Source organism: Bombella mellum, from assembly GCF_014048465.1.
Classification (GTDB): Bacteria; Pseudomonadota; Alphaproteobacteria; order Acetobacterales; family Acetobacteraceae; genus Bombella; species Bombella mellum.
In genome coordinates this window covers 286,394-344,064 of sequence record NZ_PDLY01000002.1, presented here as the reverse complement: position 1 = coordinate 344,064, position 57,671 = coordinate 286,394, and the positions used below count along the sequence as shown (strand labels likewise).

Sequence of the window (57,671 nt, the reverse complement as noted above, 5' to 3'; positions counted from 1 at the left end):
ACGGCCAGGAGCGCCCTTAGCTCAGCTGGATAGAGCAACAGCCTTCTAAGCTGTGGGTCGCTGGTTCGAATCCAGCAGGGCGCACCAGCATGTTTTCATCGGTATCACAGAGCAGAAGATGAATACTGTTCCTGTCGTCGTTTCTTTCAATAAAAAATATACGATTCCCGCCCTCATCACGATCCTTTCCGTCATCAGGAGTTCGGCCTCTCCCGGTCGGCTGGAGTTTTTCGCCCTTCATAACGGGCTGGACAGATACATCGTCCTGCTGTGTGAAAAGCTCGTCGCATCATGGGGCGGGATCATCACTTTCGTGGACTGCCGGGATGACATCGAAGGTGTCTACAATCCCAATGCGGGCCATCATTCCAGCGAGACATTCAACACGCTGCTGATACCGTCAATTTTTTCACGATACCTCCGGACGCTCTATCTGGACGTGGACCTTCTTGTCCGGGATGATGTTCTGACCATGGTGGATGAGCTGGCCGATGACAGAAAGGTCGGGGCCGTGCGCTGTATGTACAGGAACTATACCAAATACGGCGACGACTATCACGGGTTCAGGGCCTATGCACATGATGTCCTGAAAGTCAGAAACCCGTATGATTATTTCAATTCTGGTGTCGTCGTGTTCAACAACCGGAACATCACGACCGAAGACAGGCACAGATGCGTTGATCTGATACAGAAAAGATGGGAGCATCACGACGAGGGCATCCTCAATCACGTTTTCCAGGATCACCTGCATCTCTTCCCGGCGAAATGGAACATGGACGTGTTCTTCATGGACGAGAATGCGCTGCATTTCACGCCTCCCGTCAGCAGTGATCTCCTGAAGGCAGACGGCGAGTTCTCGATCGTGCATTTTCTGGGCAGGTACAAGCCGTGGCTGAGTTCTGGTCCCAGTGTCGAAAACCGCTACATGAAAGAGTATGGTGCCCTGTGGCGGGACGTGAAGGCAGCGGTGGAGAAAATGGCCGCTGAGACGCTCTGCGGGTCCATGTGGCGGCAGATGAACAGGGTCGACTGGCAGGAGGCGTGAGAGAGGGCTTGCCTTTTCTTTTACGGCTCTGGTATCCAAAGCATGAATCTGAAACCGTAAATGGTTTGGAAGTGTTCTGGTAATGTTTTGATTTCGCTATGGCGAACATGTTTTAACTTTTGAGGGGAAAGCCCATGAGCGGGGATCGGTTACAGCGTCTGTGGATCATGGACTGGTTTGGTCACATCATCAGCCAGCCGACGCAGGGTGGCATGCTGCAGCGTCATTATATGCATCCGGGGGACTATCCTGACACGTTCGTGCTGGGTTCCTGGCCTGTCAAGACGCCGTCACGCGTCACCTTCCGGCACACGTCCTCCATTGCGGAAGGGCTGCCCGACGCCGAGTTCGTGGAAGCCGGTGAGAACCTCGTCGCTCTGGAAGATCAGGACACGGGCACATATTTCTCCATCGATCCCCGCAACAATGACACCCACTGGAACTCGGTGGCCATGTATGACTGGGAGCGTTTCATTCCGCTGACGAAAGGGATGATGGATGGTCTTTCCGTGCTTCTGGACCATGCCTATGGTGACGTGAAGATGAGCGGCCACCCGGCCCCGACCCTGATGTGGCCTTCCGTTGCCGAGAATGTCGGCAACTTCGCCTGGCTGGGCGGTTTTGCCTTCTCCATTTCCCGGAACCTGCAGAACCTCGAGAAGATCGGCCAGACACCGGCCGGTGCGTCCGTTGAGGTCACGCTGGTCAGCAACTTTGGGGACGTGGCTCGTCTCACGATCGTCCGTACCGAGAAGTCATTCGACTGAAAAGACTGACTTTAGACGAGTGAGGCTGTTGAAATACCGTCCTTCTTTTCTGAAGAAGGGCGGTATTTTTTATGAAATGACAGGGGGATGATGGCTCCTGTCGTCTGGTTGGTGCAGGGCCTCGGGTTTGCGCGGAGCGGGAAGGGTATTTGAAGCGTGGTAAAGAAACATCCTTATTCATTTGAACAGATGTGGTTTCTTGACTGTTTCGGTCATGTAATAAGTTACAACAATTACTGGCATGAGCTTGTCCGCATCCCCCTTCAGGGGTTTCTGGTGAGCGGGTACAGCGTCATGCCGCATCCGGCTCCCGAGCATTTTCAGATGAAGTTCTGGGACATTTTTGGCGGCATCGTGAAGCTGCCCCAGATGAGCCTGATATCATGGCCGGATGGTCTGGTGTCGTTCTATTGCGAAGAGAACAAGGCCTACACGGCGATTGACCCCGGGACCAACAAGACGACATGGTCTGCTCATGCAGCCGAATGGGAGAAATTCCTTCCTTTCACACGGGACGCCTTCGAGGGGCTTCTGGTGCTGACGGACCCTCTGATGGGGAAGATCAGGACAGAAGAGGGGGAGACACTGGACAGCCTGCACTTCGTCCAGGCGCATGAGCAGAAGCTGTTCACGGCCGGCTTTGGCCGGAAGCGGATTGCCGTGCGTGAGAACATGGAGGCGTTTTCCCGTATCGGGCAGCTGAAAACAGGGGAGAGCGTTTCCGTCACGTTTGCCGGATTCAGGCCAGGCCGAAAATATGATCTGGTTGTTACACGATGCGGGCAGGTTGATTTTTAAGGTCTGGAAGGGTTAGGCATGTTTATTTCTGCTCATGGCAGTTATCTGGTTGTTGGTCAGGATGGTCTGGAACAGCGTTTTCTGTGCGCCTTTTACGATGATGACACTCCTCCGCCCGCAACGGCAAGGGACCTCGTGAAGGCAGGTTACGGCATCGAACGGCGTGACCATGACATCGTGACCTTCTTCCGGAATGATGCGGGTTTCCTCTCCTCTTCTCCCAGCCTGGCCCTGTACCACATGCCGGGCGTGGATCGTTGCGAGACCTTCCGGGACATTGACCAGGCCATCCTTCCTCCGCCCCTTCCGTACATCAAGGAAGCGGAACATATCTCGAAGAAAATCCATCAGGTGGGAATTTTCAGGGACAAGCCGGGAAGCTATCCGGAGGCCTATGTGGAGAACAGGAACACCGTCGTCTCCATGAACCAGAGTTATGAATATTACTTCTGGTCAGAGGGTGGTTTCTACGAGATCAAGGAGTTCATCAAGGAACATTACGGTGAGGAAATCCTTGACTATTATGAGGCCATCAGCCCGGATTACCCGGCGGCCCGTGCTGATTTTTTCAGGTATCTGTGCCTCTATGCTGTTGGTGGTGTCTATTTTGACCTGAAGACGTCCTTCACCCATTCTCTGGACACGACCATCCGTCCGGGCGACCGTTTCCTCCTGTCCCGCTGGTATCATGGGGCACAGGTGCATCTGGAAATAGAGCACATGCCCTATGGTGAGTACGAGCAGTATTACATCATCTGTGCAGCCGGCCATCCGCTGATGAGGAGAATCATCCAGCAGGCCCTGTGCAACATCAGGGTGTACAGGCCATTCCTCAATGGGACAGGGTCTTACGGCGTGCTGCGGTTCATTGGCCCCCTGATGTATTCAATGATTGTCCATGAATACAGGAAGGGCTGCGAGGACATCGTCAGGAACATCCACAGCTGGTCAAACGGTATCCAGTACAGCATTTTCAGAAATCATGACGACCACCACAAGCATCAGCTGGGAGAGAAGCACTATTACAGGCGGGATACGCCCATAGTGACAGACGGGTATTTCCCCTGGGCGGACTGACCCGACCCGTTCATGGGGCTTTAATCTCTCCTTGACGATGAAGGGGCGTATGGTAGCCTTCCTATAGCCCGCTGTGGTGAGGGCAGGTGCTTCCTGTCCTCAGGATGACGGCTCCGTCATGTCCGGACAGTGGGATGTTTGCTCTCAGGAAGAAGGCGACAGTCATCATGAAAAACAGGGTGAAATTTACGTCATGCTTTTCGCTGGTTCTGGCGTCTCTCTTCGTGACGGCCGTTCCGGCCCTGTCCCAGGAAAAGGGACCTGTCCCGGGAAAGGCGGACGTTTCTTTTTCCCTGAATGACCAGAAGCATCTGGCGTTTCTGGATGATCTGGAACAGCGTACCTTCAGCTGGTTCTGGGACACGGCCAACCCCAAAAATGGTCTGGTCCCGGACAGGGCTCCCCTGATGAATGGAGCCGCCAGCATTGCCAGTGTGGGGTTCGGTCTGACAGCCTATGGCATTGGCGTGGAGCGGGGCTACATAACCCGGCAGCAGGCCGTGGAGCGTACGCTGGTGACGCTGCGTTTTCTGGAAGGACTGCCCCAGGGGGAGGCTGTCAGGGGCACGGCCGGGTCGCACGGTTTTTTCTATCATTTTCTGGACCCCAACACCGGCCTGAGGGTTGCTGACTGGTCCGAACTTTCCAGCATAGACACGGCCCTGCTGATGGGCGGCGTGCTGTTCGCCCAGTCTTACTATGACCGTCAGGATGCCCGTGAGCAGGAGATAAGGAGGCTGGCGGATCGGCTCTACCGTCGGGTGGACTGGCGTTGGATGCGGGGTGATGACAGCGAGTGGCTGAGCATGGGCTGGATGCCACCGGGTCATTTCCTGTCTTCCCAGTGGAAGGGCTATAATGAAGGAATGCTGCTTTACATCATGGCTCTTGGAGCACCGGAACACGGTCTGCCGGAAGGGTTGTGGGACCGCTGGACGGAGACGCAGCGGGGGCAGCAGGGCAGCTTCTACGGCCATAATTTCCTGAATTTCGCCCCCCTGTTCGGGCACCAGTACAGCGAGTGCTGGGTGGATTTCCGGCACATTCAGGACAAGGCCAGTCTTCAGCGGGGGTATGACTATTTCCAGAACAGCCGGGAGGCCGTCTATGCACAGAGGGAGTACGCAGTGCGTAATCCCGGTCACTGGAAAGGCTATGACGGATCGGTCTGGGGACTGACGGCATCGGATGGTCCTGGAGACAGCGTGCAGGAAGTGGATGGGGAAAAACGTCATTTCCTGGCCTACAGTGCCCGGGGTGCTGGGAAGGATTATGTGCTGGATGATGGCACCATCGCCCCGACGGCTGTTGGCGGCTCCGTGGCCTTTGCCCCGGAAATTGCCCTGCCGTCCCTGGAAGAGATGAAACGCCGTTATGGCAATGTCATTTACAATCGGTACGGGTTTGTTGATGCGTTCAACCCCAGTTACCGTGTCAATGACGGTTTCTGGGTGGATGGCCAGCAGCTGGGGATTGATCAGGGGCCGATCCTGCTGATGAGCGAAAATCTGCGAAGTGAATTCGTCTGGAACGTGATGAAGAAGAACCCCTATATCCGCTCCGGCCTTCTGAAGGCAGGTTTTACGGGGGGATGGCTCTGTCAGGGGACGTGCGGCAGATAGGCAGATCAGTGGCCGTGACATTTCTGGGAGAGATGAAAGATAATTTTTGAATGATTTGTTAATGACTGGTAAAAACTCCTCTATCGTCAGGTGCAGCACGCCATGGTTATCAGCACGACCTGACGTTGATCAGGAGTTTTTCTGTGCATTATATAATGGATCGGTTCGGGAAGGTTCTAATATTTGATGGCGAGCGGCTGTCATTCAGGTTGCTGAGATCCATTTTAGGTGATGAGGCCGTTTATTTCTCACCCAGAACAGGGAATCTCTTTCACAAGGGGCGTGAATGTTATCTTGATGAGGCAGGAGGCCGGTTCATAATCGGAGACCTGCCCAATGATGACATCGTTTTCGAGACGGCCAGTTCGTTCCTTCACATATATTCCTATGGCATCCTTTTTGCCGCTGATGCTGAAGGCACCATCCGGCTGACGCATCAGAAAATCCTTGAGGCAAGATTTTTTCTCGTCCCGGAAAATACCTTCACGCTTCTGGCGCATTTTTTCCAGAATGGCCTCACCTATGCGGGTGAGACGGAAAAGAGAGAGGTCAAGGTTCATGACTTCGTCATTGATGATGGTGAGAACCGTTTCAGTCTGGAAGCCAATATCAAGGTATCCCTGCATGACGAGCGGATCGTGCTTCTCACGGAAGAAGTTTTCCTGATCGAGATCGAGAAATATCGTCCCCTTGTCTATTTCTGTGCCTTTGGAGGTGAGGGGTATCTTGAGACCCTGTTCACCTCCATACGGTCTTACATGATGTTCTCCAAGGCGAACCTGAATTTTCTCATTTTCACGAACATTTACGATGTCGACCTGCCGCCTGATCTCAAATATGCGCCCGTCAGGATCATCAGGATGCCTTCCGTGGCCATGAACAGCCGGTATTATAAAAGATACAGCCCGGAGATTGCCGAATATTTCCGTGAATACAGCCCCATCGTGTATTCGGATGCCGACATCATCTGCAACAATGACATTACGGACATGCTGCGCACGGTCCATGCCAGCAACAGGTTCTTCATCGCCTGTGAGTGTGGAAGACGGACAAAGGACTTTGTCCTGCGGTCCGGCTGGTTCATCGGTTCGTTCCTCCTACGGGACAAGAGCCTCTCGGAGGATGATGTAAGGCCCGTCAACTCAGGCTTTTTCGCCTTCCGGTCATTTCAGGAATTCAGCTTCATCAGCCAGGCCATGCAGATGATCGCACATAACATCATCAAGCTGGAAGGGTTCAATAACAATGTCCTAGACCAGTCCTCACTGAACTATCTTCTCATAAAGTTCTGTGAGTATGACTGTTTTTATCTGAATGACATTGTCATCACATGGCCAGACAGTGATTTCAGCAAGATCGCCCGTGCAGGTATCGTGCATTTCTGCGGCCATGGAAATCTGATCGGCAACTTCGAGACCAAGGAAGAAGGGGTCAAGGCCTATTTCGACTATGTCCAGTCTGTCGTGAAGGCAGAGCAGCAGCAGGCCATCCCCGCAGAAGCCGAGAAAGAAGAGGAGGTGCAGTAACGGTTCAGGGTGCCTCCCTGAACTCAGGAAAGGCAATATGCTCGGCCTGACCGGTGAGGGAGGCTGAAGGGGACTTGATGCCAGCCGTGGCATTCCTGATGATGAAGGTTTCAAAGCCATCCCGTACGGCATGGCGGGCCGTGGCAAGGACACAGACTTCCAGCGCAACGCCGCACAGAAAAACCCGCCTGATCCCCAGTCCTTGCAGCAGGGAGGTCAGGCCGGTGGCCGTTCCGGCATCATCATAAAAAGCTGAGTTGGAATCAGCCGTAGGGGCCAGGCCCTTGCGGATGACATGCGTGACATGGGCCTGGTCCAGCCCATCCAGCAGGGCGGCACCGTGGCTTCCTGCCAGACAGTGTATCGGCCATAGGCCTCCCTGTTCCCTGAAGGAACAGTGTCCGGCCGGGTGCCAGTCCTGTGAGGCGATGACGGCCCGGAAACCGGCCCGGGACAGCTGGTTGATGACAGGAAGCAGGGCCGGGCCATCGGGAACGGGCAGGGCTCCACCCGGCATGAAGTCATTCTGCATGTCGATGATGAGCAGGGCATCCTGCGGGGTGATGTCTCCAGTCCGGAACTGCGTGCCGTTCATGGTCATGATGTCATGCCGTCTTCTGGGAAGGTTTCATGCGGGTGACAAGAAGCTGGTTGATGCGGAACCGTTCGACGTCCACCACCTCGAAACGGAACCCCGCCACTTCTACACGGTCCGTCTTACGGGCCATGCGGCGCAGGCGATGGGTGATGAAACCGGCGATCGTGTCAAACTCGGCATTGTCGTGGAAGAGGGGGATGTCCAGTTCCCTGATGACATCCAGTATGGGAGCCGCCCCGTCAATGAGCCATGAGTCATCATCACGGCGGACGATGGCCTGTTCCTCGAAAGGATTGGCCAGACCGTCCATCAGGGCCCCCATGATGTCCTTGTAGGTGATCAGGCCGACAATCAGGCCATATTCATTGAAGATGAGCGCAAAACCGGCCCCGTGCGTGTCAAACTGGGCCAGGGTTTCCCAGAGGTTCAGCGTGTCAGGGAGGGACAGCACGTCCCGTCGCATGTTGAAGATCTGCTTTGGGGGAGCTTTCTGCGGGTTGGTCAGCGTGGCGGGTTCATCCACGACGGCCACCAGCACGTCTTCCGCCCGGATGGACCCGACGACCTTGTCCAGCGACCCGTCGCAGAATGGATAGCGGGAATAGGGACGGACCCTCACCTTGTCGCGCTGGCTTTCCAGACTTTCATTGACATCCAGATAGACGATCTCGTCCCGTGGCGTCATGGCGGAGGTGACGGACCGGTTCTGAAGAGCCATGACGTTCTGGATCATCTGGTGTTCCTGCTCCAGCAGGACACCGGAGGCCGTTCCCGCTGCCAGAATGGCCCGGAGGTCTTCCGGTGTCACGGCCTCCACCGTGGCCGTGGCGGGGATGCGGAGCAGTTTCAGTATGAGGTCGGCAATGTGGGAGAAAATCCATACGGCCGGATAGAGCAGGCGCAGGGTGAGGGCAGGGAACCAGCCCACGGCCAGGGCGATCCTGTCCGGGGCGTTCATGGCCGTACGTTTGGGCAGCAGGTCGGCAAAAAGGACGAACAGCCCCGTCACGAGAATGAAGGAACTCAGGGACCCGATCTTGTCAGCCAGAGGCGTGGAAAGGCCCATGCAATGCAGGCCTGCGGCGAAGGGTTCGCTCAGCAGGGCATCACCCACCACACCGCCAAGAATGCCGACGGCATTGAGGCATATCTGGATGGCCGTCATGACCTGCCCGCTGTTCCGGCGGAGACGCAGGAAGGCCCGTGCCCGTTTGTCACCTTCCTTGGCCAGTGCCCGCATGCGGGTTTCCCGTGCTGCGGCAAAAGAGATTTCGGACAGGGAAATGAGAATGGAGATGCCGATGAGTACGGCCGTGACCAGAAGGCCGACGATCAGCATGATGAGGGGATGGTGACTGGGTGATGTGGTGGGCATGCGCTCTCTCTGTCGCTGCCTGTCAGGGCAGCAATTATTGACGGCATGATAGTGGAGTTGGAAGAGGTTTCAATCGCTTTGTGAAGCCGACAGCAATTAATTTTGCCATGAGCATATGGAGACTGTTTAACAGTGAATGTCATACGGGAGGCTTGACCAGTGCTGGAGAAGCTTCTTGGAAAAGATTGTAAAAACCTTTATGAAGCGGACAGTCTGGTCAGAAGAGGGCATGATGGATACCTTTCCGATAGTTGTTTCCTTCAATAAAAAATATTTGCTGCCAGCACTGGTTACGATCAAGTCAATAATAGACAATTGTTCGGACGTCAGCAGGATTGAGTTCTTCGTACTGTACAGGGAGCTTGATCAGACCGTAATCCAGATCGCGGAGCGTACGGTCGCTGCCTTTGGAAGCCTCATTTCGTTTGTTGACTGTTCTTCCTTTCTGGAAAACATGAATTTTGCGAATGATGAGAACAGGCCGCTGGAAACCTACTTTCCTCTGTTCATTCCTACGATCTTCAGGGAATATGACCGGGTTCTGAGCATTGATGTCGACATGCTCGTGAGAGATGATGTCCTGAAGATCATCAACCAGATACCTCATGACAAGAAATTGGGTGGCGTCCGTTGCCTGATACGGAACCACAGGAAATATGAGGATTTTGGAGATTTCAACAAATACAGCAGAAACATGCTGGGGATAAACAATCCCTATCTTTACGTGAACAGTGGCCTGATCCTCTTCAACATGGAGGCCATCACGGAGGATGATGCGTCCTACTGTGTGGAGTGCATAAAGAAAAAATGGAGATTTTATGACGAGGCCATATTGAATCATGTTTTCAAGGACTCTCTCCACCATTTTGCACAGGGCTGGAATTTTTATGCCGAGCACCTGAAGACCAGCTGCCTCGAATTTGACTACAGCATGCAGGAGGAGGTGAAAGAGGCCCAGGAGAATGCGTCAATATATCATTTCGTGGCAGATACGAAACCGTGGGATCATCCCCAGCCCAGGACAAGGAACAAATACAGGCTGGAATATCGTGCGCTGGTGGCGGAAGTGAAAGAGGAAGTGAGGAATCAGCTGCCAAAAATAGTCTGTGGCTTCATGTGGAATAAAATTGACAGGGCATGACAGAAAATGACGGTGGATCATCATGAAGTGATCCACCGTCATGAGAAGTTCAGAAATTACAGTCCAGCTCTTTCATGTAGTCCTGCATCCGTTCCACCTTCTCATCGGATGAGAAGCCCCAGAAATGGATCAGCCCGAGGCGTCGGTCATGCGTGGGCCCCTGATAGGCCGTGAATGAGGTGAGGGCGTTGGAATTGACCAGATTGGTCTTGATGGCCAGATAGTTGTAGGCCTCCTGATCGGCCCAGCCGTTGAAGGAGCGGCCAAACTTGAAGACGAGGTTCGTGACCTCGTGCCGTATTTCATCAATGAAGCGGCGGATCGTGTCATCTTCCGTGTTCGGAAACAGGATGGTGCCACCATTGATGCCGGGTGTGAAACGCCCCGGAATGTCGTCCATCGAGAACAGGGACGAACCGGCCGGAATGTGAGACTGTATGGGGTGAAACTCTTCCGCCGGGGAGCATATCTTGCCGCTTGAAAGACCACGTATCAGGAGAGGCTCCAGCGGCCTGTCTATGATGATATCCGGGTCCAGATACAGGAGAGGCTGATAGCCTGCGAAGTCGGCCTTGTCCGTTATTTCATATTTGGAGCAGACAAAGGAAAGAAAGTCTTTTGGATACAGGTTATGTATGATGAGGTTTTCGGTGTATTCTTTCTTTCCTTCAAAAAGTTCATCAATGTAATTCTGGTCCTTGTCGGTCATGAGGATGATCGGACCGGTAAAACCACCCATTTTCCGCAGTGACGTGACGCACATCCTGCACTGCTGCATGATGGAGTCTTTGCTGTAGGCCGTGATGTATATGGCAGGATTGTAGAGGTAGAGGGTCTCACGTTTCCAGCCATTGAAATACAGTGTTACGTTATATTTGTTCCAGTACTTGAAGAGCTGATAGCGCATGTCGACGTCGAAGTCGTCTATCGCCATCTTGAAGACGTCAACGAACTGGAAGTCCCTGCCGTCAACGATTTTCTGTGTTTTGGGGAGGACCCATCTGTTGTTGAGCAGATGGGTCAGCATTTCGATTTCGTTGCGTGTCAGCAGGATGAACCCTTCCCAGAAGGAGGCATGCTCTCTGGAAAAGGACAGGATCTTGGAATCAAAACACAGAAACAGCCCGTTCCCGTCCTGAAGATTCCAGACCCGCATGTCGGAGTTAAAGGTTATCTTGATGTCGTCAACGTGGTAGGGCGCAATCTCCTCGCCCTGGGGGATGAATGTACATTGTGCGGCAATGTCGTTTTCTGGCAGCGTGAGGCCGAAGGCATCATCGGGAAACTCGCTGCCCAGCTTGGAGCAATAAAGTGTTCTGGTTGTGGAGTTCTGTCGAAGAATCTGAAAATTCCATGTCAGGAAATATCTTTTCTCATCCACCTCGTGAACCTCCGGGAAATTGTTATCAAAATTTAACATAAGAGAGAGGTTTGAGAAAGTCTATTTATTTTTCAGGTAGATATGAGAGGCTATTCATTTGATGTTGATGCAAGGATGAACCATATAAATATTATTTAATATGTCAATAAATATGAAAAAGAAAAAGATTCGTAAATTTATACTTGTTTTTCTCCCAAATTGAGTCCCGGAAAAGATTCATAAATTTTGGTTAAAATGCCATATTCTTCCATGTCGTCTACCTCCTGGCGGGCATGATATATTTTCATCATGCCCGCCAGGGGATGTTGCATGGCGTTCTGTGCCTGATTCTGTTTAGCTTTCGCCGGTCAGTCCTGCCAGTTGCCGCCATTCCGTTTCATCAAGCGTACGGATGTCCAGCTCGTGGGCTTTCCTGGCCTTGGAGCCAGCCTTTTCTCCCAGTACGACCAGTGTCGTACGGCGGGAGACGCTGTCTGTCACCTGTGCGCCCAGACGCTCGGCGATGGCCTTGGCCTCGGCCCGGGACATGGTGGTGAGAGACCCCGTGAACACCATGACCTGACCGGCCAGAGGAGCTGCGCCTTCATCATCAGCATCGGGACCGGTCTCCTCGCTGATGGTCAGGGATGGGGTGAGATCATCCAGCGCAGCCCGGTTGTGCTCCTCATCAAAGAAGGCGGCGACCTCTTCAGCAATGGCAGGGCCGATGCCCATGATGGCACTCAGGGCGGCCCGTTCTTCGCTTTCAGGCCTGATGGCTGCCAGCATCGCCGTGTGCCAGACGGGGAAGCTCTGGTAGTGACGGGCCAGAAGCTGGGCATTGCGCTCGCCAATGCGTCGGATGCCGAGTGCGTAGATGAAGCGGGGGAGGCTGATGGTCCGGCGGTCCTCAATGGCCTGAAGCAGGTTGTCGACCGACTGTGCCCCCCAGCCTTCCAGTTTCTGGAGGCGGTCCCGATGCTCATGCAGGCGGAAAATGTCTCCCGGCCGCTGGACAAGCCCGAGGTCATGAAAACTGCGGATGCTGCGCTCTCCCAGCCCGTCAATGTCAAACGCCTTGCGGGAGACGAAATGGATGAGCCTCTCGACCGTCTGGGCCGGGCAGGTCAGTCCCCCGGAACAGCGGCGGACCGCCTCATCCCCGATACGTTCGGCATGGGCGTGGCAGACGGGGCAGTGATCGGGAAAATGGAAGGGGACGGCCCGGTCCTGCCGGTCTGCATCCACGACGCCCAGTACCTGTGGGATGACATCCCCGGCTCGCTGGATGCGCACGAGGTCGCCGGGGCGGACATCCAGACGGCGGATTTCTTCCTCATTATGGAGGGTGGCCCGGGACACGACGACCCCGCCGACATTGATGGGTTCCAGATGCGCCACGGGGGTGAGGGCACCGGTCCGCCCCACCTGAATCTCGATGTCATTCAACCGGGTGATGGCCTGTTCCGCCGGGAACTTCCAGGCGATGGCCCATCGGGGGGCACGCCCCACGAAGCCGAGGCGTGTCTGGAGGTCTATGGCGTCAATCTTGAAGACGATGCCATCAATGTCATAATCGAGGTCAGGCCGTTCCTTAGCCAGTGTCTCCACATAGGCAGGCACGTCACTGGCATGGCTGATGGCCCGGGACAGGGGATTGACGGTGAATCCCCATGTTTTCAGCTGGTCCAGCCAGTCCGAATGGGTCCTGACGGTCACGCCGGTATTGTAGCCCAGCCCGTAGGCGAACAGTCCCAGCGGGCGGCGGGCCGTGACGGAGGCATCCAGCTGGCGGAGCGACCCGGCTGCGGCATTACGTGGATTGGCGAAGGGCTTTTCGCCCCGCTCTTCATGCTGTCTGTTGAGAGCCAGGAAGTCGGCCCGGCTCATGAAGATTTCGCCCCGGATTTCCAGCAGGTCAGGGAAAGGAGCGGGCAGGGTCTGGGGAATGGAGCTTATGGTCCGCACGTTGGCGGTGACGTCCTCGCCTGTCGTGCCGTCACCCCGGGTCGTGGCAACCGTCAGCTGGCCTTTCTCATAGGTCAGGCTGATGGAAAGGCCGTCAATCTTGGGTTCGGCCACAAATTTCAGCCCGTCCGTCCGGGACTCGTCAAGCCCGAGAAACCGGCCGATCCGGCTGACGAACTGGGTGAACTCTTCTTCGCTGAAGACGTTGTCCAGCGAGAGCATGGGGGCACGATGCTGCACCTTGCCAAAGGCCGGATTGGGAGCGGCCCCGACCTGTGAGGAGACACCACCCCTGCGCTTCAGTTCCGGGTGGCGGGCTTCCAGCATGACCAGCTCCAGCCGGGCATTGTCATACTCGGCATCGGAGACTTCGGGGTTGTCCTGTCCGTGATAGGCCTCGTTCCAGCGGGCGATCTTTTCTTCCAGTTCGGCATGACGCTGGGCAGGGGTGGGGGTTCCGGTCATTTTTCTGCGGGTCCAAGAAGGCTGTCTGCCGCAGCACGGGCGGCATCGGTTACGGTGTCGCCAGCGAGCATGCGGGCCAGCTCCTCGCGGCGTTCCTCATCTGTCAGCGGGGTGGCACTGGTCTGTGTCTGGTTGTTGACGACCTGCTTGGCAATGCGGAGCTGATGGTCCCCATAGGCCGCCACCTGCGGGCTGTGGGTGATGGCCAGTACCTGGACATCCCGTGCCACACGGTTCAGACGTTCGCCAATGGCCGAGGCCGTGGCTCCGCCGACACCGGAATCCACTTCGTCGAAGACCAGCGTCGTGAGGGAGGAGCGACCCGCCAGCACGACCTTGAGGGCCAGCATGAGGCGGGAGAGTTCCCCGCCGGACGCCACCTTGCCGAGTGGCCCCGGTGGCTGGCCGGGATTGGCGGCGATGAGGAAGGCCACCTGTTCCATGCCATGACGGTTCCACTGCTCGGCAGGCAGAGGGGCCAGCTCGACGATGAAACGTGCCCGCTCCAGCTTGAGGGGGACCAGCTCGGCCATGACCCGTTTCTCTATCTGACGGGCGGCCTTGCTGCGGGCCGCACCCAGCTCCTGGGCGGCAGCTTCATAGGCGGCCCGGCTCTCACGGACCTGATCTTCCAGCCGGGCCAGAGCCTCTGCGCTGGAATCAATGCTGGCCAACCGCTGGTTCAGCGTCTCGAGGAAGGAGGGCAGTTCACTGACGCTGATCTTGTGCTTACGGGCCTCGGCCCGCAGGGTGAAAAGCCGTTCTTCCGTCTCTTCCAGCAGGCGGAAATCCACGGTTGTGTCAACGGCCAGACGGGAGAGGAGGGTTTCGGCCTCGGCCAGATATTCCTCGGCCTTTTCTAGGGCCGTGAGGGCTTCCTGTGCCTGTTCCTGCTGGGCGGAGGGTGTTTCCTGTTCCTCGCTCTGTGCCCTGTCCAGTGGGGAGGGAAGCAGCCGGGAAAGGGCACGGTTGGCCGAGCGGAGGGCATTGGCCGGTGTGGATGTCCGGCGGTCCCGGGGGGTCAGTTCAGCAAGGGCGGCGGCAACGGCCTCGCCCCGGCGTTCATCCTGCTGGAGCCGGACCCGCAGGGCGGCAAGCTCGTCTTCCTCCCCCTCTCTGGGGGCAAGGGCCGAGAGGTCCTCGACGACCTGCCGCAGCCAGTCTTCTTCCTTGCTGGCATCTTCAACATCCTTCCGGGCCTTGTTCAGGCTGCGCAGGGCGTTCTGCCAGTCATCCCAGCAGCGGGCGACCTGCTGGCGGAGCCGCTGCGGCACGCCGAAGGCATCCAGAAGGGTCTGATGGGCACTCTGGTTGGCCAGTCCCATCTGTTCATGCTGCCCCTGTATCTCCACGAGCAGCGAGGCCACTTCCCGCAGGACGCTGATGCCGATGGGCTGGTCGCAGATATAGGCACGGGAGCGTCCTTCTTTCGTGACGATCCGGCGCAGGACCAGAGGGTCGCCTTCTTCTATGGAGGCGATGTCCTTGTTGCGGAGCAGGCCATAGACGGGATGCCCCAGGGGCAGCTCGAAGACGGCCGTGACGCTGCTCTGGGTGGCGCCAGCCCGGATGATTCGGCTGCTGGTCCGCTCCCCCAGGGCAAGGCCGAGACTGTCCAGCAGGATGGACTTGCCGGCTCCAGTTTCTCCTGTCAGGGCCGTGAGGCCCTCATGGAAGGAAAGGTCCAGCTTTTCAATCAGGACGACATCACGGATGGAGAGATGTGTCAGCATAATGCAGCCTCCAGAACCGGGCAGGACGACGACAGATGTGCCTGCTGCAGGTTTTCAGAAAATGCGGTGCCAGATATTCAGGAAGAAAAGCGGCCAGCGCAACAGGTCACACTGGCGGAATGTGGGATAAACGATGTGAAGCCAGAAAATTCTGGCCTCACATTTTACTTTTCATAAATGGTCAGGAGATGGCGGCCATGTGGCCGGGCATCATTACCGTGACTTCTTCCCGGCAGGAGCAGGTGCCGGAGGGATTTCGACGGATGCTATGGGAGCAGACTGTGTCGTGGAAACAGGCTGGACGATCACGGAGTCCGGAGATGTCGGGGCGGCCTGCCGGGCGGGAGGTGGCGACATCGCATGGCGTTTTCTGGAGCGACGTTCGTGCTTTTTCTCGCCCTGTGCCGGCCTGGGCAGCTGGGGAGTCAGCTGGTGGTGGTTTTTCAGCTTGTTGTAGGCCAGCCGGTACCAGCGGCTATCCGGCGCATTGTAGCCCAGCACGGCGGCGGACTGACGGGCCTCGTCCGGCAGGCCGAGGTCCAGGCTGACCTCCACCAGACGTTCAAGGGCTTCCGGAACATGGTTGGTCGTCTGGAAGTCCTGCACGACACGCTGGTAGCGGCCATAGGCGGACTGGTAATCCTTCTCCCGCTGGTAATAGCGGCCGACATACATTTCCTTGCCTGCCAGATGGTCACGGCACAGGTCGATCTTCAGCTGGGCGTCACGGGCATAGGACGTCTGGGGGAAACGGGTGATGACTTCCTGAAGGGCATCCATGGCCTCCAGCGTGCCGAGCTGGTCACGGGACACGTCGCCGATCTGCTCATAATAGCACAGGCCACGCAGGTAATAGGCGTAGGCGGCATCCGGGCTGGTGGGGTGCAGCTGGAGGTAGCGTTCCAGCTGCTGGACGGAAAGCGCATACTCACCCTGAAGGTAGTAGGCGTAGCCCTCCATCAGCTCGGCACTGCCGGTATAGCCGGAATAGGGGAAATTCTGCTGGAGAAGCTCGAACTCGCTGCTGGCCAGCTTGTAGTGCCCGCCATGAAGGGCGTCGATCCCGTAATTGTAGAGGGTCTCAGCATCTGCCGAACGTGGCAGCTTTGCCTGGATGTCGGCATCGGAGCTGGAACAGCCGGAAAGAAGGGCAAGCCCGAGCAGAGCCGGAGCACAGAAAACCGTGAGACTGAAACGGGACGGAACCACGTGGGATTTTAGGATGCTGCTGACCATGATTTTCTTATAGCATGGGAGGTTTCTGGGAAAAGGGGGTTCTTGCGCTCGGGCCTGATATTCTCAGGCGGGTGAGGGAAGAACGGACGGGCTTCCGTCAGAGAAACGCCAGTTTTCCGGGGAAGAGAAGAGGGTGCGCAGGAGCCGGTTGTTGAGGGCATGGCCCGTCCTGTGGCCTTCAAACCGGCCTGACAGTCTGAACCCGGCACAGTAGAGGTCTCCGACCGTATCCAGCATCTTGTGTCTGGCGCATTCGTTTTCATGTCTCAGGCCGCCGGGATTGAGGACACGGTCATGCTGTATGACGAGAGCGTTGTCCAGTGAGCCTCCCAGGGCAAGGCCCTGTGCCTGGAGGGCGGCCACGTCACGATGGTTGACGAAGGTCCGGCAGTCCGCCAGCTCGCTCCTGAAGCTGTCTCGGGAGAGGTCCAGCGTGCAGGTCTGTCTGCCTATGGCAGGGGCGGGAAAATCGATGCTCAGGGAAAGTTCCAGTGTTCCTGCCGTTCCGGGGAGCAGGCTGGCCTTGGCTCCATCCCTGCCCGTGACGTGGACTGGCCGGAGTATCTCCACGGAACGGCGGGGGACGCCCAGATTTTCATGACCGGCCTCATCCAGCAGGGCCATGAAGGTTTCCGCACAGCCATCCAGAATGGGCAGTTCCGGCCCGTCGATCTGGATGAGCAGGTTGTCGATCTCACAGGCATGAAGGGTGGCCATGAGATGTTCTATGGTGGCCACGGTCAGGTCAGGCGTGAGGGGCGACGAGGCGACCGTTGCCAGAGGGCTGGAGATGATGCAGTCTGGCAGGAGGCGGAATGAGGGTGTCTCCGGCCTGTCCAGACGCTGGAGGCGAAGTCCCGTGTCGGCTGCGGCTGGAAGAAGATGCAGCGTAGCCGGTCTGCCGCCATGCAGGCCGATGCCGTGGCAGTGCACGGGGTGTCGCAATGTGGTCTGCATGGTAGGAAACGGTCTTCCGTGCTGGAGCTGTGACCAGCACTGTGTAGCGTCTGTCGTGGGGCATGGGGAAGCCCCCCTGACCAAAAGTCAGGAGGGCTGACAGGACGTACGGGTCGGATCGGACCGTTTATTTCGGACCGCGGCGCAGATAGGTCGGAATGCTCAGCTCGTCATCCTCGGCCGGTGCGGCCAGCCCGTCATGCTGCGGCTTCCGCTCTCCGGCGGGCTGCTGGCCCCGGGTCTCATGTTCCGGGCGGGCACGGAAAAGGCGGCTGAACAGGCCACCGCCTGTCTGTGCCGTGTCCTCCCGTGGGCGGATCGGCTCCGGTGCGCTGCTGGGAACCTGCTGCTGTGGGCCAAGATGAGGGTCATAATTGGGCAGCTGCGGCGCAGCATCCGGCGTGGTCTCGGACGGCTGGTCAGCCCCGTGGGCCGGAGCCTGCTCATTGTTCCTCTGGAGGAAGGCCTGATATTCAGGGGTGTTTATGGTCGCAGAGTCCTGATCATTTTCGGGCTGGTCATTTTTCGAGACAGGCTCGGGGGCCGCTTCCCTGACCGGGGCCTGAGCCTGTTTCTCGGTGGCAATGGTCTCCGACACATCCTGACGGGTGCGGCCATCCAGCCCCGTGGCGATGACGGAGACCTGGACACGGCCCTTCATCTCTTCATTGACGACGAAGCCGCTGTTGATCTCCTCATCCTCACAGTTGGCCGTCTCACGGATGAGGTTCATGATCTGGTTGTAGGCCAGCAGGCTCATGTCCGGGCCGAGCGTGACGTTCACGAGCAGGGCACGGGCACCGGCGATGGAGGTCTCCTCCAGCAGAGGGTTGGAGATGGCCCGCTCGGCGGCGGTCACGGCCCAGTCCTCGCCGTCCTCGTCGGCGGAGGCCGTGCCAATGCCCATCATGGCCTTGCCCATGCCGCTCATGACGGTGCGGACATCGGCGAAGTCGAGGTTCTGATACCCGGCCTCCACCATGAGGTCCGTCACGCTGCGGACGCCGCTGTACAGCACGTCATCAGCCATGGCGAAGGCCTCGACCAGCGAGGTCGTCAGGGATGCACTGCCGAAAAGGTTCTGGTTGGGAATGACCAGAAGCGTGTCCACGTACTTTTCCAGCTCCGCAATGCCGGCGGCTGCGGCCCGGCTGCGGCGTGACCCTTCGAAATCGAACGGCTTGGACACGACGCCGATGGTCAGGGCACCCGACTCATGGGCGATCCTGGCCACGACGGGGGCTGCCCCCGTACCGGTGCCACCTCCCATGCCAGCCGTCACGAAGACGAGGTCGACCCCTTCCAGATGCTGTCGGATTTCTGCTTCCACTTCTTCGGCAGACTGGCGGCCCACCTCAGGCTTTGCGCCCGCTCCCAGTCCCCTCGTCAGGGTCGGGCCGAGCTGGAGGCGTGTCTCGGCCTTGGAGAGGGCCAGCTGCTGGGCGTCCGTGTTGGCGGCGATGAAGGTCACGCCACGCAGCTTGCCGTCAATCATGTTGTTGACGGCATTGACCCCGCCGCCTCCAACCCCGATGACAGTGATGCGCGGGGGGCTGACAGCACTTACGCCAGGGGTCGTCGGGGTCAGGTTCAATGACATAACGGGTTTGCTCCGGCCAAGGTGAAAACGGGTAGCTACAGAGGGAAGTTAGCAGAAAGATGTTGCTTATACGGTAACATTCGAAGATGGAGATGTAACGTTAAATATCAAGTGGGACCTGCGTTTAAATCTTCCTTCGTAACAAATTTGCAAGACGCCACGCCACCCCCCGTGGCATGGTTTCATTTTCGGGGAGGCAGAAGCGGTCCCTGGCTCCCGCCGCCCAGGCCAGCAGGCCGGAGGCAGTGGAAAAACCGGCCCATATCGAGGGATGGTCTGACTCCGGAAGCCCCCGTATCCCGGCCGGGGAGCGGACCTGCACCGGGCGGTTGAGGATTTCGGCCGCCACGGCATCAATGCCGTTGAGCAGTGCCCCGCCACCGGTCAGGACGACACGGCCTTCCGCCGGGCGGCCGAGGCCTGCCACGTCCAGCTCGTAGCGGAGCATCTCCAGCGTCTCCTCGACCCGGGGAGCGATGGCCCGGATGAGATCGGCCCTGGTGATCTGCCGGACCATGTTGCGGTGGGAGAGGGGCAGGGCGATGGGGATGGAAGCGTCATTGGCGGAGGCATAGGCCACGCCGTATAGTGTCTTGAGCCGCTCCGCCATGTCGATGGAAATGGACAGGGACTGGGCGATGTCACGGGTGATGTGATGGCCGCCGACCCTGATGTGCCGGGTATAGAAGACCCGCCCACGGGCGAAGACGGCCAGCGTGGTCGTGCCTGCTCCCATGTCGACCACCGTGACACCCAGATCACGCTCGTCATGATCCAGCACGGAAAGGCCGGAGGCGATGGGATTGGACAGCATCCCGACCGCCCGCAGCTCCGCCTTCCGCAGGACGGCATCAAGCGTGTGAAGGGCACTGACCTGTGCATCCACGATGTGGAACTTGCCGATCAGCTTCTCGCAGCGTTGCCCGCATGGATTCAGGACGGTGATGCTGTCATCGATGCTGAAGCCGAGGGGCATGGCCTGCACGATCCGGCGGTCCGGCTCGGCGGCATTGTGGCGGGCCTGTTCGTAAAGATGCTGGATGTCTTCCGCCGTCACTTCCCGTCCGTTCGGGGCCATGAAGGCATCCATGTGGTAGCTGCGTGGGTTTCCACAGGCGAGATTGACGGTCACGTCCCTTATGCGGCGGCTGATCTTCCGTTCGGCGTCGCCGACCGTGGCACGGATGACCCGTTCAAGCTGGAAGGCATCGACCACCGCCCCCGAGCTGATTCCTTCCGAACGCCGCCAGCCCCAGCTGAGGACCCGCAGTCCGCCATTTTTCAGCCCCTGCCCGATGAGACAGGTTGTCTTGGTGGAGCCGATGTCCAGTATGGTCTTCAGTCCCGGTGTCCAGGCGAATCCCTGCTGCTCTTCCGACGGGAGGATGGGAAGAACGGCTCGGCCTTTCTGTAGCACGGCCGGAGAGCGTTGGGGGGTGGGAACGGGACGCGGCATGGTGGGTCAGTCTCCGGCGGATGGAGCCGCAGGCGGGGCATCCTGATCGGGGCTGGGGGCGGGAACGGCAGGGTGGATGACCATGCGGTCGGGCAGGCGCATGTCGATCGTCTTCAGGGGCCGGTCCAGAAGCTGGTAGTCGGTCTGGTAGCCGTGCAGCCGGGCTAGGGCGGCAGCCTCGGCCCCTTCCGGCAGCATGAGGGTCGTGCCGTTCTGCATGAGGATGTTCCAGCGTCGCTGCCCTATGCGGATCAGGGCCAGCGAGTGGCTGTTGATGTCCGGGAACTGGTTCAGCAGGGAAATGATGGTGCTGGCCTCCAGATTGGCCCCGGCTCCCACGACGAGGGGGAGCTTGCGGAACACTGAGCTGTTGCGTGCTGTCAGTTCCTGCCGTGAAACTGTGTCACCTTTCTGGTTGATGAGAACAAAATGTCCGTCCATCTGCCATATGGCGATGGGATTTTTCTCCTCCACGGTAATGTTGATCGTGTCCGGCAGGTGGCGTTCGACCGTGGAGTGCTCGATGAAAGGCAGTTCATCGATGCGCTGGCGTGCCGCCTCCACGGAGAAGCTGAAGAGGGAATGGTTCAGCCCCGTGCCGAGGGCGTCCAGTATCTCGCTTTCATCGGTCAGGCGGCGTCCCGTGATGATGATGTGCTGGATGCGGAGCGGGTCGAGGGCCGCCAGCCGGACCCGCAGGCTGTCGGTGAGCCTGTGTCCTCCCAGGCTGCTCCAGGCCAGCCAGCCCGTTCCGGCCAGCAGGAGACAGACCAGTGCGAGAATGCTCAGACGCCGCAGGATGATCTTCTGCCGCTGCCAGAAGAGGGACATGCTGGAGGGACGGTCCCCATAAGGGTCCACGGGTTCCTGGGGGCGTTTCCTGAAGAAGGACATCATGGGCCGTCAGCGGGTTTCAGGCTGGGGAACCGGATGGAGGGAGAGGGACTCTGCCCGCCCCAAGGCGTCCATCACCAGCCAGTGGCAGAGCAGAGGATAGCTTACCCCACGGGCTGCGGCCTGTTCTGGCAGCAGGGACGTGGCCGTCATGCCAGGCTGGGTGTTGACCTCCAGAATGACGAGTTCGCCCCTGTCGCCATCATAGCGGTAGTCGGTCCGGCTGGCTCCCCGGCATCCCAGTGCCTGATGGGCCCTGCGGGCCAGTGTGAGTGCCTGGTCCGTGATGTCCGCTGGCAGGGGGGCGGGAATGACATGGCGGGAGCCATTGGCCTGGTATTTGGCCGCAAAATCGTAGAAACCGCCGCTCTCCGGTGTGAGGATTTCCGTGACGGCCAGAGCCTCGTCGCTCAGCACCGCAACGGTCAGCTCACGCCCGGGGATGAAACGCTCGGCCAGAATCTGGGGGCCGAAGGTCCATGAATTGGCAATGGCACGGCGTTTTTCGGCATCATCCTCATGGAGGATGTGGACACCGACGGATGACCCTTCCGCCACGGGTTTCAGAACATAAGGGGCCGACAGGGGAGCCCGTTCCTTCAGTTCGTCCGGTGTGATGAGGCAGCCTTCCGCAACGGGGAGACCGGCGGCCTGAAGGGCCATGCGGGTGCTGGCCTTGTTCATGGCGATGGCAGAAGCCAGAATTCCGGAATGGGTATAGGGCAGGCCCAGCCACTCCAGAACGCCCTGAATGGCCCCGTCTTCCCCGCCGGGACCGTGCAGGGCATTGAAGACGGCATCCGGTTTGCAGGCCTTCAGGGCCTCGATGGTGGCGGTGATGTCCGGTCCGGCATCAATGGCATGGACATGGTGCCCGGCCTGCTTCAGGGCTTCCATGACAGCCCTGCCGCTGGACAGGCTGACGCTGCGCTCGCTGGAGGTTCCTCCCATCAGAACGGCGATGGAAAGAGGTGTGGGTGTGGGAAGAATGGTCTTGTCTGTCATGCCCGGATGTCTCCTTGTCAGGAAGGGGAGGCGGGGGAAAGGGGACGGCCCAGCCGTCTGATCTCCCAGTGCAGGGTGATGCCGCTTCTGTCCAGCACACGGGCACGGACCATCTCGCCCAGCTCTTCCAGCTCCGTGCTGGTGGCGTCGCCCGTATTGAGCATGAAATTGCAGTGCTTCTCGCTGATCTGTGCACCACCGTGCCGCAGTCCCCGGCACCCGGCGGCATCGATCAGTTCCCAGGCCTTGTGCCCTTCGGGGTTGCGGAAGGTGGAGCCGCCTGTCCGGGCCCGCAGGGGCTGGCTGGCCTCACGGCTGGCCCGCATCTCCTGCATTGTCTGCTGGATGGTGGCGGGGTCTTCCGCACCGTGGGCTTTCAGGCGGGCACGCAGCACGATGCTGCCTTCCGGCAGGGAGCTGTGACGGTACCGCATCTCCAGTGCCGGGGCGGGCAGACGCTGGATGGTGCCCTCACGGGTGAGGATTTCCACCCAGTCGAGCAGGGTGGAGAGGTCATCCCCATAGGCTCCGGCATTCATGCAGACGGCTCCACCAATGGAGCCGGGAATGGTGGAGAGGAAGGCGAAACCGGCCATGCGTGCCTGCGCCGCCGTTTCTGCCACGCTGCTGTCCAGTGCGGCGGCTCCGGCGATCAGCCCGTCTCCATCCGTTTCAATGTTGGCAAAACCACCGGCCAGACGGATGGTCAGCCCGGGCAGCCCTCCATCACGGATGATGACGTTTGAGCAGGCTCCAAGGACCGTCACGGGCAGGTCGGACGGGCACTGGCGCAGGGCCGTGGCGAGGTCTTCGGCATCCTGCGGCACGAAGAGCCAGTCGGCGGCCCCGCCCGTGCGGAACCAGCTGCGGGCGGCCAGCGGGGCCTGTTCCTTCAGCCGTCCCCGTGCCTGCTGGAAAGGTGCAGCCGTGGTCATGGTGCGTCCTTTCTGAGGCTGTCCAGCTGCTCGGGGAGAGCCTGTGCCCAGTGGGTGATGGACCCTGCCCCCAGACAGAGGACATAGTCACCCGGCACGGCCACGTCGGCGATGACGCTGGCCAGATCATCCGGCGAGGCGAGGGACAGGACATGGCGGTGCCCACGGTCCCGCAGCCCTTCGACGAGCTGATCCCGTCCGATGCCCTCGATCGGGTTTTCTCCGGCGGCATAAACGTCCGCCACGATGACGGTGTCCGCATCATTCATGCAGGTGCAGAAATCATTGAACAGTGCACTGAGGCGGGAATAGCGGTGCGGCTGGATGACGGCAATGACATGCCCGGCACCGGCCTGCCGGGCCGCTTTCAGCACGGCGGCGATCTCGACGGGATGATGGCCGTAATCATCAATGATCTTCACGTCATTCCATGTGCCGGTCAGGGTGAAGCGACGCTGCACGCCCCGGAAGCCGCCAAGCGCATCGGCGATGACATGATCGGGGATTTCCATTTCCTGCGCCACGGCGATGGCCGCCACGGCATTGAGGACATTGTGGTGCCCGAACATGGGCAGATGGAACGGTCCGGCCAGACGCTGGCTGCTGGTTGTCCGGTCCGTGATGGTGACGCTGAAGGTCACGCCCTGGCTGTCCGTGCCGGTGATTTCCGCCCGGACATCCGCCTGCGGGCTGAAACCATAGGTGACGACACGGTGATCGGAGAGCTGGGGGATCATCTGTTGCACCCGGGGATGATCCACGCAAAGGACGGCGAAGCCGTAGAAGGGAATGTTGGAGACGAACTGCCGGTATCCGGCCTCCATCGCCTCATCGGAGCCCCAGTGATCCAGATGCTCGGGGTCCATGTTGGTGACGACGGCAATGATGGCGGGAAGACGGAGGAAGGAGCCGTCGCTCTCGTCCGCTTCCACGACCATCCAGTCTCCGGACCCCATGCGGGTATTCGTTCCGTAGGCCTCGATGATGCCACCATTGATGACGGTCGGGTCCAGCTTGGCCTGTTCCAGCACGCAGGCCACGAGGCTGGTCGTGGTGGTCTTGCCGTGAGTCCCCCCGATGGCCACGGCCCAGCGCAGGCGCATCAGCTCCGCCAGCATCTCCGCCCGCCGGACGACAGGGATGAGCCGGGCACGGGCGGCCATGACCTCCGGATTGTCCCGTTTTACGGCGGTGGAGATGACGACGACCCGTGCTTCCCCCAGATTGGTCTCATCATGGCCGATATGAACGTGGATGCCTGATTTCCGCAGACGCTTCACGTTGGCATTCTCGGCAATGTCGGACCCCTGAACCTTGTAGCCGAGCATGTGCAGCACCTCGGCAATGCCGGACATGCCGATGCCGCCAATGCCAACGAAGTGGATCAGGCCAAGATTGAGGGGTAATGCACGCATCAGGGAGAACTCCGGCTGTGGATGGAGGGAATGGGGAGCGGATGGATCAGGCTTCGATGGAGGCTTCGACCAGATCGGCCAGCCGTTCGGCGGCACGGCGTTGCTGGAGATTGTGTGCCCCTTCGGCAGCCCGGGTCAGCTCCTCGGGATGGGTGAGGAGGTGGACCAGATGTCTGCACAGGGATTCCGGCGAGAAGTCACGCTGGCGGACCATCCAGCCGCCACCGGCCCGCTCCATGGCCTGGGCGTTCACGCCCTGCTCGTCGGAGGCTGCGATGGGCAGGGGCACGAGAATGGAGGGTCGCCCGATCATGGCCAGCTCGGCAACGGAGGAGCCACCGGCCCGCCCGATGACGAGATGGGCCTTTTCCAGCTCTCCGGCCACATCATCAATGAAAGGGGTCACGGTGGCCGTGATGCCGACCTGCTGGTAGATGCCGGAGAGGACGGGAACCATGTCCTCATGGGCTTGCTGGGTCACATGCAGGCGGACCCGTATGTGCTGGGGCAGGTTGCAGAGGGCCTGAGGCACGACGGAGCTGAAAATCTGAGCACCGAGGGATCCGCCCCAGACAAGCAGGTTGATGGGGCCGGTGTGGTTGTACATGTCCGGGGCCGTGTAGCCCGCATCGGCCAGGGCTTCGATGGCGGGGCGGACCGGCATCCCGGTCTGCACCACCCTGTGGCTTTTCGGCAGGCGGGCCACCCTGGGATAGGACGTGGCGATCGCATCGCTGAAACGGGCCAGAAGGGCGTTGGCCTGCCCGAGGATGGCATTGCCCTCATGGATGATGAGGGCGGGCTTGTGGCCCAGTTTCAGGCGGCTGCTCAGCAGGGGGACTGATGGATAGCCACCGAAGCCGACAACGGCGGCAGGCTGATACCGTTTCATGATCTGGCGGGCACCGAGGGTACTCCAGCCGAGCTGGGCCAGGCTCCTCAGCCTGTCGACGGGTTTCTTGCCGACCACACCACTGCCCTTGAGGACGAAACGGGGACTGAACGCGAACGCACCCGTGTCTGCCCGGGTGTTGCGGGCATCCGTGATGAGGATGGTCTGGTGTCCACGACGTTGCAGTTCGGCACCCAGTGCCTCGGCCGGGAAGAAATGGCCACCCGTGCCGCCGGCGGCGATGATGATGGATGCGTGTTTCATTACTCAGTGATCCTTATGGAGTGATCTGGTCAGGGGCCGGGCTGTTTCAGCAGAGGAGGAAGGAGGAGTAAATAGGCCACCTTCCACACGATGGCGGGTCAGGGCGAGGGCCATGCCGATGGTCAGGGCCACGGAGATGGCCGAGCTGCCCCCGTAGGAGATGAAGGGCAGCGTCATGCCCTTGGTGGGGATCAGATGGAGGGACGACCCCATGTTGACGAAGGCCTGAAGGCCGAACCCGGTGATCAGTCCGCTTGTCGAGAGGATGACATAGGGATTTTTCTCTTCCAGCAGGCGGTTGAGGGTGGAGAAAACCAGCACGGTGAACACGGCGATGATGAACAGGCACATCACGAAGCCATATTCCTCTCCCGCCACCGAAAAGACGAAGTCGGCATGGGCATCGGGCAGCAGGTCCTTCACCCGTCCTTCACCCGGCCCCCGGCCCAGAAGCCCCCCGTTGCCAAAGGCCCGCATGGAGGTGTCGATCTGATAATGGTCCCCCACATCGGGATGCAGGAAGCGTTGCACGCGGGAATGGACATGGTCGAACACCAGATAGGCCACGCCGAACGCACCCATCGCCGCGGTGACGAGCATCCCGAAAAAGACGACGGGCAGGCCGTCGATGAAAAGCTGGGTGATGAACACCATGCTGATGACCGAGAGCATCCCGATGTCGGGCTGGGCCTGAAGCAGGGCGGCAATGACGACATAGACCCCGCAGGCCACCAGCCGACCGGGGAACCTCCAGCCATTGGCGAGCCTCAGCGTGTGGCGGAGGCTCAGCAGCAGGCCGGTCACGACGGCGAAGCAGGGCTTCAGGAATTCGGAGGGCTGGACGGACATGAGGGGCAGGGCGATCCAGCGTCTGGCTCCCTTGATCTCCATGCCGTGGACAAGGGTCATGAAGGTGGCCCCCAGGGCCACGATGCCGCCCATGACGGCAATCCGCCCGATCATGCGGGGGGTGAGCCGGGATGTCAGGACGACGACCGAACCGGCAAGGGCCAGAAAGACCACCTGCTTGAGGATGAACATGTTCCGGGAGGCCCCGATGCGGTGCGCCACGGCAGGGCTGGCGGCCAGCATGAGGATGTAGCCCAGGGCGATCAGAATGCCCACGCAGCTCAGGCTGACACGGTCGAGACTGCGCCACCACTGGGCTTTCCGGGAGCTGTCGGAACGGTCTGCGAGGGCCATCAGCAGGATTCCTCCGCTTGGAGACTGCGGGCGAGTGTGGCAAAGGCCGTTCCCCGCTCCTCAAAGTTGCGGAACTGGTCGAAACTGGCACAGGCCGGAGACAGCAGGACAGGCAGGGCCTCCTGCGTCCGGGCGAAGGCCCAGGCGGCCCGCACGGCCTGTTCCAGCGTTCCGCTCATTTCGAAGGGTACATCGTGGGCTTCCAGCGTCTCGGCCAGGAGGGGAGCATCCTTCCCGATGAGAAAGGCCTGGCGGACGTGACCGAAGAGAGGAGCAAGGCTGGCTATGCCGCCTTCCTTGGCAACCCCTCCGGCGATCCACAGGCTCCGGGGAAAGGCCCGCAGTGCATGGAAGCTGGCTTCGGCGTTCGTGGCCTTGCTGTCATTGATGAAGCTGATGCCATCGACCTGCGCCACGAGCTGGAGACGATGGTCCAGCCCGGTGAAGCTTCTGATGCCCCGGGCGATCTGCTCCTCTGAGAGGCCGAGGTGGCGGGCGATGGCCCGGCAGGTCTCGATGTTCTGGGCATTGTGCTGTCCGGGCAGAAAGGGCGCATCCTCTTCTGGAACAGGCTGGGTGATGGACAGTGTCCGTACCGTCACGCCCTGCCGTTCAAGCCGCTGGTGCAGTCCGTCCGTCCAGGCGGCCTTTTCGCCCAGAATGGCGAGATCGCCTGCGGTCATGTTGTCAAAGACGTGCGCCTTGGCGTCCAGATAGCCCTGCATGGAGCCGTGCCGGTCCAGATGGTCTGGCGTCAGGTTGAGCAGGGCTGCGGCACAGGCGTGATAGCCCTTCAGCCGTTCCAGCATGTAGGACGACATTTCGATGACATAGACGCCATCATCCCCCAGAGCTGGCAGGGCTAGGGAGGCCGTGCCGAAATTGCCGCCACAGCAGGCGGGAATGCCTACCTGTGTGAGGATGTGGGTCAGCAGGGCCGTGGTCGTCGATTTCCCGTTCGTGCCCGTGATGGAGACGAACCGTGCCCGTGATCCTGCCCTGCGGACCACCTGCCAGAGCAGCTCCGCATCCGAGAGGATGGGCACATGCTGCTGCCGTGCCAGAAGGGCGGCAGCATGTGGCTGGGGCAGATGATGCGGGATGCCCGGAGAGAGGATCAGGGCTTCCATGCCGGTGAGATCGGCAAGGGGGGCGAGGGTCAGGCGGGGATGTGAGGATAGGGGAGCCGGAAGCTCCGGCCTGCTGTCATCCCAGGCCTGTACGGTTGCTCCCATGTCCAGCAGGGCCTGCACGACGGCAGCCCCGTTGCGGCCCAGACCGCAGACGGCAAAACGTTGCCCGGCGAGAAGGGTGGCGGGCCATGTCGGACGGGGGGAAGGGAAGGCTGCGTCCGTCATCAGCGCAGCTTCAGCGTGGCCAGGCCACACAGTCCCAGAATGATGGCGACGATCCAGAACCGGACGACGATTTTCGGCTCCTGCCAGCCCATCTTCTCAAAATGGTGATGCAGGGGGGCCATGAGGAAGATGCGTTTCCCGGTCCGGCGGAACCAGAAGACCTGGATGATGACGGAGACGGTCTCCACCACGAACAGCCCGCCCACGAGGCAGAGGACCAGCTCATGCTTCACGGCTACGGCCACGGCCCCCAGGGCACCGCCCAGTGCCAGAGACCCGGTATCCCCCATGAAGACTTCCGCAGGAGGCGCATTGAACCAGAGGAAGCCCAGTCCGGCCCCGATCAGGGCTGCACAGAATATGCTGAGTTCTCCCGTGCCGGGGACGTGGTGCAGCTGGAGATAGTCGGCAAAGACATGATTGCCGACCAGATAGGCGATCAGGGCGAAGACGAGGGCGGCAATGATGGAAGGCACCGTGGCCAGTCCGTCCAGCCCGTCCGTCAGGTTCACGGCATTGCCGAACCCCGTGATGGTCATCATGGCGAAGAGCGGAAAGATGTAGCCCAGATGCAGCACGAAGGTCTTTGCAAAGGGAAAGGCCACGGCGTTGCGCAGGTCCGGCGGTGTCATGGCCTCCATGGCAATCCCTGCGAGGCAGGAGATCAGGAACTCTCCACCCAGCCGGAGTTTCTTGGACACGCCCCGGCTGTTGCCCTTGGCCAGCTTGAGATAGTCATCCGCAAAGCCGATGGCTCCGAACCCCAGCGTCGTCAGCAGGACCGCCCAGATGAAACCGTCATACAGGTCCGCCCAGAGCAGGGTGGAGAGTGTCAGGGAGAACAGGATGAGGCCGCCGCCCATGGTGGGGGTACCGGCCTTCTCCAGTATGTGCCGCTCCGGCCCGAGGGCACGGATGGGCTGGCCCTGCCGCTGGATGCGCTTGAGCTGGGCGATGAAAGGCTTGCCGAGCAACAGGGAGATCACCAGTGCCGTCAGGCAAGCGCATCCGGCCCGGAAGGTCATGTAATGCAGCAGGTTGAGAAGGCCGCCGTGGGAAGAGGAAGGTGCAGCAAGAAGATTGAAGAGCATCAGGCGGACTCTGGGGCGTGGGGTGTTGTGGGTACAGGCTGCTCCAGCAGAGCAATGAGGGCACGCATATTACTGCCCAGGCTTCCCTTCACGAGTAGCACGTCTCCGTCCTGAAGGGCGGGGCGCAGCAGGGAGGCAAGCTGGGCTGAGGTTTCAGCATATCCTCCCTGTAGGGAACGAGGAAGGGCCTCGTAAAGGGATTTCATGTGCGAACCGCAGCAGAACGTTAGAATGTCATGCTCTGTTAACGGCCCTGCCAGGGCACGGTGTTCGGCATCGGCAAACTGGCCCAGTTCCCTTATGTCACCCAGGGCGGCCAGATGGCGTCTGGCGGGCATGAGGGCCATCGTTTCTATGGCGGCGCATATGCTGGGGCCGGAGGCATTGTAGCTTTCATCCAGCAGGGTGACGTTGCCGGGCAGCAGGCGTTGCTGGCCCCGTCCGGCTTCCGGCCGGAAATGGCACAGGGCTTCGGCTCCGGCTTTCGGGTCCAGCCCCAGTGCGGCGATGGCACCAAGGGCCAGTGCGGCGTTGCGGGCCAGATGGGGACCGGGGGCCGTCAGCTCCACGTCGGTGTCGCCCCGTGGCGTGGTCAGATGGAACCGGCTGCCTTCTGCCGTGCAGGCCAGTCCGGTCATCCGGATGGCGGAGCTGTCTGCCGTTCCGGCCTGCCAGAGCGGGACACCCTCCGGCAGGGCCTCGTTCAGGAGGGCAAGACCCTGCGGAGCCTCCGGGCAGAGAGCGATGCCGGATGACGGGAGGACGGCGAACAGCGTGGCCTTTTCCTTCGCAATGGCGTCGATGCTGCCCATGTGGCCCAGATGGGCGTTGCCGATGGTGGAGATGATGCCGATGTCCGGGCGTATCTGGGCGGCGAGCGGGGCGATCTCGCCGGGATGGTTCATGCCCACCTCACTGATGCAGAAGGCGGCTTCCTCTGGCAGGCGGGCGAGCGTCAGCGGGACGCCCCAGTGGTTGTTGAAGGACGCCACGGAGGCATGGACCTGTCCGTAGGGTGCAAGGGCCGTGGCCAGCATGTTCTTGGTGGTCGTCTTGCCCACGCTGCCGGTAACGGCGATGACCCTGCCGCCGAACCGTGACCGCCTGTGGCGACCCAGAGCCTCCAGGGCCTGCATGGTGTCATCGACCTTCAGCAGGCGGGGATCATCCGTCAGGCCCGCCGTGCTGATGGCGGCCTCATCATGGGCCATCACGCAGCTGGCCCCGGCCTCCAGGGCCTGCCCCAGATAGCGGTGACCGTCTGAATTATGGCCGATCAGGGCGATGAAGAGGTCACCGGTTTTCAGGGTACGGGTGTCGATGCAGACGCCGTGGACCTTTACGTCACCGGCAAGCTGCCCTCCCGTGGCGGCCTGAAGGTCCTTGCGGGTCCAGAGGATGGTCGTGTCGGACATCAGGCAAGTTCCCTGGCCAGTGTGGCCGTGATGGTACGGTCATCGAACGGATGCGTCTCGCCACCGATGATCTGGCCCGTTTCATGGCCTTTCCCGGCGACAAGCAGGACATCGCCTTCCTTCAGACCTTCCAGAGCGGTACGGATGGCCTGGCGACGGTCGCCAATTTCTTTCGCCTGCGGGGCCGTGGCGAGGATTTCAGCCCGGATGGTGGCCGGGTCCTCGCTGCGGGGGTTGTCGTCGGTGACGATGACCTCATCGGCCAGATGGGCGGCGATCTGTCCCATGAGAGGACGTTTGCCCCTGTCGCGGTCCCCCCCCGCACCGAAGACCACGACCAGCCGCCCGCTGGCATGGGGGCGCAGGCTGAGCAGGACGTGCTCCAGCGCATCCGGCGTGTGGGCATAATCCACGTAGGCGCAGGCTCCGTTCGGCAGGTGGGCCACAGGCTCGCAGCGGCCGGGCACGCCCTTCAGTCGTGGCAGCAGGGCGATGACGGATTCGGCGTCGTCATCATGGTCCCAGCAGAGGGCCGCCGCCAGCAGGGCGTTTTCTGCCTGAAAACGGCCCGGGAGTGGAAAATGGAGTGACGGCAGCGTTCGCCCATGCAGCTGGAGTGTCAGGTCCATCCCCTGAGGGGTCGGGGTGGCCTCGACGATGCGGATGGTCTCGCCTGTCGTGCCGACCGTGCGGAGGTCCAGTCTGCGGCGTGCGGCAATGTCACGGAGAGCCTTGCTGCTTTCGGCATCCATGTCGCTGTTGATGACGGCACGGCCACCCTCGGGCAGCAGGTCCTCGAACAGATGCAGCTTGGCGTGGCGGTAGGCCTCCAGCGTATGGTGATAGTCGAGATGGTCCCGCGTGAGGTTGGAGAAGGCGGCGGCCGTGATGGCAACGCCATCCAGCCGGTGCTGCTGGAGCCCGTGAGAGGAAGCCTCCAGGGCAACATGGCTGACGCCACGGGCCTTCAGGGCCGCCAGGGTGTTGGCAAGGGTGACGGCATCCGGTGTGGTCAGCGAGGGGAGCGGGGGCAGTTCCACGTCACTGATGAGCCCCAGCGTGCCGAGGCTAGCGGCTTCCTCATGGCGCAGCTGGTGGAGCTGACGGAGGAAGTCTGCCGTGCTGCTCTTGCCGTTCGTTCCCGTGATGGCGGCGATGTGCTCCGGCTGTGGCCCGGCCAGCAGGGCTGCGGTCCGGGCGAGGAAACGGGCCGGATCAGGCAGGGTGATGATGAGGGCCGTGTGGCCGTTCTCGCTCTGTTCTGCTGGCCGGTGCTCGCCCGGCGTTTCGTCCAGCACGATGGCGGCAGCCCCTTGGGCGATGGCCAGGGGGATGAACTGCCGTCCGTCCTGTTTCGTGCCTTTCAGGGCCACGAAAAGGCAGCCCTTTTCCGCTTTCCGGCTGTCGGCGGTGATGCTGGAGATGTCCGGGTCACTGACGAGGTTCTGGGAAAGGCCGTGATGGCGGAGCAGGGAGGAGAGTTTCATGAGAGATGCCTTCATGATGGGGGCAGTGCGTGGTCGGCGTCAGTGGGCGTGGTGGGCCCCGTGTCTGGCGGCCAGACGGTTGACGGTGGCCGCTCCGGGGTCATTCCCCGGGCCAAGCGGATGACGGACCCCGGCGGGCACGGCTGGCGTGAGGGCCAGGGCAAGCTGGTCGTCCACCTGCTGCGCCCTGTTCTGGTCCATGGGGAAGAGGCCCAGCATGGGGGCCGTCCGTGTCACGATCCGGGAGAAGGTCGGGGCGGCGATCCACCCGGCGGTCGTCCAGCCATGTGTTTCTGCTGTTCCCTGTGGCGCATCAAGCATGACATAGAGGGCATACTTGGGGTCATTCATGGGGAACATGCCGGTAAAGGCCGTGATGTTGACATGTTTCAGGTATCCGCCATGCGCTCCGATCTTTTCAGCCGTACCCGTTTTTCCGCCCACGAGATAGCCGGGACTTTCGGCTTTCTTGCCGATCCCCTTGGTGACGACAAGCCTCAGGATGCGCCGCAGCAGGCTGGATGTCTCGGTGGAGATGAGGTGCGGGCCTTTCTGGTCCTCGGCCATGACGACATCATCATTGAGATGCTCGCGGGCCAGAAGGGTGGGCGTGACCAGATAGCCGCCATTGCCCGTACAGGCCGTGCCCCGGACAATGGCCAGGGGTGATTCCGCTATGCCGTGCCCGAAACCGACGGTCATGACGGTGGTTTCACCCCAGTTCTTGAGAGACGGCACCAGCGGACGCCCGGCCTCGGGCAGCTCGACCGGGACACGGTCCAGAAATCCCATGTTTTTCAGCCACTCATGCTGGCGGTCCTTGCCGACATCGAGGGCGATATGGGCCGAGGCCGGGTTGGAGGAATAGGCCATGACGGAAGGCAGGGCCAGCCACGGGGCGAAATGGTCCGTCTTCAGGTCGGAAATCGTGAAGCGGCCGACATGGATGGGCGTGGTGGAGAACTGGTCCCACGGATGGGCCACCTTCAGCTGGAGGGCCATGGCGGCCGTCTGGAGCTTGAAGGTGGAGCCTGGCTCATACATGCCCGTCACGGCCCGGTTGAAGCGGGCGTCGTCATCGGCATGGGCAAAATTGTTGGCGTCGTAGTCCGGCAGGCTGACCATGGCCAGGATTTCGCCGGTATGGACATCCATCAGGATGGCGGAGGCTCCGATGGCCCGGAAGCGCAGTTTCGCCTCGTTGAGTTCATCCCGGACGGCCGCCTGGACACGGGCGTCGATGGAGAGGCGGAGGGGCGTATGATCCTGCATGAGACGCTGGTTGAAGAATTTCTCCACACCGGCGATCCCCCGGTTGTCGATGTCCACGCCGCCGAGTATCTGGGCGGCGACATTTCCCAGCGGATAGTGCCGCTGCTCGCCATTCTCGAAATAGAGGCCGGGAATGCCCAGATTGTTGATGGCCAGCTCGTCCGTCGGGGCGATGTTGCGGGCGATGTAGACGAACTGCTTCTTCTGTCCCAGCCGTCTCACGGTTTCAGGCATGTTGAGGGTGGGCAGGATCGTGTGGAGTTTTTTTGCCACGTCCTCCGGTTCGATGATTTCCATGGGATTGGCATAGACCTGCACGACGGGCAGGGAGAGTGCCAGAGGCTGTCCGTTGCGGTCCACGATGCTGGCCCGCCTGATGTTGGGCAGCACGAACCCGTTGCCCGCCATGGCCTTGGGGTCAGGGTGAGGGATTTCGGGGATGGAGCTGCCGACCTGGTTCGGCAGCGGAGCCATGGGGGCCAGTATGGTGGCAAAAAGCGCCTTGAGTGCCACGCCGCCATACAGGAAGAGGAACCCCATTCCCAGATAGACGAGCCGGTTCCGGCTTTTTTCCAGCCAGCTCATGGGGTTTTCCCTGCGCTCATCCCACCAGCTCCTGAGGCGCAGGAAGAGGCGCATCAGGAAAAAACGTCGTTCTGCTGTCCCGGTCTTGTGGTCAGGTTGTGTTCGTCTGGTCGTGCGGGACGGTCTGAAAGCCATGGGGCGTGGGCTCGGAAGGAATGAAGGGTGAAGACGGGCAGGGACTGCCCGCAGGTCAGTCCGTCAGCGGAACAGGCGGAGGAAGGGGAGCCGGGTCATCCGATGGTACCGAAGCCGTGTGGATTCCCCCCATGTGGCCGTGTCTGGCCGCTGCATGTACGGGGTGCCAGGCGACATCTTCCGTCGGTTCGTTATGGGCATGGACGGATGCCGGACGGACCTTCCTGTGGGCAGGGACCGATACGGTGTCAGCACCGTGGACGTGATGCAGGGTCGGGGTGCTGCTGCCCTGTTCGCTCAGGAGGGCCAGGCTCTGCTCCAGCTGCCGGTCCGCATCGCCATTGCTTTCACTGTGGGTGCGGGAGCGGGAAAGCCTGTGTTCCGTTGGCTCCGCACTGGCCACGGCTTCATGAGGCGGGTGGATGGCAGGAGGGGCGACCTGCTGGTGTGCCGTGGCTGTCAGGGCGGCCAGTTCCTTCTGGGCCTGCCCCCGTCTCGGTGACATGGGGATGATGCGGCGGTCGATGGCGGGCAGCCGTTTCTGAAGGTCCGTCAGCTGGACGAACTGCGTGGGTTCAACCTGGCTCATGTCCGGCAGGACACGCTGGGCGAGCGCACTTAGCCGGTCCGGCTGGTTGAGGAGTGCCCACTGGGTGCGCAGGATGGCGGTCTGCTGCTGGACGCGGCGTGTGTCCTCGATGGTTTTCCTGATGTCTTGGTTCAGGACAAGGGTCTCGTGCTTCTTCGTGTAGAGGAAGAGACCGGAACCGGCTGCCATGGCAGCACAGAAGAGGGTGACGAAACGGATCATGAGGAAGCTCCATTGGCAGGCAGGCGTCGCAGGGCACGCAGGCGGGCACTGCGGGAGCGGGGGTTGAGCTGCAGTTCGTGTTCAGCCGGGGTGCGGGGGCGTGTATGCAGAAGCTCGAAGGCCGGACGCTCCGACTTCTGCATGGAGAGAGGCGTATGGCGGGACGGGCCGGCCATGCGGCCAGCCAGCCGTGCGAGGGCACGTTTCGTCATCCTGTCTTCCAGAGAATGGAAGGTGACGATGCAGAAGACGCCGCCCGGGGCCAGCAGGTCCGGTGCGGCCTCCAGCGTGCGTTCCAGTTCTCCGAGTTCATCATTCACGGCGATGCGGATGGCCTGGAAGCTGCGGGTGGCCGGGTCGAAATTCGGGCGTTCCTTGGGGACGGCACTGCGGATGATCTCGGCCAGCTGTCCCGTCGTCTGTATGGGGCCGCTCTGGCGGGCATCGACGATGGCCCGGGCGACACGGCGGGAGCGGCGTTCTTCCCCGTAATGATACAGGATGTCGGCCAGAACCTCTTCCTTTTCCCCGTTGACGATATCGGCGGCACTCAGGCCGTCGGTGCTCATGCGCATGTCCAGGGGACCGTCATGACGGAAGGAAAAACCCCGTTCCTCCTGATCCAGCTGGAAGGAGGACACGCCGAGGTCCAGGACGATGCCATTGAAGGGGCCGACATGGCCGACAAGTTCCTTCATGGCACTGAAGGTGCCCTGATGGAGATGGAGCCGCCCCTCGGAGGCCGTGACGAGGGCCTGCCCGCGCCGGATGGCGTCTGGGTCCCGGTCGATGGCATGGACCGTGCAGTCCGTGGAGCGCAGCAGGGCACGGCTGTAGCCACCGCCACCAAAGGTGCCATCCAGATACACGCCACCTGCCTGCGGGTTCATGGTTTCCAGAACTTCCGGCAGCATGACAGGGAAGTGGCCTTCCTGCCGTACTTCCTCAGCAATCTGATAGACGTTGTTCATGGGGTCGGAACCTCCCGGGAGGTGGAACTCTTGCGGCGGCCGAGGTCCCTCGTGCGGCTGCGGGCCTGCTGCCTGCGTTCTTCAGCCAGGGCGGGGTTCCAGATCTGGAAAACCCGGCCCAGACCCATGAAGCTGACGTCGCCGTCCAGCCCTGCATGGTCCTTCAGGTTCCTGGGCAGGCTGACCCGTCCTTCCTTGTCGCAGTCCAGCGGGTAGGCATCGGCGTAAAGGCTCGTGGCCAGATCGTCATGATCCTCGGAGAAAGGATCATACTCATCCAGTGCTCCCGAAAAGGCAAAAAAGGCCGAGGCCGACCATCCCTCAAGACAGTCATGAAGATGGGAAGGCCTGATGATCATCAGGGCCTCTCCCGGACGGGCCTGATCTTTCAGGACGGCACGGAACGGGGAGGGGATGGAAATGCGCCCCTTGGCATCAATACGGCTGGCGTGGGTTCCGAGAAACATGGACATGATTTTTGAAAGTTCCCCTCCCTGCCTGCTGGTGAAATTGATGCCGTACCCCTATTGTGGGATTTCATGGGGTATCATGGGATTTTATGGGACGTCAAAGTTTTATTGCGAAAAATGGCTGAAAGTCTGGTTTTTATTGTAGAGGGACAGAAAGCATTAGATGGATTTTAATATAATATTTAAAAATACTTAATAATATTTTCAGTATGGGAGGTAATGGCGCAGGGCCGGGATGGTACATCCCGACGGTGGGCAAGATCTGTTCTTCAGGAACTGTAGGGAAGGAACGTCATGGAGGATGGTTTTTCCATGATCTGACAAGGCTTTTATGGGGAAGTAAATACAGGAGAAGGGCCAGATGGTCTGTAAGCCGGGTTCTGTCCTGCCTCATGATTTCGTGAGGCGGGGCGATCATTCCTCTGGGATGTATTTTACAATACACCTCACGCAACCAACCCGAATGACAGGGCAGGACCCCTCAGCCATGATCTGGCTTGTCATTCCTATTCGGTCTTGCTCCCGGTGGGGTTTACCATGACCGCCGCTGTTGCCAGCCGCGCGGTGCGCTCTTACCGCACCGTTTCACCCTTGTCCGCACCGTCTCCCACGGGGGAGGCGGCAGGCGGACGGTCTCGTTTCTGTGGCACTGTCCCTGGGGTCACCCCCGCCGGCCGTTAGCCGGCACCGTCTTCCTGTGGAGCCCGGACTTTCCTCCATGTTCCCGGGGGAACACGGCGATCGCCCGACCATCTGGCTGGGGTGCTTATGCCTGCCCGTTCGGGGCGGGTCAAGCGGCGGAACAGGCGGGTCTGCCCGTCAGGGCGTGAGGGGGTGATACATGTCGGGTGAGCTGGCATCCGTCAGGATGCTCTGGCCCGCACGGTCCACCCGGACATGGAAGAGAAGTTCTGCCGAGGGTTTGTCTCCGGGACAGCCGTTCCCATGCCGTCCCAGGACGTCGATCGTGGGGGTGTTCACGCTGCCATCACCATTGACGACCATGACGAGACAGCGTCTGGGCATGGTCGTCAGCCCCTTGCGGGTGATGATGGTGCGCAGATGTTCCACGAGGGCGGTGTTGTCGAACCAGCTCAGCTTGCTGAAGGTGAACTGGTCATAAAGATTGTCCAGCACGCCCGTCCTGACAAACAGGAACATGAGCAGGAAGGCTGGCACGACCACGATGAGACGGCGGATGATGTGCTGTTTCAGCGACCGTGGGGGGCGTGGGCGGCGGCGGCCCAGCCGGGGCGGAGTGGCGGGTTCTGTCATGACGGGTCTGCCTCGGGTGGAATGGGGTGGATGGGTGGACAGGCAAAACCGCCCTGCCGGAAGGGACAGGGCGGTTTGCGAGGTCCTGATGGCAGGGGCGGCCAGCCGGTCTCCTGCTGCCGGGCATGGGGACAGGATCAGTCCGCCATGTCCTCATGCCAGGCATCGCCTGTCGTGGCGATGAAGCGGCGGGCTTCCTCCGGTCCGTAGGAACCGGCAGGGTAATGGGCCATCGGGGCCTTGTTGGCAGCCCAGGCCTTCAGTGTCGGCTCGACCCAGGCCCATGCGGCCTCCACCTCGTCCCGGCGGATGAAGAGGGCCGGATAGCCACGGACGGCATCCAGCATAAGGCGTTCATAGGAATCAGGGATGAGGGAGCCGTCGGCCGGGGCGAATTTTCCGTCCATCGTGCCATGCTGGAGATCGAATCCGGCGGCGGCAGGATTCTTGACATTCAGGGCCAGCCCGAACCCTTCATCAGGCTGGAGGCGGATCACCAGACGGTCGGAGGTTGCGGATGTGCGGAACAGGGAGGAGGCGGACTTCCTGAAGGTCACGATGACCTCGCTCACCTTTCTGGTCGAACGCTTGGCCGTGCGGATGTAGAAGGGAACATCCTTCCAGCGTGGTGTGTCGACATAGGCCCGCATGACGGCATAGGTCTCGGTGTTGCTGTCGTCGCCCAGCTCTTCCAGATAGCCCGGCACGGGCTTGCCCTTCAGCTCGCCCTTGACGTACTGGGCACGGACCGTCTCGCTGGCCACCTTCTCCTCGGGGATGGGGCGCAGGGCCTTGAGGACGTTCACCTTGGCATCACGGACGGAATCGGCCTCCAGATCGGCCGGGGCCTCCATGGCGCAGAGGCTGAGGACCTGGAGCAGATGGTTCTGGATCATGTCCCGCAGGGCACCGGACGTGTCATAATAGGAGGCACGGCCTTCCACGCCCACGGTCTCGGCAGCGGTGATCTGGATGCTCTGGATGTGTTCGGCAGACCAGACGGCGTTGAAGATCGGGTTGGCGAAGCGCAGGGCGATGATGTCCTGCACGGTCTCCTTGCCCAGATAGTGGTCGATGCGGAAAATCTGGTTTTCCTCGAAGAAGCGGCTCACACCGTCATTGATGGCCCTGGCGGAGGCACTGTCCGTGCCGATCGGCTTTTCCAGCACGACACGGGACTGCGGGGTGATGAAGCCGAAGCGGTGGAGGTTCTCGCTGATGGCCTCGAAGAGCTGGGGGGCCGTGGAATAGTAGAAGACACGGATGCGATCGGCCGGTGACTGGTCCAGGACGGCCTTCAGGTCGTCCCAGTTATGGTCGCTCTTCGTGCCGTCCAGCGTGACGTAGTGGACCTTTTGGAGGAAACGTTCGATCAGGGCATCATCCCTGTGCTCGGCGGGCAGGAAAGTTTCCAGAGCCTCACGGGCACGGGCGACGTACTCCTCACGGGACAGGGAAGACCGTGCGGTCCCGATGATCCGGGCCTCTTCCGGAACATGTCCAACACGGAGCTGGTTGTAGAGGGCCGGGAGAAGTTTGCGCATCGTCAGATCGCCCGTGGCGCCGAAGATGACGTAGTCAAACGGTGCGGTCTGCTGAGAGTGTGCCATGATGAGGCGTACCTTTCCTGTCTGGAAACTTCGGGGAGGCAGAATTCTGTCTCTTGTCTTGTTTCTGCCCTTATTTTAGAGCCTGTTTCTTGTCCCGTTCAAGCCATAACGGCGGGATTAGGGACCGGAGAGGGTGGAAATGTTTTTCTCCGGACTGGCGTGATGGTGGAAAGCATGGCCGTCCGCCCGTGGCAGGGGGTGGAGGACAGATTTTCTACCGGTCCGTAACGTCGTGTTCACATTCGTGTTCCGTCGATTTTCCGGCTTTTCTGAGAGAAAGGGCACGGTCCGCCGCTTCTGCCGGACGGGGGATGGGATGGTCCTTTTCCGGGATGGTATTGACCGTGATGGCGAGGGAGCGATAAGCCGCCCTGAGGTGTCAGTGTCTGAGCAGAGTTTAGGAGTATGTATGGATATGGGAAGTGGTGACGAGGGTGCCGTGACAGGTGGCATTGCCGTGGATCGGCTGCGGTCCATCATCGACCGTGTCGAGCGTCTGGAAGAGGAACGCAAGGCTCTGGGTGCAGACATCCGTGACGTGTTCCAGGAGGCGAAATCCGCCGGGTTTGACGTCAAGGTCGTCAAGCAGCTGATCAAGCTGCGCAAGCAGGAACCGGCCGAGGTGGAGGAGCAGGAAACGCTGCTGGACATCTACCGCCGCGCCCTGGGCATGTAAGCGGCTTTCCGCTTCCGTTCGGAGGGGGGCCTCTCCCGTGGGCAGATGATACCCGCAGGAGAGGCCCTTTCCGTATCTGCCCGGTCAGTCCGGCAGCTCCCTGTAGGTTCTGCAGGCCTGCTGGAGGACGGTGATGAAATGATGGATGAGCGGAGGCTGTTCTCCCGTACGGATGCCTATGGCCAGCGTGGCATGGGGGGCGGGCCGGGCGATCCTGTGGAACGTGACTCCGCCCGTATGGAGCTGGTGCAGCGACTGCGGCACGATGGAGACGCCCAGCCCTGCCGCCACGAGCGGAATGGTCCCGGCGATCTGGGGGGCCTGCTGGCCGAGGGACGGAGTGACCCCCGCATCCCTGTAGGCGGACAGGATGGCATCGAAGAACCCCGGCCCCAGCTCCCGGGGGAAGATGATGAGCGGTTCCGTGGCCAGCCGGCTGAGATGGAGTTCCGGCACATCGGTGAAGGGGTGCCCCTTGGGCAGGGCGATCAGCGTGGGTTCATCAAGAAGGGGGATGACCTGCACGTTGGCCTGGTCCGGTACGGGAGGGCGCAGGATCGTGATGTCCATGCGGTAGGAGAGAAGGGCCTCACAGAGGGCGGGGGTGTTGCTTTCCTCCAGTGACAGGGTCACGCCCGGGGCGATGTTGCTGAACTGGCGGATGGCGAAGGGAATGCTTGGCAGCAGGGGGACCGCCCCGGCCAGCCCGATGCGGAGATGCCCTTTCTTGCCCTGGGCCAGCCCGTGGGCGTCCTCGATGAACTGGCGGCGGAGATCGAGAATCAGGCGGGCATGGGGGAGAAGGGCCAGTCCGGCCTCCGTCAGGGTGACGCCACGGGGCTGGCGGCGGAAGAGTGACACGCCCAGCGAGCTTTCCAGACGGCGTATCTGCTGGCTGAGGGGAGGCTGCTCCATGCCCAGCTTTTCGGCGGCTTTGGTGATGTTGCCGGTCTCGGCGATGGTGACGAAATAGCGGAAATGTCGGATGTCCATATGCCATATATATTTTATATGGAGATGATGGGAACTATATATTTGTGGGAGCTTTTTCCCTGCCGTACAAAAGGAAGCATTAACAACACAGGGGGCAATATGACTCGACCTTCAGGTGTAAAGCCAAACCGTCTTTTCCAGACATCCACGATGGCCGCGCTGCTGGATGCTGTCTATGACGGTGAGATGACGTTGGGAGAGCTGGTCCAGCATGGTGATTTCGGTCTGGGGACGTTCGATGCCCTGGATGGCGAGATGATCGTGACTGAAGGCGAGGTCCGCCAGTTCCGCTCCGAGGGCATTGCCTCCGGTACCACGGCGGACATGAAGACCCCCTTCGCCTGTGTGACCTATTTCGAGCCGGAAAAGACGGTGACCATCGACCGGCCGATGGGCAAGGAAGAGTTCGAGGAACTCGTGGACGGGCTGATCGACAACCCCAACCTTTTTGGAGCCGTGCGCTTCACGGGTGAGTTTGAGAAGGTCGATACCCGGACCGTGTTCTGCCAGCACAAGCCCTATCCGGGAATGCTCGAGGTCGTGGCCAAGCAGCCGACCTTCAGCATGGAGGAGATCAGCGGCGTGATGCTGGGTTTCCGTACGCCGCCCTACATGCAGGGGATCAATGTGGCGGGGTATCACCTCCATGTCCTCAGCGATGACCGCAAGCATGGCGGCCATGTGACGAATTACCGTGTGAAATCCGGTAAGCTGGAAGTCGCCCGCATGTCCGATCTGGAGATTTCCCTCCCGAAGACGGAGGAGTTTGCCAAGGCCAACCTCCAGCCGGCCGGCCTGCACGAGGCCATCCGCACGGCAGAAGGCGGCTGAGGAGCCGGACCTCCAGCCCGGGACACCGATTACAGATTACACAGGCCCGCCGGTTTCAGGAGCGGGCATGATCAGGAAATCATCATGACACAGAATAAATCCCACAAGGCAGCACAGACAGCCGCTGATCTGATCGTCCGCAACCTTGAGGCCCATGGCGTCGACCATATCGTCGGCATTCCGGGTGCCAAGATCGACCGTCTCTTCGAGGCACTGGAAGACTCGCCCATCCGTACGATCGTTGCCCGTCATGAGCAGAATGCCGTCTTCATGGCCGGGGGCATCGGGCGCATCACGGGACGGGCTGGCGTGGCCATCGCCACGTCTGGTCCGGGCGTGTCCAACCTGACGACCGGTCTGGCCACGGCGACCTCCGAAGGTGATCCGGTCCTGACGATCGGTGGGGCTGTCGGTCGTGCCGACCTGCTGAAGCTGACCCACCAGAGCATGGACACGGTCAGCATGCTGCGTCCGGTGACGAAGTACAGTGCGGAGATCGGTGCTCCGGCCGCAACGTCGGAGGTCATCGGCAATGCATTCCGTGCGGCGGAAAGCCCCCGCCAGGGTGGTGTGTTCGTCAGCGTGCCGATGGACGTGCTGAATTCCGAGATCACGGAAGATTATCCGGTGATGGGCAACCGTAATGCCGTCAAGGCAGGTCCTGCACCGGAGGACGTCATCAAGGAGGCTGCCGCCGCCCTGAAGAAGGCCAAGAAGCCGGTCGTCCTGCTGGGCATGAAGGCCAGCAAGCCGGAGAATGCCGATGCCATCCGTGCTTTCGTCAAGCAGACGAACCTGCCGGTGGTCGGCACCTATCAGGCTGCCGGTGCCGTCTCCAGGGACCTGGTCTCCCGTTTCGGTGGTCGTGTTGGCCTGTTCCACAACCAGTACGGCGATTACCTGCTGGATGAGGCTGATCTGGTCGTGGCCATTGGCTACAACCCGATCGAGTATGATCCGTCCCTCTGGAACAGGAAGTCCACCCGTCCGATCATCAATGTTGATGTCGTTCCGGCCCAGCTGGACAACGCCTTCAACCCTGAGATCGAGCTGATCGGTTCCATCGCCCTGACCGTGCAGCACCTGACCAGGGAGACGGGAGCACTGACATCCGGTGCTGCTCTGGACAAGATTCTGGAAGTCTACCGTGCCTCCCAGAAGGCCGCCTTCGCCAAGGCGAAAAGCTCCCAGCAGGGGATGCTCCATCCGCTCGAGATCATCAAGGTGATGGAAGATTTTGTGGCGCAGGACATCACGATCTGTCTGGACATGGGGTCCTTCCATATCTGGCATGCCCGCTTCCTCGAGGTCTTCCGTGCCCGCCAGATGCTGATCAGCAACGGTCAGCAGACGATGGGCGTGGCCCTGCCGTGGGCCATGTCCGCCAGCATCGTGAATCCGGCCCAGAAGGTCATCTCCGTCTCCGGTGATGGCAGCTTCATGATGTCCTCCATGGACCTTGAGACCGCCGTCCGCCTGAAGAGCAACCTGATCCACATCATCTGGGTGGACCAGCACTTCAACATGGTCCGTATTCAGGAAGAGAAGAAGTACGGGCGTGATGCTGCCGTGGCCTTCGGCCCGATCGACTTTGCTGCTTTTGCCCGTTCTTTTGGCGCCAAGGGCATCAATGTCAACAGCGTTGACAGCCTGAAGGCCGCCCTGCGTGAGGGTATGGAGACCCAGGGACCTGTGGTCATCGCCGTGCCGGTTGATTATGTCGACAATCCTGCCCTGATGAACCCGCTGCCTGAACTGGCCAAGTAAGGCAGGTCATTCATCTGCTTCATGAGCAGGTGGAGGAAGAAAAGGGGCGTCCATGACGCCCCTTTTTTGTCGTGTATAGCTCGTAGATGATAATAATTATCATTCATCATTCCCTGTAGTGGTCTGAAGTGAACTGGATGGCGGACAGTAAACGGTCCCGGTCACGTTTTGTTTTATTGATGTGATGTGGCTGAATTCCTAGAGTGAACCATTATGAAAATAGGTCTTTTTATTCCCTGTTACATTGATGCTTTCTATCCCCAGACGGGTATTGCAACGCTGGAGTTGCTGGAAAAGCTGGGGCAGGAGGCTGAGTATCCCATGGACCAGACCTGCTGCGGTCAGCCCATGGCGAATTCCGGATGCAACCGTGATGCCAAGGAGACGGAAGCTCTCTTCATCCGTAATTTCTCGAAATATGATGTGATCGTCTCTCCATCGGGGAGCTGCGTGCATCATATCCGGGACAATTTTGATGCCATCGAGCAGACGGATGAGGTCCGGCATGTGCGCAAGAACACATATGAGCTTGTCGAGTTCATCCATGATGTTCTGAAGGTGCGTGAATTCCCGTGGGCGGAGTTCCCGCACAAGGTCGGGCTGCATAACAGCTGCGCCACGTTGCGGTCCCTGCGGACGGCCAGCATGTCCGAGCTGGGCGAGCCGTTCTTCTCTAAACCCAAGACCCTTCTTTCCGCCGTGAAGGGCATTTCCTTTGCTGCACCACGACGCCCGGATGAATGCTGCGGCTTTGGTGGCACCTATTCCGTGACGGAAGAGGCCGTCTCTGCCCGCATGGGACTGGACAAGGTGACGGACCATCATGATGCCGGTGCGGAGTATATCGTTTCTGCGGACACGTCCTGCATGATGCACCAGCAGGGCTGTGCCGAGCGCAATGGTGTGCCCATCCGCTTCATCCATATCGCTGAAATCCTGAACGGAGCGAGGGCATGAGCAACAGACCGGTCCCCCACGCCAGACTGGCGGCGGAGTTTCTGAAGGATGAGCCGCACCGCCACTTTCATGATGAACGCCTGTGGGACATGCGCCAGAAGCGTGACGAGCAGATGCACATCATGCCGGAATGGCAGGAGCTGCGGGAGCAGGCATCCCGGCTGAAGGAGCATACGCTGGCCCATCTGCCCCAGTATCTGGAGCAGTTTGAGGAGAATGCCCGCTGCAATGGCATTCACGTTCACTGGGCCAGGGATGGTGCGGAACATAACCGCATCGTGGAGAAGATTCTCAAGGATCACGGCCACTCATCCATCATCAAGAGCAAGTCGATGATTACCGATGAGTGCGAGATGCGGGAGTATCTGGAGCCGAAGGGCGTCAGCGTGACGGAGACGGACCTTGGCGAACGCATCCAGCAGCTGGATAACGAGCTGCCCAGCCATGTGGTCGTTCCGGCTGTCCAGAAACTGACCACGGACGTGGCGAAGACCTTCGCCAGATATTACAATACCGACCCGAACATTGATGACCCGCATGCTCTGGCGGAGGCGCAGCGCAATGCGGCCCGTCCGGTCCTGCTGAGTGGCGATACGGGCATGACGGGAGGCAACTTCCTTGTGGCGGAGACGGGCAGCTTTGTCGTCTGCACCAATGAGGGGAATGCGGACCTCAGTGCCAATCTGCCCAATCTGCACATCGCCACGCTGGGGATTGAACGTCTGGTCCCCCGCATGGCGGACCTTGGCGTGTTCATCCGCCTTCTGTCCCGTAGTGCGCTCGGCTCACCGATCACCCAGTACACGACCCATTTCCGCAGGCCGAAGAAGGGCGGGGAGATGCATGTCATCCTCGTGGATAATGGCCGGTCTGAACGGCTGGGGATGGATGATTTCTGGACCTCACTGAAGTGCATCCGCTGTGGGGCCTGCATGAATACCTGCCCGGTCTATCGCCGGTCAGGTGGACAGTCTTACGGGTCCGTCTATTCCGGGCCGATCGGGGCGATCATTGACCCGACCTTCAACGCCAGAAAATTCAGCACGCTGCCCTTCGCCTCCACGATGAATGGAAGCTGCACCAATGTCTGTCCGGTCAAGATCGACATTCACGAGCAGCTTTATAAATGGCGACGTGTTCTGGCAGAGCGGCACGAAATTCCGTTCGTTAAACGGGAGATCATGAAGATGGCGGGACGGCTGCTGGCCCAGCCGACCATGTACCGTCTGGCCATCAGCGGGACGGAGGTTGCCCTGAAGACCATGCCCCGTTTCGTGCTGTACAATTATCTGAACCCGTGGGGCAAGCATCGTGAGCTACCCCATCCGGTGAAGGAGACATTCCATAGCTGGTACAAGAAGAACCGTCTGAACAGGACGAAGACACAGCGTGAGGAGACACAGGCATGAGCGATGAGACGATGAGTGCCCGTGATGTCATCATGCAACGCCTGAAGGCAAAGAAGTCCCCGCAGGAAGGGGCGTATCCTTTGCCGCCAGTCGTGACATTGGGGGATCAGGATGCCAGCCCGGAACGGTTCGAGGCCAGTCTGGCCCTGATGGGCGGCAGGATGCTTTCCTTGCAGGATGGGGAAGGGATAGAGCAGGCCATCAGGCGTGCGTTCCCGGAGATGCGCAATCTCTGCACCGCCGTACCGGAGGTGGAAGGGACGCTGCGGATTGAAGACCTGGAAACGCACGAACAGGCCGACAAGGTTGATGTTATGGTCGTGCGGGCTGCGTTTGGCGTGGCGGAAACTGGCGGCATTTTCCTGAGTGAGGTGGAATTAAAAGATCATCTGGCTGATGTGCATTTGGCGCAGCATCTGATCGTTCTGCTCTCGAAGAATGAGCTGGTGGGCAACATGCATAATGCCTATCAAGAGCGTTCAGAATTTCGGACGGCGGGCTATGGCGTGTTGATGAGTGGCCCATCTGCCACGGCGGACATTCAGGGCGTTCTTATCCGTGGGGCACAGGGTGTGAGGAGTCTGTCCGTCATCTGGGCCTAATGGCCTCGGAGAATAGGACGCAAAAAGGGCTGTGAGATATGATGTCGCACGGCCCTTTCTATTAGGGGGACTTAGAGACCTTCATTGCGGGAGGCCGTCACACGGTCCTGAAGATGGCGCAGCAGTTCCGGCAGGCCGTCCCGGCTGACGCCGGAAAGCAGATGCACTTCGGTACCAGAGGCAGCCTCCAGGGCGGCCTTTCGCTCCTCGATTTCTTCCGGCAGCAGGGCGTCACATTTGTTCAGGACGAGAACTTCCGGCTTGGCTGCCAGTCCTTCATCATAGGCCTTCAGTTCCTTACGGATCAGCTTCCAGTTCTGGACGCAGTTTTCATCCGTTCCATCAACCAGATGGATCAGGACGGCACAGCGTTCCACATGGCCGAGGAAGCGGTCACCCAGACCTGTTCCTTCGCTTGCCCCTTCAATGAGGCCGGGAATGTCGGCAATGACGAATTCTTCCACGGCATTGAGGCGCACGACGCCAAGCTGTGGATGCAGGGTCGTGAAGGGATAGTCCGCAATCTTGGGGCGGGCACGGGAGGCCACTGAGAGCAGGGTGGACTTGCCCGCATTGGGCAGGCCGACAAGCCCGACATCGGCAATCAGCTTCAGCCGGAGCCAGACCCAGCGTTCCTCCCCGGGGAAGCCCTTGTCGGCCCGGCGTGGGGCACGGTTGGTGCTGCTCTTGTAATGGGCGTTGCCCAGGCCACCATCGCCGCCCTGACAGAGCAGGACGGTCTTGTTTTCCTCATCAAGATCCGCCAGCAGGGTCTCACGGTCTTCATCGAATATCTGCGTGCCGATGGGAACATCAATGATGACATCCTCCGCTCCAGCTCCAGTTTTGTTGGAGCCGGCCCCGTTGCCACCCTTGCGGGCACGGAAATGCTGCGTGTAGCGGAAGTCGATCAGCGTGTTGAGGCTCGGCACGGCACGGAAATAGATGTGGCCGCCCCGGCCACCGTCACCGCCATCCGGGCCACCGAATTCGATGTATTTTTCCCGGCGGAAGGCGACGACGCCATCTCCTCCATCACCGGAGCGGACATAGATTTTGGCTTGGTCAAGAAACTTCATGGGAAGGCCGCCACAGCAAGGGGGAGGGAAAAGGGACAGGAAGAAAAAAGGCCGGCACCATTGATGGAGCCGACCCTTCTTCATGCTCTGTGCCCGTCAGGGCAGGCAGAGTGCGTTATTCGGCAGCTTCTGCCAGGGCAACGGAAACGTGCACCTTGCCACCAGCACGACGCTGGAAGCGCACGCGGCCATCAACCAGTGAGAAGAGGGTGTGGTCACGCCCCATGCCAACGTTCTCACCCGGGTGCACCTTGGTGCCACGCTGACGGATGATGATGTTGCCGGCGATGACGCTCTGGCCACCGAACTTCTTCACACCAAGACGGCGGCCCGCACTGTCGCGTCCGTTACGGCTGGAACCACCTGCTTTTTTTTGTGCCATGACTGTGTCTCCTTAGGAACGGGCGAAATTACGCAGCGTTGATTGCGGTAATGCGCAGAACGGTGACCGGCTGACGATGGCCGTTCTTGCGACGGCTGTTCTGACGGCGGCGTTTCTTGAAGATGATGACGGTCGGCAGACGGTCCTGTGCGACGACCTCGGCGGTCACGCTGGCACCCTCGACCAGAGGGGCACCGATCTTCGTGCCAGCCTCACCACCGACCATCAGGACGTCGGAGAAGGTGACCGTGCTGCCAGCCTCGGCCTCCAGCTTCTCGACCTTCAGGATGGCGTCCTTGGCGACGCGGTACTGTTTCCCGCCCGTGCGGATGACTGCAAACATGCAAAACTCTCTTTATGTTACCGAAGCCTCTGGCCTGCTGCTTCCCCTCCGGGAGGCGGAAGATGGCCCGCTCGCTTTTTGTCGTTGGTTCGGACGGTCGCCCGCCAGAAGCGGAAAACCGTAGGAACAGAGGGCCTCCATACGGCTTTTCCCCTGTATCGTCAATAAAAAAGCAGGATTCTGCGGCAGGGGAGCGGAGAGAGGGAGATGTTCCTCTTGTCATGCCGGTAAAAAATCGTCATAAGACACGGCATCACTTGGTGGTGTCCGGGCATGGACCCGGCGTTCAGCCCCAAGCCCCGGAGAGGTGCCAGAGTGGTCGATTGGGGCGGTCTCGAAAACCGTTGAGCGTGCAAGCGTTCCGAGGGTTCGAATCCCTCTCTCTCCGCCACGATCCTTTTCTCCCGGAAAACTGCCGTTTTTGAGGCTTTTCTTTTTCCCTGTGTCTCGTGCGCATGTTACACGTTGACCATGGGAAAAGATGCAATGCCCAATTTTATCATACGATGTCGTAACGGCTATTACTTCCGGGCACGACTCCCCGCCGCGTTCACAGGGCACTTCGGGCAGGAGGTCGTGCTCTCCCTTCAGACGACTGATTATCATCAGGCACGTAACCGGATGCCCCATGTGCTCAGAGCCTTCCGGGATTATCTGGATCGGGGGCTTCTGACCGACTGCAAGGCGCTCCTTGAAACGTTCCGGAAGACTGTCTCCAAGAGAAGTACTCCTGATAACACTTACGCAGCGGAACGGGGAGCCCGGTTGATGTTCCTGTATGGCCAGCCGGAATTCTAGGCGCCTTACAGAGCTAATGCCAAACAGGCCAAGCGTCTGGCCGCTCTTCGTCCCCTCCTGAAGACGGGGGAGCTACCTGAGCCTGTCGGGATGCCGGAGTCAAGCAATTATGAAGGTGCTCTGCGTTGGCTGAAGGAAGGCCATCAGCGCAGCCGGGATTTCATGGCTGACATGGGTTATGACACGCAGACCAATAGGCCTGCCAAACCTTAGGGAAAGCCATGGCAGGCTTATCTGAATGAATTCTGGCAGGATAATCCCGGTTATGCGGCCAAGAGCGTCTCAGGCATGAAAACCACCTTTTCCTATCTTGAACGGGTATGGAAGAGGAGGCCGCTTGGCAGTCTGGTCAAGCGTGACCTTGTCGATGTGGCCGATTTCCTGCGCGACTTTGTCAGTGAGCGTCACCAGCGCCCTTTGAGCTACAAGACGATCCAGCACCAGCTTGGTGAGGTCAGGAGCTTCTAGCGCTGGGCGATTGGCAAGGATTACCTGAAGGATGACAGTTTCGAATTGGTCCATCCCCGCAAACCAACCATGGAAGAAAAGAATGCCCAAGGCAGGCGACGTTCTTTCACCCATGCCGAATTGAAGTGTTTTTTCCAGTCGGATGTTTTTGCCGCAACAAAACAGGATGATGGCTGGTGGCTTGCGGTCCTGTGCGCCATGACAGGGGCGCGGGGTGGCGAGCTTATGAAAGCTCCCTCAGAGCTGGTCATGATTGGGGACACTCCCTGCATCGACCTTCGGGAAGCGGGGACCAAGACCAAGAACGCCTCTCGCCTGGTCCCAGTGATTGACGAATTGAAAGAGCTTGGCTTTCTTGACTATGCGGCTCGTCAGAAGCGCTTGGGTCGCCCCCTCATCTATGGTGAAGGTCTCTCAGGCCGACCACGTTCCGAGCAGGCCAGCATGAACCGGCTGATCCGTACGGTCTTTCCCGATGATCTGGACCTCATGGGATATTCCTTCCGGCATCATTTCCGGCAGATGCTGTCCGCCTCCAATATCGGGCTGGAATTATCCAACAAGGTTTTTGGTCATCGCGGCGGGGAAACCTATGAGCGCTATGGACAGGGCCTGTCGGAAGCCGAAGCGCAGGTCTTTGTGGAAAGGGTCCATTTTCCCTTTTCGCTGATATTCCTTTTGTGAAGGGAGCTATTTTTGGGGGCAGGCCTCAGCAAAATGGCCAGTCTCTGAAAACGGATAGTGGAAAGTCTCTGGGCAAGGCTCAAGGAATGGCGAGCTGTAGCAATCAGATATGAAAAGACCATATCCTCTTTTCTCTCCGTCATCCTCATCGCTGCCATAACTGGTTATATCAAGACCTAACAGGTCCTAACAGAAATTAAAAAGTTTGAAATATTTTCAGGATGTTTATCTGGAACAATAATGCGTCAAAATCGGTCATATTAATTTTCATTTATATTTTGCGATGAGTATTTTTTTGATAAGAAGAAGGGGTCATTTTTATCCTTCTAAGGGGATTGTACCGTGTCATCTATCCGTCTTCAATTATTGGATAATCTTTTACATTCACTCATGAATGTGATGAGTGCGTGCGATCCGTACTTAGGTGATAATAAGGTATGCGATAGTAGACTAAAGCCCATTATCCGGCGTATTTTGCTTCAGAAAGCTTTAGGGGAACGGGCTCTTTTAGCCATTTCGGGAACGCAAGGGGCAGGTAAGACAACTCTTGTTAAAAATCTTTATGGTCTGAATGATGAAGATGCCAAGTGGTTTCAGGCCAATCAAGGGCGTGGAGAGAAGCATCCTATCCTTATTACAGAACATGAAAAAGATCAAATAGAGGGCATTATTAAAGTGTTCGCCAAGGATGTGAATGGCAACAGGATTCTTAAAGATCAGAACTTGAGAGAGAAATTTGATACGCTGGAAGGGGCACAAGCTGAATTCTGCCGCGCGGCTTCCGATCGTGATAATAATGCGGGTGAGGTGATGTTAGAGCTGCGTTTACCGCCGCGATTGAATTTGGGGAAAGATCGTGGATGGGTGTTGCTCCCGGGGTATGAGAAGAGCGATGGAGATAGCCAGTCTTGGCAAGATACGATGAGTGCCGTGGCTGCCAATGCGTATGGAGCAGTTGTCGTGACAGATGAAAAGCGCCTTGCGGGTGATCAGAAGGCGCTTATTCGTGATACGAATATGCGCCACCTAGATGGTATGCAGCCTGTTGTAGTGGTTACGAGAACAGAGGATAAAAGCGAGGAAGCCTGTCAGGAGTTACGGGAAAGGGCTGCTGAAATCTTCGGTGTGGAATGTAGTCGTGTTGTGTGCAGCGGGTCGAAAGATGATGCTGTTTATATGAAAAAATGGCAGGACGCCTTTAAAGGTACAGCGAAAAATTTCATTGGAGAGTCCGGACGCGGGGCCGGTAATGCACGGAGTCTTACGCTTGCCAAGCTTATTGACGATGACTTGCGTACAACGCTAGCGTGCATCAAACGAGATGTAAGTGATCAAATCCTAGTGGATGAGGGGATTGATCCCATTGAGAAGTGGGTCGAGAGGCTCATGGAAATGTTTGATGAGGCTGAGAAAAAATTCCGGCGTCACTATGAAAGAGATATTAATAAGACAATTGATGCTAACGCGGCAGGAATTCGGAATGCTGTTCTGGAGAGTCTTGCAGAGGATCATGAAGGTGTGATGCATGGTGTCGGCAATTTTTTCAAAAGTGATACAAAACAACTTTTAAAGTTGCAAAATCTCGTAAAGAAGAATGTGAGTGAGGCCGAGAAGAAAAGTCCGTTAGGGCAGGAAGTCAGTCAGGTCGTGAAAAGAAGACTACAAAATAGTTTAGGAAAGAGTATTGAGGACAACGGTACGGGGCTGCTTTCCTATGATAAAGGCGACGTTCCTAGTAATGGAACGGGACAGACTCCTTCTGCAGCTTTAATAGCTCTTTATAAAGATGATGATAAAAATGTGGAGAAACATACGGGGTTAGAGAAGGCTGTGACGGCTCTTCCGGCTTTGGCGGTTAATTTTGCTTTAAGTTTAAGTCAATTTGAGCCGTTCCAAAAGGAAATTCGTGATCTTTCTGGAGACTGGCCGGGTAAAAGTGGTGTCTCTTCGATCAATGTGGTGAAGCATCTCTTTGATAATTTGGGGGATGCGACAGAAAAAGCGACAAAAGCCCATGAAATTTGGCAGGGTTTTACAAAAAATCTTGGCCCAAAAATGTCATCACCTGCTCGACATGGATTGTGGGGCGCTGTGATCGGAACAGTGGGGGCAGAAGCCGCAGGCTCTGCCCTGTTGAGTGGTGGTCCGGTGACCCTTGCCGCTGGAGCAGTATTTGCGGCTGGGTATTTGGGAGCAAGCCTGGTTCAGGAAGCGAAAGCGACAGATCGTGCCAACCGAGCAACAGCGTTAGGAATGCTCGAGAGCTTCAATCAGAATCGCTTTGATCTTTATATGGAGAGTTATGATGAATTGATGGAAACAACGCGTGAAAATTTCCGCGCACAGCTACAAAAACACTATAAGATTTCGGATAAAGTCGGCAAGAAAGATCGTGCCTTCCGTAGTATTGCGATCGCTCAAGAGCTGCGTGAGCAACTGCATGAAGAATTGAATACAGACCTCCATGTCGCATGATGTTTCTTTGAACTTTGATTGGGCGCATAGAGCGTATGATGCTTACTGTGTTGAGCTTCCCCTGGAGGTACGGGAACAGCTTCGCAAACCGGCGGGGGAGGCTTTCGTTGTTCTTTACGGGCCGACGCAGGTGGGGAAGACGACGCTTATCCTTACAATGCTGCAGCTTTCTGAAGATGGGCACGCACGAGTGGGGAAAACCTTGCGCGGTAAGCGGAAGAAAGGCGAATCATCCACAGCGGTGGCGACACAATATCGGCGGAGCAAGAATGAAAATTGGTCATTTTCTTGGCAGGGGAGGCATATAACAGCCTCTTCTGATGAGGAAATGACCACTGCGTTAGAGCAGTTACGTCGTTCCATGATGAAGGGGGACATTGAGGCTTCAGATGATTATTGTACGATTGACATTCCCTTAAGTTATTTCAAGCCACAAGAAGAAGGGGAGGGGAAACAGAAGACGATCCGTATTCTGGATCTTCCCGGGATTGAGGCTGATTCCGAAGAGGAAAAGAAGTATGTGCGAGCAATTAGCCGTAAATTTGTTCCAATTGCAACATTGACCCTTCTTGTTTCCAAGGCTGATGATCTAGGCTTCTTTTTTAAGGGGTTGGATGGTGTTCCGGAGATAAAACATTGGATGAATACCCCAGGTCGTTTCCGTGTTGTTACGACTTATTCTTTTACGCCGGAAACAGTGCGTAAAACAGTCAAGAAGAAGCAAGGAAATATTAAAGAGTACCAAAAGGAGTTGATTGCTCAGATTGGTACTTTTGGAACATTGCCTGAGAGAGCTCAGAAGGACGAGCTTTATTATCCTTTGGAATTTGGAGCTTCTTGGCAGGAATCTGATTTGAGGAAAGAGACGCAAGTCTTGGATGACATGATCAAAAGAGAGTTTAAGCGTCTTTACGACGATATCGCGCAGGCAGATGACCCACTTAATTACCTCCTTAGTGTGTTGGACAGTCAAGGCTGTACGGAGGCTTTTTATGAAGAACGCTACAAGGTGGTTAGTGATAAAATAAATTCTTTCCGCAATAAAGTAAATCACGAAAAGAAAATTATCGAAACACTTAATAACAAACTGAAGGATGCGGAAAAGCGCATGAAACGCGATGAGATAGGGTTGGATGCTTTGCAGTTTTTGTCTGAAGAGATGATCGCTCCATTTTGGGTAGATTATGAAGAGACTGAAGAGAATAATCAAAAAGAAATGTTTAATTTATTACAGAAACAGAAATGGTCTGTTCCTGATTTGAAGAAATTTACAACACTACATACAATAGAGGAAAATAAAACAGAGGAAAAAGAACTGCAAGCACTGCTGCCTTTAGCAGCATCTTTGTATGATGATTGGGTAACTTCGTGCTTAAAAAACATTGATTTGTGGTTGGAGGGTATTGAGGAGTCTGAGGAACTTGATAAGTCTCTTGATAAGAGCCATGAAGATGATGAGATACGGTTTGCGGCATGTTCGCATTTCTTTAATACTCTCCCTTCAGCTGAGTATCTCTTACGTGATGCTCGCTCCTTTATTTTGCTTAATTTCAAAGAGGTTGTGGGGAGATTAGACGAGTATTGGATGGATTCGTATTGGTTTGATTCAAGCTACCAAGAAGATTGTCTCATGTTCATGCAAGCTTACAAACGCTCGGCTGCCAGATTGAAGGAGAAGATTAGTCAATCGTTGGATGCAGAGCAAAAATGTTTTGAGGAAAAAATTCGGAAAAAGAAGAATCAAGCAGAGACTGATGTGAAGATGTTTGGTATGCAAAAATCCAAAAGAGAGCTGGAACTGGCATCATTAGAGCAACAGCTTGAGGAGAGTGTTACACTAAAAAAGCAGGTTAATGCTGAGTGGCGGGAAATAAAAGAAAAAACGGATAATATGCGTTCTTTCTTTCAGGAGGAATATCTTAAAGAGGTGAGTGATGCTTATGACGCAGTTTATGCAACTAAAGAGGCCGGCCTGTCATTTTATAGGTTATGCCAAGCTCAGACTCTAAAGGAAAGTCGGCACGTTATTGAAGAAAAACTATTTCGTTAATGGATTCAACATTATCTGCTAACAAAGGAGGCAATCATAGTGCAGTCTAAAAAGAACTTTGCGACAAACGATATTGAAAAGAAAGAGAAAGAGATTGAGTCTCTTCTCGAGAAAGTATTGCGTTCTCCCATCGGGGATTACAAAGAGGCACAAGAAAGCTTGGAGAGAGGTTTTAAAAATGTACAGGAAATTACTACAAAATTTAGTGATCGGTTAAATGCTTTGCCTGACAATGTGGAGGACATTGTAAAAAAAATAAAAAAAGATATTGAAGATGGTATCGACGGATTAAAAGAAGAATCTGATAATCTCTTTGAAGAGAAGATAGCTATTTTATCGGAATATTTGGAAAAATTTAATGAAAATGTACAAAAAAACCCTGAGCACATAAGGAAAATTACTTGTGAGTTAAAGGAAGACGTTGATGCCCTTGTTGCTGAAAAAACAGTACAGCTTTCGGAGCAGATGGATCGCCTTCCCCATGTTCATGAGGCTATGGAAACTAAAATACAGGCTCTTTTTGCGTCTTTGCAGGGAGATTTCTGTAGGCTGGCAGAGCAAGGACAGAAAAAACATGCGGAGCTTTTAACGTCATTTGACCAGCACTCGCAAAGTGTTAAAGACGCTGCTTCACAAGTAGGATGTGAAATTGATAAAATACCAGCAATCGCTACGCAGCACTTTAAGGAGGTAGTTGATGACTGTCAAGTTAATCTTAAGGATCTCATAAATCGTCATATTGATCGGGTCGAGGAAACAAACCGTCGAACAATCGCGATACAAGAGAAGATTAAGATAGATTCAGAGAATTGTATTAAAATGCTTCAAGAAAGCTTGGCTAAGCAAGAAAATTCTATGATGCTATCACTGGAAAATTTACAAAACTCCTTTCTCCCTATCAGAGATGATGAAAAATTGATCTTGTCCATGCTCAAAGAATCGGGGAGTAACACCGAGAAGGAACTTTTAACATTAAAAAATGAACTTGTGGACGTACATCGCAATGCACGTTCTCATAAAATGGTTTTGATGATTTTGCTAATCATCACGCTGTTTGTAACCTGTGGCGATGGGGTGTTGGAGTTGTTGAAACTCTTCCATCATTGATGGAGGGTGTGTATTCGGGGTCTGTTAGATTCTGCTACAATCTTCCGAAGCGGTGATTAAGGATGATAGAAAGAAAAGACGAAGTGGTTTTGTCGTATCTGGTCGCGACAATTTATTATTCCTTGAATGTCGCCTAATGATACGCCGATGGCTTGCCGAATCGGTACCGCCCTTGAATCACAGCGACTCATCGGTTTTGACTCGGTTCCGGGACTGAATGCGCAACAGAAAGCTGTGCCCCTGTCGATCTAGGGTTGGGAGTGAGTTCTGAGGAAGACCCGCTCCGCCATTCAATAAAGTATTACTGGTTGGAGGCGCATCCATGCCGGATGCGCTCTCAGTCGTTCCCTATTCAGGGTCGGCATTGAATGGCCTGTCAGCAGCCACCCTTGCGATCCTGTTCTGCTCCCGGTTTCTCATATCTTTCTGTTCCTGCAACCGATCCCAAGCGGCTTTGATCGTCTGTGGAGAGACCTGACAGGAGCCCTTGAGGGAGGGGCATGTGAGGAGCTGTTTTGATCGACAGAAGACACCCGACAAATGGCGGGGCTGTAGCGGATGAAAGCGCAAGCCATGAGGAAGGTCGAAAACGTGCTTGTGCGGGTATAGGCAGGAGGATTTTCTGGACAATAGCCATTAAACCGCTTAGGAACGGTATTGCACGCTTGCGTTGCACAGGGACGAACCTGAATTGGTGCGTTTCCATAGATATTGGACTTCTGCGGTTGGGAGGAACTTCAAATAAAGATCCCTCTCTCTCCGCCATGATGACCGTTCCCGTCCCATGCAGTCTTCCATTGCCAGGCGTGTTGGCCCGAAAGCTGGTCTGCTGCCTGATGGCCGGTTATGTTCGTCTTCCATGCACTATGGGCTGCCTCCTTCATGCCGGTTCACGGGGGTGAAGCCGTTGCCGTACGCCGGGGCTTTTGGGAGAGAACAACATGCAGATGTCCGAACTGATGGTCGGCACCGTCATCATTGTCATTGTGGCGTTTCTGGCCGCCGGGCTGGGGTATCTGCTGGCCATGAGGCGGGCCGGGTGGCAGATGTCCGATCTTGCCATGCAGGTCCGGCAGATGGAGGTGGCCTTCCAGCAGGCCAGTGACCAGAATGTCAGGGATGGGGAGGAGCTTGCCCAGCTCAGGAGCAGGCTTCATGACGTGGAGCTTTCGGACAATACGGCCCGCACGCAGCTGCGCAATGCCCATGAGACGGTCCAGCGGCTGGATGCGGCCCTG

General features: G+C 58.4%; 49 protein-coding genes, 2 tRNA genes, 1 other RNA gene and 1 pseudogene (1 of these 53 cut by a window edge). 22 read left to right on the top strand and 31 right to left on the bottom strand.

Annotated features, from left to right (window positions below; translation table 11 throughout):
• Window positions 1-10 precede the first annotated feature (10 nt).
• From CPA56_RS04630 to CPA56_RS04600, 7 genes are all read left to right on the top strand, one after another.
• Window positions 11-87: transfer RNA gene (locus CPA56_RS04630), tRNA-Arg, on the top strand.
• Window positions 88-118: 31 nt separating this feature from the next.
• A complete protein-coding gene (locus CPA56_RS04625) occupies window positions 119-1,045 on the top strand; it encodes a glycosyltransferase family 8 protein (protein WP_182040858.1) in 927 nt (308 codons plus the stop codon).
• Between the two features lie 134 nt (window positions 1,046-1,179).
• Window positions 1,180-1,812 carry a hypothetical protein gene (locus CPA56_RS04620; RefSeq protein WP_182040857.1) on the top strand — a complete coding sequence of 211 codons (633 nt, stop codon included), beginning with the start codon at window positions 1,180-1,182 and terminating at the stop codon, window positions 1,810-1,812.
• A 189-nt stretch (window positions 1,813-2,001) separates the two neighbouring features.
• On the top strand, window positions 2,002-2,610 hold the full coding sequence (locus CPA56_RS04615) for a hypothetical protein (RefSeq protein WP_182040856.1): 609 nt from the start codon (window positions 2,002-2,004) through the stop codon (window positions 2,608-2,610).
• A gap of 18 nt (window positions 2,611-2,628) precedes the next feature.
• Entirely contained in the window at window positions 2,629-3,687 is a 1,059-nt protein-coding gene (locus tag CPA56_RS04610; protein WP_182040855.1) for a glycosyltransferase family 32 protein, read from the top strand.
• 167 nt (window positions 3,688-3,854) lie between these two features.
• Window positions 3,855-5,309, top strand: coding sequence for a glucoamylase family protein (locus tag CPA56_RS04605; RefSeq protein ID WP_182040854.1), 1,455 nt, complete (start codon window positions 3,855-3,857; stop codon window positions 5,307-5,309).
• A 209-nt stretch (window positions 5,310-5,518) separates the two neighbouring features.
• Window positions 5,519-6,835, top strand: coding sequence for a glycosyltransferase (locus CPA56_RS04600; RefSeq protein WP_182040853.1), 1,317 nt, complete (start codon window positions 5,519-5,521; stop codon window positions 6,833-6,835).
• 4 nt (window positions 6,836-6,839) lie between these two features.
• Here the strand turns inward: CPA56_RS04600 and CPA56_RS04595 are convergent, their stop codons facing one another.
• Window positions 6,840-7,436 carry an isochorismatase family protein gene (locus CPA56_RS04595; protein ID WP_182040852.1) on the bottom strand — a complete coding sequence of 199 codons (597 nt, stop codon included), beginning with the start codon at window positions 7,434-7,436 and terminating at the stop codon, window positions 6,840-6,842.
• 4 nt (window positions 7,437-7,440) lie between these two features.
• Window positions 7,441-8,808, bottom strand: coding sequence for a hemolysin family protein (locus tag CPA56_RS04590; protein WP_182040851.1), 1,368 nt, complete (start codon window positions 8,806-8,808; stop codon window positions 7,441-7,443).
• A gap of 175 nt (window positions 8,809-8,983) precedes the next feature.
• Between CPA56_RS04590 and CPA56_RS04585 the strand changes: the two genes are divergently transcribed.
• Window positions 8,984-9,949, top strand: a complete 966-nt coding sequence (locus CPA56_RS04585; RefSeq protein WP_182040850.1) for a glycosyltransferase family 8 protein — start codon at window positions 8,984-8,986, stop codon at window positions 9,947-9,949.
• Between the two features lie 49 nt (window positions 9,950-9,998).
• Here CPA56_RS04585 and CPA56_RS04580 read toward each other — a convergent pair whose 3' ends face one another.
• The 24 genes from CPA56_RS04580 to zwf form a co-directional block, all read right to left on the bottom strand.
• The gene (locus CPA56_RS04580; RefSeq protein ID WP_182040849.1) at window positions 9,999-11,330 is read right to left on the bottom strand and encodes a hypothetical protein; all 1,332 of its coding nucleotides are present in this window, start codon (window positions 11,328-11,330) and stop codon (window positions 9,999-10,001) included.
• A gap of 333 nt (window positions 11,331-11,663) precedes the next feature.
• A complete protein-coding gene (ligA, locus tag CPA56_RS04575; protein ID WP_182040848.1) occupies window positions 11,664-13,742 on the bottom strand; it encodes an NAD-dependent DNA ligase LigA in 2,079 nt (692 codons plus the stop codon).
• A complete protein-coding gene (gene recN / locus CPA56_RS04570; protein WP_182040847.1) occupies window positions 13,739-15,475 on the bottom strand; it encodes a DNA repair protein RecN in 1,737 nt (578 codons plus the stop codon). Before recN ends, ligA begins: the two co-directional genes overlap by 4 nt.
• A 213-nt stretch (window positions 15,476-15,688) precedes the next feature.
• On the bottom strand, window positions 15,689-16,711 hold the full coding sequence (locus CPA56_RS04565) for an outer membrane protein assembly factor BamD (protein WP_182040846.1): 1,023 nt from the start codon (window positions 16,709-16,711) through the stop codon (window positions 15,689-15,691).
• Window positions 16,712-16,774: 63 nt separating this feature from the next.
• On the bottom strand, window positions 16,775-17,668 hold the full coding sequence (gene lpxC, locus CPA56_RS04560; protein ID WP_182040845.1) for a UDP-3-O-acyl-N-acetylglucosamine deacetylase: 894 nt from the start codon (window positions 17,666-17,668) through the stop codon (window positions 16,775-16,777).
• A gap of 127 nt (window positions 17,669-17,795) precedes the next feature.
• Window positions 17,796-19,268, bottom strand: a complete 1,473-nt coding sequence (gene ftsZ, locus CPA56_RS04555) for a cell division protein FtsZ (RefSeq protein ID WP_182040844.1) — start codon at window positions 19,266-19,268, stop codon at window positions 17,796-17,798.
• A 124-nt stretch (window positions 19,269-19,392) separates the two neighbouring features.
• A complete protein-coding gene (ftsA, locus tag CPA56_RS04550; RefSeq protein ID WP_182040843.1) occupies window positions 19,393-20,724 on the bottom strand; it encodes a cell division protein FtsA in 1,332 nt (443 codons plus the stop codon).
• A gap of 6 nt (window positions 20,725-20,730) precedes the next feature.
• Complete coding sequence (locus CPA56_RS04545) at window positions 20,731-21,621, bottom strand: cell division protein FtsQ/DivIB (protein WP_182040842.1); 891 nt, start codon at window positions 21,619-21,621, stop codon at window positions 20,731-20,733.
• Between the two features lie 6 nt (window positions 21,622-21,627).
• Complete coding sequence (locus tag CPA56_RS04540; protein ID WP_182040841.1) at window positions 21,628-22,623, bottom strand: D-alanine--D-alanine ligase; 996 nt, start codon at window positions 22,621-22,623, stop codon at window positions 21,628-21,630.
• A gap of 17 nt (window positions 22,624-22,640) precedes the next feature.
• Window positions 22,641-23,558: a UDP-N-acetylmuramate dehydrogenase gene (murB, locus tag CPA56_RS04535; RefSeq protein WP_182040840.1), complete on the bottom strand. Its 918-nt coding sequence runs from the start codon at window positions 23,556-23,558 to the stop codon at window positions 22,641-22,643.
• Window positions 23,555-24,973, bottom strand: coding sequence for a UDP-N-acetylmuramate--L-alanine ligase (murC, locus tag CPA56_RS04530; protein ID WP_182040839.1), 1,419 nt, complete (start codon window positions 24,971-24,973; stop codon window positions 23,555-23,557). Before murC ends, murB begins: the two co-directional genes overlap by 4 nt.
• 46 nt (window positions 24,974-25,019) lie before the next feature.
• On the bottom strand, window positions 25,020-26,129 hold the full coding sequence (murG, locus tag CPA56_RS04525; protein ID WP_182040838.1) for an undecaprenyldiphospho-muramoylpentapeptide beta-N-acetylglucosaminyltransferase: 1,110 nt from the start codon (window positions 26,127-26,129) through the stop codon (window positions 25,020-25,022).
• Window positions 26,130-26,132: 3 nt separating this feature from the next.
• Window positions 26,133-27,332 carry an FtsW/RodA/SpoVE family cell cycle protein gene (locus CPA56_RS04520; RefSeq protein WP_182040837.1) on the bottom strand — a complete coding sequence of 400 codons (1,200 nt, stop codon included), beginning with the start codon at window positions 27,330-27,332 and terminating at the stop codon, window positions 26,133-26,135.
• On the bottom strand, window positions 27,332-28,690 hold the full coding sequence (gene murD / locus CPA56_RS04515) for a UDP-N-acetylmuramoyl-L-alanine--D-glutamate ligase (protein ID WP_182040836.1): 1,359 nt from the start codon (window positions 28,688-28,690) through the stop codon (window positions 27,332-27,334). Before murD ends, CPA56_RS04520 begins: the two co-directional genes overlap by 1 nt.
• Entirely contained in the window at window positions 28,690-29,781 is a 1,092-nt protein-coding gene (mraY, locus tag CPA56_RS04510) for a phospho-N-acetylmuramoyl-pentapeptide-transferase (protein ID WP_182040835.1), read from the bottom strand. Before mraY ends, murD begins: the two co-directional genes overlap by 1 nt.
• On the bottom strand, window positions 29,781-31,196 hold the full coding sequence (locus CPA56_RS04505) for a UDP-N-acetylmuramoyl-tripeptide--D-alanyl-D-alanine ligase (RefSeq protein ID WP_182040834.1): 1,416 nt from the start codon (window positions 31,194-31,196) through the stop codon (window positions 29,781-29,783). Before CPA56_RS04505 ends, mraY begins: the two co-directional genes overlap by 1 nt.
• Window positions 31,196-32,683 (bottom strand): UDP-N-acetylmuramoyl-L-alanyl-D-glutamate--2,6-diaminopimelate ligase, encoded by a 1,488-nt coding sequence (locus CPA56_RS04500; RefSeq protein ID WP_182040833.1) that lies wholly within the window; start codon window positions 32,681-32,683, stop codon window positions 31,196-31,198. Before CPA56_RS04500 ends, CPA56_RS04505 begins: the two co-directional genes overlap by 1 nt.
• A gap of 39 nt (window positions 32,684-32,722) precedes the next feature.
• Window positions 32,723-34,675, bottom strand: a complete 1,953-nt coding sequence (locus tag CPA56_RS04495) for a peptidoglycan D,D-transpeptidase FtsI family protein (RefSeq protein ID WP_407645641.1) — start codon at window positions 34,673-34,675, stop codon at window positions 32,723-32,725.
• A gap of 55 nt (window positions 34,676-34,730) precedes the next feature.
• The gene (gene ftsL / locus CPA56_RS04490) at window positions 34,731-35,486 is read right to left on the bottom strand and encodes a cell division protein FtsL (RefSeq protein ID WP_182040832.1); all 756 of its coding nucleotides are present in this window, start codon (window positions 35,484-35,486) and stop codon (window positions 34,731-34,733) included.
• Window positions 35,483-36,457, bottom strand: a complete 975-nt coding sequence (gene rsmH, locus CPA56_RS04485) for a 16S rRNA (cytosine(1402)-N(4))-methyltransferase RsmH (RefSeq protein WP_182040831.1) — start codon at window positions 36,455-36,457, stop codon at window positions 35,483-35,485. The genes ftsL and rsmH overlap by 4 nt, the downstream gene beginning before the upstream one ends.
• Window positions 36,454-36,930: a division/cell wall cluster transcriptional repressor MraZ gene (gene mraZ, locus CPA56_RS04480; RefSeq protein ID WP_182040830.1), complete on the bottom strand. Its 477-nt coding sequence runs from the start codon at window positions 36,928-36,930 to the stop codon at window positions 36,454-36,456. The genes rsmH and mraZ overlap by 4 nt, the downstream gene beginning before the upstream one ends.
• Window positions 36,931-37,280: 350 nt before the next feature.
• Window positions 37,281-37,684: RNase P RNA component class A (gene rnpB / locus CPA56_RS04475), an RNA gene on the bottom strand.
• 62 nt (window positions 37,685-37,746) lie between these two features.
• Entirely contained in the window at window positions 37,747-38,202 is a 456-nt protein-coding gene (locus tag CPA56_RS04470) for a hypothetical protein (protein WP_195805099.1), read from the bottom strand.
• Window positions 38,203-38,339: 137 nt separating this feature from the next.
• Window positions 38,340-39,812, bottom strand: coding sequence for a glucose-6-phosphate dehydrogenase (gene zwf, locus CPA56_RS04465; RefSeq protein ID WP_182040829.1), 1,473 nt, complete (start codon window positions 39,810-39,812; stop codon window positions 38,340-38,342).
• Window positions 39,813-40,221: 409 nt separating this feature from the next.
• Here zwf and CPA56_RS04460 point away from each other — a divergent pair, with 409 nt between their 5' ends.
• Window positions 40,222-40,488, top strand: a complete 267-nt coding sequence (locus CPA56_RS04460) for a DUF2312 domain-containing protein (RefSeq protein WP_182040828.1) — start codon at window positions 40,222-40,224, stop codon at window positions 40,486-40,488.
• 84 nt (window positions 40,489-40,572) lie between these two features.
• On the opposite strand, the gene CPA56_RS04455 is transcribed toward CPA56_RS04460, so the two are convergent.
• On the bottom strand, window positions 40,573-41,481 hold the full coding sequence (locus CPA56_RS04455; RefSeq protein ID WP_182040827.1) for a LysR family transcriptional regulator: 909 nt from the start codon (window positions 41,479-41,481) through the stop codon (window positions 40,573-40,575).
• A gap of 99 nt (window positions 41,482-41,580) precedes the next feature.
• Between CPA56_RS04455 and budA the strand changes: the two genes are divergently transcribed.
• From budA to CPA56_RS04430, 5 genes are all read left to right on the top strand, one after another.
• The gene (gene budA / locus CPA56_RS04450) at window positions 41,581-42,312 is read left to right on the top strand and encodes an acetolactate decarboxylase (protein ID WP_182040826.1); all 732 of its coding nucleotides are present in this window, start codon (window positions 41,581-41,583) and stop codon (window positions 42,310-42,312) included.
• A gap of 84 nt (window positions 42,313-42,396) precedes the next feature.
• Window positions 42,397-44,079, top strand: coding sequence for an acetolactate synthase AlsS (alsS, locus tag CPA56_RS04445; protein WP_182040825.1), 1,683 nt, complete (start codon window positions 42,397-42,399; stop codon window positions 44,077-44,079).
• Between the two features lie 213 nt (window positions 44,080-44,292).
• Window positions 44,293-45,036: a (Fe-S)-binding protein gene (locus CPA56_RS04440; protein WP_182040824.1), complete on the top strand. Its 744-nt coding sequence runs from the start codon at window positions 44,293-44,295 to the stop codon at window positions 45,034-45,036.
• Window positions 45,033-46,445, top strand: a complete 1,413-nt coding sequence (locus CPA56_RS04435; protein ID WP_182040823.1) for a lactate utilization protein B — start codon at window positions 45,033-45,035, stop codon at window positions 46,443-46,445. The genes CPA56_RS04440 and CPA56_RS04435 overlap by 4 nt, the downstream gene beginning before the upstream one ends.
• An 11-nt stretch (window positions 46,446-46,456) precedes the next feature.
• The gene (locus CPA56_RS04430) at window positions 46,457-47,047 is read left to right on the top strand and encodes a LutC/YkgG family protein (RefSeq protein WP_182040924.1); all 591 of its coding nucleotides are present in this window, start codon (window positions 46,457-46,459) and stop codon (window positions 47,045-47,047) included.
• Between the two features lie 71 nt (window positions 47,048-47,118).
• Here the strand turns inward: CPA56_RS04430 and obgE are convergent, their stop codons facing one another.
• From obgE to rplU, 3 genes are all read right to left on the bottom strand, one after another.
• Window positions 47,119-48,126 carry a GTPase ObgE gene (gene obgE, locus CPA56_RS04425; RefSeq protein WP_182040822.1) on the bottom strand — a complete coding sequence of 336 codons (1,008 nt, stop codon included), beginning with the start codon at window positions 48,124-48,126 and terminating at the stop codon, window positions 47,119-47,121.
• 115 nt (window positions 48,127-48,241) lie between these two features.
• Window positions 48,242-48,508 (bottom strand): 50S ribosomal protein L27, encoded by a 267-nt coding sequence (rpmA, locus tag CPA56_RS04420; RefSeq protein ID WP_043559867.1) that lies wholly within the window; start codon window positions 48,506-48,508, stop codon window positions 48,242-48,244.
• Window positions 48,509-48,536: 28 nt separating this feature from the next.
• A complete protein-coding gene (rplU, locus tag CPA56_RS04415) occupies window positions 48,537-48,851 on the bottom strand; it encodes a 50S ribosomal protein L21 (RefSeq protein ID WP_182040821.1) in 315 nt (104 codons plus the stop codon).
• A 301-nt stretch (window positions 48,852-49,152) separates the two neighbouring features.
• Between rplU and CPA56_RS04410 the strand changes: the two genes are divergently transcribed.
• Together CPA56_RS04410 and CPA56_RS09600 are read left to right on the top strand one after the other, a co-directional pair.
• Window positions 49,153-49,242, top strand: a tRNA-Ser gene (locus tag CPA56_RS04410).
• A gap of 80 nt (window positions 49,243-49,322) precedes the next feature.
• A complete protein-coding gene (locus CPA56_RS09600) occupies window positions 49,323-49,649 on the top strand; it encodes a DUF6538 domain-containing protein (RefSeq protein WP_407645640.1) in 327 nt (108 codons plus the stop codon).
• A gap of 282 nt (window positions 49,650-49,931) precedes the next feature.
• On the opposite strand, the gene CPA56_RS04405 is transcribed toward CPA56_RS09600, so the two are convergent.
• Entirely contained in the window at window positions 49,932-50,207 is a 276-nt protein-coding gene (locus CPA56_RS04405; RefSeq protein WP_182040820.1) for a hypothetical protein, read from the bottom strand.
• Here CPA56_RS04405 and CPA56_RS04400 point away from each other — a divergent pair.
• From CPA56_RS04400 to rmuC, 6 genes and pseudogenes are all read left to right on the top strand, one after another.
• Complete coding sequence (locus CPA56_RS04400) at window positions 50,187-50,801, top strand: site-specific integrase (protein WP_182040819.1); 615 nt, start codon at window positions 50,187-50,189, stop codon at window positions 50,799-50,801. The two genes, CPA56_RS04405 and CPA56_RS04400, sit on opposite strands and share 21 nt — an antisense overlap.
• Before the next feature lie 48 nt (window positions 50,802-50,849).
• Window positions 50,850-50,981, top strand: a pseudogene (locus CPA56_RS09595) (IS5-like element ISMex42 family transposase); the annotation flags it as partial.
• A 162-nt stretch (window positions 50,982-51,143) separates the two neighbouring features.
• Window positions 51,144-53,276: a nucleoside/nucleotide kinase family protein gene (locus CPA56_RS04395; RefSeq protein ID WP_182040818.1), complete on the top strand. Its 2,133-nt coding sequence runs from the start codon at window positions 51,144-51,146 to the stop codon at window positions 53,274-53,276.
• Window positions 53,266-55,326, top strand: coding sequence for a hypothetical protein (locus CPA56_RS04390; protein ID WP_182040817.1), 2,061 nt, complete (start codon window positions 53,266-53,268; stop codon window positions 55,324-55,326). The genes CPA56_RS04395 and CPA56_RS04390 overlap by 11 nt, the downstream gene beginning before the upstream one ends.
• Before the next feature lie 39 nt (window positions 55,327-55,365).
• On the top strand, window positions 55,366-56,433 hold the full coding sequence (locus CPA56_RS04385) for a synaptonemal complex protein 1 (protein ID WP_182040816.1): 1,068 nt from the start codon (window positions 55,366-55,368) through the stop codon (window positions 56,431-56,433).
• 941 nt (window positions 56,434-57,374) lie between these two features.
• Window positions 57,375-57,671, top strand: the beginning of a protein-coding gene (gene rmuC / locus CPA56_RS04380) for a DNA recombination protein RmuC (RefSeq protein ID WP_182040815.1). 1,224 nt of this gene lie beyond the right edge of the window; 297 of the gene's 1,521 nt are visible here — the first part of the coding sequence; its start codon is at window positions 57,375-57,377; its stop codon lies beyond the right edge, outside the window.

What these genes read in the sequence shown, in the direction of transcription:
- ftsZ (WP_182040844.1), bottom strand. Translation starts at nt 19,268, where the DNA reads ATGTCATTGAACCTGACCCCGACGACCCCTGGCGTAAGTGCTGTCAGC.
- ftsA (WP_182040843.1), bottom strand. Translation starts at nt 20,724, where the DNA reads ATGCCGCGTCCCGTTCCCACCCCCCAACGCTCTCCGGCCGTGCTACAG.
- zwf (WP_182040829.1), bottom strand. Translation starts at nt 39,812, where the DNA reads ATGGCACACTCTCAGCAGACCGCACCGTTTGACTACGTCATCTTCGGC.
- CPA56_RS04460 (WP_182040828.1), top strand. Translation starts at nt 40,222, where the DNA reads ATGGATATGGGAAGTGGTGACGAGGGTGCCGTGACAGGTGGCATTGCC.
- CPA56_RS04625 (WP_182040858.1), top strand. Translation starts at nt 119, where the DNA reads ATGAATACTGTTCCTGTCGTCGTTTCTTTCAATAAAAAATATACGATT.
- CPA56_RS04595 (WP_182040852.1), bottom strand. Translation starts at nt 7,436, where the DNA reads ATGACCATGAACGGCACGCAGTTCCGGACTGGAGACATCACCCCGCAG.
- CPA56_RS04610 (WP_182040855.1), top strand. Translation starts at nt 2,629, where the DNA reads ATGTTTATTTCTGCTCATGGCAGTTATCTGGTTGTTGGTCAGGATGGT.
- recN (WP_182040847.1), bottom strand. Translation starts at nt 15,475, where the DNA reads ATGCTGACACATCTCTCCATCCGTGATGTCGTCCTGATTGAAAAGCTG.
- CPA56_RS04505 (WP_182040834.1), bottom strand. Translation starts at nt 31,196, where the DNA reads ATGTCCGACACGACCATCCTCTGGACCCGCAAGGACCTTCAGGCCGCC.
- lpxC (WP_182040845.1), bottom strand. Translation starts at nt 17,668, where the DNA reads ATGCAGACCACATTGCGACACCCCGTGCACTGCCACGGCATCGGCCTG.
- CPA56_RS04540 (WP_182040841.1), bottom strand. Translation starts at nt 22,623, where the DNA reads ATGACAGACAAGACCATTCTTCCCACACCCACACCTCTTTCCATCGCC.
- CPA56_RS04565 (WP_182040846.1), bottom strand. Translation starts at nt 16,711, where the DNA reads ATGGTCAGCAGCATCCTAAAATCCCACGTGGTTCCGTCCCGTTTCAGT.
- CPA56_RS04390 (WP_182040817.1), top strand. Translation starts at nt 53,266, where the DNA reads ATGTCGCATGATGTTTCTTTGAACTTTGATTGGGCGCATAGAGCGTAT.
- ligA (WP_182040848.1), bottom strand. Translation starts at nt 13,742, where the DNA reads ATGACCGGAACCCCCACCCCTGCCCAGCGTCATGCCGAACTGGAAGAA.
- CPA56_RS04435 (WP_182040823.1), top strand. Translation starts at nt 45,033, where the DNA reads ATGAGCAACAGACCGGTCCCCCACGCCAGACTGGCGGCGGAGTTTCTG.
- CPA56_RS04500 (WP_182040833.1), bottom strand. Translation starts at nt 32,683, where the DNA reads ATGAAACTCTCCTCCCTGCTCCGCCATCACGGCCTTTCCCAGAACCTC.
- CPA56_RS04470 (WP_195805099.1), bottom strand. Translation starts at nt 38,202, where the DNA reads ATGACAGAACCCGCCACTCCGCCCCGGCTGGGCCGCCGCCGCCCACGC.
- CPA56_RS09600 (WP_407645640.1), top strand. Translation starts at nt 49,323, where the DNA reads ATGGGAAAAGATGCAATGCCCAATTTTATCATACGATGTCGTAACGGC.
- ftsL (WP_182040832.1), bottom strand. Translation starts at nt 35,486, where the DNA reads ATGATCCGTTTCGTCACCCTCTTCTGTGCTGCCATGGCAGCCGGTTCC.
- CPA56_RS04400 (WP_182040819.1), top strand. Translation starts at nt 50,187, where the DNA reads ATGGAAGAAAAGAATGCCCAAGGCAGGCGACGTTCTTTCACCCATGCC.
- rsmH (WP_182040831.1), bottom strand. Translation starts at nt 36,457, where the DNA reads ATGAACAACGTCTATCAGATTGCTGAGGAAGTACGGCAGGAAGGCCAC.
- CPA56_RS04430 (WP_182040924.1), top strand. Translation starts at nt 46,457, where the DNA reads ATGAGTGCCCGTGATGTCATCATGCAACGCCTGAAGGCAAAGAAGTCC.
- alsS (WP_182040825.1), top strand. Translation starts at nt 42,397, where the DNA reads ATGACACAGAATAAATCCCACAAGGCAGCACAGACAGCCGCTGATCTG.
- budA (WP_182040826.1), top strand. Translation starts at nt 41,581, where the DNA reads ATGACTCGACCTTCAGGTGTAAAGCCAAACCGTCTTTTCCAGACATCC.
- CPA56_RS04620 (WP_182040857.1), top strand. Translation starts at nt 1,180, where the DNA reads ATGAGCGGGGATCGGTTACAGCGTCTGTGGATCATGGACTGGTTTGGT.
- rplU (WP_182040821.1), bottom strand. Translation starts at nt 48,851, where the DNA reads ATGTTTGCAGTCATCCGCACGGGCGGGAAACAGTACCGCGTCGCCAAG.
- CPA56_RS04605 (WP_182040854.1), top strand. Translation starts at nt 3,855, where the DNA reads ATGAAAAACAGGGTGAAATTTACGTCATGCTTTTCGCTGGTTCTGGCG.
- CPA56_RS04615 (WP_182040856.1), top strand. Translation starts at nt 2,002, where the DNA reads ATGTGGTTTCTTGACTGTTTCGGTCATGTAATAAGTTACAACAATTAC.
- murC (WP_182040839.1), bottom strand. Translation starts at nt 24,973, where the DNA reads ATGCGTGCATTACCCCTCAATCTTGGCCTGATCCACTTCGTTGGCATT.
- murG (WP_182040838.1), bottom strand. Translation starts at nt 26,129, where the DNA reads ATGAAACACGCATCCATCATCATCGCCGCCGGCGGCACGGGTGGCCAT.
- murD (WP_182040836.1), bottom strand. Translation starts at nt 28,690, where the DNA reads ATGACGGACGCAGCCTTCCCTTCCCCCCGTCCGACATGGCCCGCCACC.
- CPA56_RS04520 (WP_182040837.1), bottom strand. Translation starts at nt 27,332, where the DNA reads ATGGCCCTCGCAGACCGTTCCGACAGCTCCCGGAAAGCCCAGTGGTGG.
- murB (WP_182040840.1), bottom strand. Translation starts at nt 23,558, where the DNA reads ATGACCACGGCTGCACCTTTCCAGCAGGCACGGGGACGGCTGAAGGAA.
- CPA56_RS04495 (WP_407645641.1), bottom strand. Translation starts at nt 34,675, where the DNA reads ATGGCTTTCAGACCGTCCCGCACGACCAGACGAACACAACCTGACCAC.
- CPA56_RS04545 (WP_182040842.1), bottom strand. Translation starts at nt 21,621, where the DNA reads ATGATGTCCTTCTTCAGGAAACGCCCCCAGGAACCCGTGGACCCTTAT.
- CPA56_RS04455 (WP_182040827.1), bottom strand. Translation starts at nt 41,481, where the DNA reads ATGGACATCCGACATTTCCGCTATTTCGTCACCATCGCCGAGACCGGC.
- obgE (WP_182040822.1), bottom strand. Translation starts at nt 48,126, where the DNA reads ATGAAGTTTCTTGACCAAGCCAAAATCTATGTCCGCTCCGGTGATGGA.
- mraY (WP_182040835.1), bottom strand. Translation starts at nt 29,781, where the DNA reads ATGCTCTTCAATCTTCTTGCTGCACCTTCCTCTTCCCACGGCGGCCTT.
- CPA56_RS04440 (WP_182040824.1), top strand. Translation starts at nt 44,293, where the DNA reads ATGAAAATAGGTCTTTTTATTCCCTGTTACATTGATGCTTTCTATCCC.
- rpmA (WP_043559867.1), bottom strand. Translation starts at nt 48,508, where the DNA reads ATGGCACAAAAAAAAGCAGGTGGTTCCAGCCGTAACGGACGCGACAGT.
- mraZ (WP_182040830.1), bottom strand. Translation starts at nt 36,930, where the DNA reads ATGTCCATGTTTCTCGGAACCCACGCCAGCCGTATTGATGCCAAGGGG.
- CPA56_RS04590 (WP_182040851.1), bottom strand. Translation starts at nt 8,808, where the DNA reads ATGCCCACCACATCACCCAGTCACCATCCCCTCATCATGCTGATCGTC.